The organism is Pumilibacter intestinalis (genome assembly GCF_943193005.1).
Taxonomy (GTDB): domain Bacteria; phylum Bacillota; class Clostridia; order Christensenellales; family Pumilibacteraceae; genus Pumilibacter; species Pumilibacter intestinalis.
In genome coordinates this window covers 1-50858 of the sequence record NZ_CALPCH010000017.1, presented here as the reverse complement: position 1 = coordinate 50858, position 50858 = coordinate 1, and the positions used below count along the sequence as shown (strand labels likewise).

Sequence of the window (50858 nt, the reverse complement as noted above, 5' to 3'; positions counted from 1 at the left end):
GACCCTACGCCTAATCCCGACCCTACGCCTAATCCCGACCCTACGCCGGACCCCGACCCTAATCCGGGCGACAACGACGGCGACAACAAGCCCGGTTCTTCCGACTCGGAAGACAAAGGCGGCTGTTTCGGCTCTGCGGGAGCAAACGCGGGCATGGCGGCTACGGCGCTTCTTTGCGGCGCAACATATATACTCCTGCGCAAAAGAAAGAGCGTAAACAAGTAAAAGCGCAACGCGAAAAAAAATCGCATATTGACAACTCGCGCTTTATGGTGTATACTTATCTTATACGAACGCAAGGGGATAGGAAGAGATGATACGCCTTCGAAACGTAGGGAAGGACTACACCGCCAAAAACAAGTTGCAGACTCGTGCGTTGAAAGATATTTCGCTCGATATCGGCAACAGGGGAATGGTGTTTATACTCGGCAAAAGCGGAAGCGGCAAGTCTACGCTTCTCAATATCCTCGGCGGATTAGACGAGGTTTCGAGCGGCGAAATTTTCTTTAACGGCAAAAGTTTCAAGGACTTTAAGCAGGCGGATTACAACGCATACCGCAATCGTTGCGTGGGGTTCGTGTTTCAGGACTATAATCTTCTCGGCGATTTCGACGTGAGCGGCAACGTCGCGCTTGCGTTGCGGCTGGGCGAAAAGGGCGAAACCAAAGAAAAAACGCTTTCCGCGCTCCGAAAAGTGGGGCTCGGCGAAGAGTATTTAACGCGCAAAACCCAAGAGCTGTCGGGCGGCGAAAGGCAACGCGTGGCGATTGCGAGGGCTATAGTAAAAGACAGCGAACTGATACTTGCCGACGAGCCGACGGGCAATCTCGACGCCGCAACGGGCAACGGCATATGGGAGATATTCAAAGAGATATCGCGTGAAAAACTCGTTATCGCGGTTTCGCACGACCGAGAGAGCGCGGAAAAATACGCCGACAGAATAATAGAAATAGCCGACGGCGAGATTGTTTCGGATACGGGAAAGCAAATAGACGCGGACGAGGGCGAAAAAGTTTACAACGCAAAAAGGTGCGGTTTGCCTATAAGCACCTGCTTTAAGATGGGCGCGAATAATTTAATGCAGCGAAAAGTCAAAACGGTGTGTACCGCGTTGTTTGCGATATGCACCGTTTTTGTGCTGTTGGTCGCGCAAATCGTGAGCGCGTATTCGCCCGAGAAAACCATGGCGAAATTTATCGAAAAGAACGGCATAGATTATATCTGCGTAAGGCAGGGGCAAACGCATTATATTACGGAATTCAGATACGGATACATTTTAGAACCCTCTACTCTGCAATACATTACGCAAAATTCAACTTTCATTAAAAACGGAGAGGTGGAAAGCTCGCGGGATATTTTGGATATGGGACTTGTTTTTGCGGGCGAGTATATCGAAATAGACGACTCTTCGTATTATATCACGCTTTCGGGGCTTGATAAGTTATACGACTCGATGAGTTCGGTTGTGGAAATCGACGGAAAAAAAGAGCCGCTTGTAAAAGACTTTCATCCCGCCGAATATCTTATAGGCAAAAAGGTAGGAAGCAAAAATTCCGAAAATTTGATTTTGGCGGGAGTGATAGACGATACCCGCGTAAATCCTCTTTCGAAATTTGCTTTGTTTGACGAATATTACACCGAAAAGAACGCGGTAAAGAAGATATATTCGAATTGGTACAACACCGACAAAGAGTATTCCGAACTTACGCTGTTTTTGGACGGAGCGGCATATTCGGGCGAAATGCGGATAGAAAAAGATTTCAACCGCAGTAATTCGGCGGTAATGACGGAAAACGGCATGATACCTTCGAGGGAGTTGGAACTTGCCGACGACGAAGTTGTGTTTACATACGAAATGTATTGCGAATATTTCAAGGCTGACCCGAGGTGGTCGTATGTGTCGAGAGATTTGCAAACGGTGTTGAAAATGCCCGAGCAAATAGGGAAGAGAATGGATTTTTGCTTTAAGGGATACGCCTCGGGGGAAACGTATTGCGAAGTGCGGTCGTTAAAGTTCGCGGGCATAGAATTTTACGAAGAAACGCCGCCCTCATCGTACGGAAACTTGGCGGATGAAAAAGATACCCGAATGTTTTTCGGAGAAGCCGCGTTCGAGTACGTAATGAAGCGTTTGGATAAAGACGTCGAAATTTTGATAAACTTGGCGAGCATAAAAGAGCCCGAAGAATTTCTCGTGGATTTCCGAAAATATCATCAAGGATATGTGAGTAACGTAGGAGAAACCATAACGGACGGAGAAAGAATACAATATTTTTCCTTTGTTTACGGTTTCGAAGAAGATTTGTGGACGTTCAAAATTGTATTTTTGGCATTGTCCGTCATAATGGCGTTGTTACTGCTGTTGTTTGTAATAAATTTGATTTCCTACAACGTGATGAACCGCCGCAAAGAAATAGGAATACTTCGCGCCCTCGGGTCGTCTAACAAAGATTTGCTGAAAATTTTCATTTTCGAAACATTGATTATATCCGTTATTACCTGCGCGGTTGCGCTTGCGGCAATTATAGGCGCGGCGTTGGGATTTAACCACTTGAGCGCGGCGTTTTACAGGTTTTCGGAACTGCTCGAAGTTCCATATTTGAGGGTGGATATATTTACCGTGCTTACGCTTTTGGGCGGCGCGTTCGTACTGCCCGTTGCGGCTACGCTGTTGCCGCTTATAAAAATCGCGGGGCAAAAACCCATAGAGGCAATCAAAAATTTGTAATAAAATTAGTGGATAATGCCATAGGCCACCCACTATATAATGTACCGCGCAAACGGTTGCTTTTAGCGGCTCGGTTGCGGTATAATATATAGTACACGGTTAAAAGGAAAAGAGTTTATGGCAGAGAAAGAGAAATTTTATATAACCACGCCCATATATTATCCGAGCGGCAAGTGGCATCTCGGGCATTGCTACACCACCGTATACGGCGACGCCGTTGCGCGGTTTAAGCGCATGGAAGGGTACGACGTGTTTTATCTTACGGGCACCGACGAGCACGGGCAGAAGATAGAGAAACGCGCGGCGGCGGCGGGCGTGAGTCCCAAACAATTCGTGGACGGACTCGTTGCCGAAATCAAAGAGCTATGGAACGCGCTCGATATCTCTTACGATAAATTCATTCGCACCACCGACGATTACCACGTTGCCGCGGTGCAAAAGATATTCAAGCGTTTGTACGAGCAGGGGGACGTATACAAAGCCAAATACAAGGGCAAATACTGCACGCCGTGCGAGGCGTTTTGGACGGAAACTCAGCTCAAAGACGGCAAGTGTCCCGACTGCGGCAGAGAGGTGCAAGACGCGGAGGAAGAAAGCTACTTTTTCCGCCTGAGCAAATACGCGCCGCGAGTGCGCGAGCTTCTCACGCAAACCGACTTTTTGCAGCCCGAGAGCAGAGTTGCCGAAATGGTAAACAACTTTATAGACGCGGGACTCGAGGATTTGGCGGTGTCGCGCACCAGCTTTAAGTGGGGCGTGCCCGTGGAGTTCGACAAAGGGCACATAGTTTACGTGTGGGTGGACGCGCTCAGCAACTATATAACCGCGCTCGGCTACAATCCCGAAAGCAAAGAACTTTCGCCGCAGATGAAAAAATACTGGAGCGCGGATTTGCACCTCATGGCAAAAGAGATAGTGCGTTTCCACTCCATAATATGGCCGGCGATACTCATGGCTTTACAGCTTCCGCTTCCCAAAAAGGTGGTTGCGCACGGCTGGCTTCAGTTTAACGGCGACAAAATGAGCAAGTCGAAGGGCAACGTTGTTGACCCCTTCGAACTTTTGCCGCGCTTCGGAAAAGACTCGCTCAGATACTATCTGCTTCGCGCCATGCCGTTCGGAGCGGACGGGGCGTTTACCGCAGAAACATTTTTAACCCGCATAAACGCCGACCTTTGCAACGACCTCGGCAACCTCGTGCGCCGCACCGTGAAAATGAACGAGCAATATTTTTCGGGCAAAATCGCGGAGGGCAAAGCGGAGAGCGACGACCTGCCGCTCATAGCGCAAATGAACGCGCTTTACGGCGAGGTTAAAGCCGCGATGAACGAATACAAGCCGCAAGTCGCGCTCGAAAAGATATTCGACCTCGTGGGCGCGGCAAACAAATATATAGATTTAACCAAGCCGTGGGTGCTTATTAAAGAGGGCAAAACCGAGCGGCTGGGCGAAGTGCTTTACGTATTAACCGAAGCTATACGCATTACGGGCGTTTTGCTTGCGCCCTTTATTCCCGAAACGGCGGGCAAGGTGCTCGACAATCTCAAACTTAAAGCGCCGAGTTCGTTCGACGGGCTCGAATACGGCAATGTGAAATCTTACGAAACCGTTGCGCTCGACGCGCTGTTTCCTCGGCTGGACGTGAAAAAGGAGCTTGCCGAGTTCGAAAAGAGCGGCGAAAAAGAGGACGGCAAGGCGAAAAGCAAGGCAGACAAGCAAAACAAAGAAAAGAAAGAGGATAAAAAGGAAATGAGCGAAGAAAACGGACTTATAACCATTGACGAATTTTTCCGCACGCAGTTGCGCGTTGCCGAGGTAATCGCCTGCGAAAAGGTGGAAAAGGCGGATAAACTCTTAAAGCTCACGCTCAAAGTGGGCGAAGAAACGCGCACGGTGGTGTCGGGCATAGCCAAGCACTACACGCCCGAGCAAATGGTGGGCAAGCGGGTTGTGCTCGTGGCTAACCTCAAGCCCCGAGCAATGCGCGGCATTGAGAGCCAAGGCATGATACTTTGCGCGTCGGAGGGCGACAAGTTGGTGCTCGTAACGCCCGAGAGCGCGATAGCGAGCGGAGCGGAAGTATGCTGATAGACACTCACGCGCATCTTACCGACGTGAAATACGGCGGGGCGCGGGAAATAATAGACAACATGCAAGCCGACGGGCTGGAGCGCATAATAGCGGTGGGCTTCAACGAGTTCACGAGCGCGTATTCGGTTAAGATAGCCGAAGAAAACGAAAAGATTTTCGCCGCCGTTGGCGTTCACCCCTCGGACGCGGCAACGGCGGGGCAGGGCTATCTCGGTGCGCTTTCCGACCTTTGCGACTCCGACAAGTGCGTGGCGATAGGCGAAATAGGGCTTGACTACCATTACGAAGACACCGACAAACGCGCTCAACACCGCGTTCTCTGCGAACAACTCGAACTCGTGCGCGAAAAGAAATTGCCTGCTATATTCCACGTGCGCGACGCATACGGCGATTTTTACGATATTATAAGCAAACATCGCGATTGCGTTACCGCGGGCGCGGTTATGCACTGCTTTTCGGGCAGTAAGGAAACCGCCCTCGTTTACGCCGATATGGGGTTTTACATATCCTTTTCGGGCAGTATAACCTTTAAGAATTCCAAGGCGGGCGAAATAATAAGCGCGTTGCCGCTCGAGCGTATACTCATAGAAACCGACTGCCCCTATCTTGCGCCCGTTCCGCACCGCGGAGAAATCAACTACCCCAAATACGTGCGCTTTCAAGCCGAAAAAATAGCAGAAATACGAGGCGTTTCGGTAGAAGAAATAATAAAGATTACTCGCGACAACGCATATAGGGCGTTTGCGAAAATGAAATGATTTTTTGCGCACGAGAAAACAACGTTACCAAAAAGGATAGGAATGGATAATTATCTGTACAAACTCAAAGGGAAGATATATCTCAATATAACCAACCGTTGCGGGAACAGGTGCGAATTTTGTATTCGCTCCAACTCCGACGCGCTTGTGGGTTACGATATGAAACTTTCCCGCGAGCCCGATTTCGAGGATATGAAAAAGGCGATAGACGAGTTGCCCGACCCGCTCGGAGAGGTCACTTTTTGCGGCTACGGCGAACCCACTTACAATTTCGACACTCTCGTTAAAACCGCCGAATACTTAAAGTCGCGAGGGGCAAAAGTGCGGCTCAACACCAACGGTCAGGGCAGACTCATAAACGAGCGCGATATAGTGCCCGAGCTTGCGGGCAAGATAGACGAAGTTTCGGTTTCGCTCAACGAAGCCGACCGCGGAGCGTATCAAAACCTGTGCCACCCCAAATTCGGCATGTTCGCGCACGACGAAATTTTGGACTTTGCGAAGAGTTGCAAAGAGGCGGGCATATCCACCCGCTTTACGGCGGTGGATATAATTCCCAACGTGAGCATACGCCGCTGTCGAAAATTGGCTGCGGATATGGGCATACCGCTCGCCGTAAGGCAACACATTTCGGACAACGAGAAATATAAGTAAATAACATTGTTATTGCGACAATATATGCGGCTACCCGTGTCATTGCGAGGAGGGCGAAGCCCGACGCGGCAATCTCAGCCATGAGAAAAGTATGGCAGCCGTAATCTCGAAAAGGATTTTCGCGATTGCGATTGAAAAGCGCACAAATATGCCGAAGAAGGCGATTTCGCGCAATTATGCCCCTTTAGAGGGCGCGAGAGAGCGCGAGCAAAAAAATAATTACAAAATTCGCACGTAACGAGCCGAAAAACGCTTTATTTTTCGGCTCGTTTGTGTTATAATTTAGAGGTAAAATTTCCTATAGAGGAGAGCGCGAACAAAATGGCGAAAAAGGTAGACACGCATTACGACAGCAGCGAGATACAGGTACTCGAAGGACTCGAACCGGTACGCAAGCGTCCGGGCATGTATATAGGCAGTACCGACGAGCGCGGCTTGCACCATCTTATAGTCGAAATCGTGGATAACAGCGTAGACGAAGCTCTCGCGGGTTATTGCGATACGATTATTATAGAGCTTACGCCCGAAGGCGCGGTTGCCGTGACCGACAACGGGCGCGGCATACCCGTAGACATTCACCCCAAAGAAAAAATCAGCTCGGTAGAGGTCGTTCTTACCAAGTTGCACGCGGGCGGCAAGTTCGGCGGCGGCGGATACAAGGTGTCGGGCGGCTTGCACGGCGTGGGACTTTCGGTAGTTAACGCGCTCAGCGAATGGCTCGAGGTGGAGGTGTACAAAAACGGCAAGATGTATCGCCAAAAGTACAACCGCGGCGTGCCCATGCGTCCGCTTGCCGAGGTGGGGCGCACCGAGCGCACGGGCACCAAAGTAACCTTTTTCCCCGACGACGAGATATTCGAAACAATCGAGTTCACGTACGACGTTATCCGCACGCGCATGCGCGAGGTGGCTTATCTCAACCGCGGGCTTACCATACAGCTCATAGACAATCGCCCCGGCAGAGAAAAGCAGGAAACTTTCCGTTACGACGGCGGCATACTCGACTTTGTGGACTACCTAAACCGCAGTAAAGAAACGCTGTTTCCGCAGTCTTTGTATATAGAAAAGACTTTCAAAGACAACACCGTTGAAATTGCCATGCAATACAACGACAGCTACAGCGAACTCATTTACGCTTACGCGAACAACATAAACACCGAAGAGGGCGGCACTCACTTGGTGGGCTTTAAGAACGCGCTCACCAAAGTTATCAACGATTACGCGCACGAGCAAAAGGTAATAAAAGAGGAAGAAAAGCTCACGGGCGACGACGTTCGCGAAGGACTCACGGCGATAGTGAGCGTTAAGCTCACCAACCCGCAGTTCGAGGGGCAGACCAAAACCAAGCTCGGCAACAGCGAAATGCGCGGCTACGTGGAAAAGGCTCTTACCGACGGGCTGGGTACCTACCTCGAGGAGAACCCCAAGGAAGCCAAAGAGCTCGTATTAAAGTGCATTACGGCGCAACGCGCGCGCGACGCGGCTCGCAACGCTCGCGAACTCACCCGCAGAAAGGGCGTTTTGGAAACCACCACGCTTCCCGGCAAGCTCGCCGACTGCTCCGACCGCGACCCCGCGCACTGCGAAATATATATAGTGGAGGGCGACTCCGCAGGCGGCACGGCAAAACAAGGGCGCGACCGCAGATTTCAGGCGATACTCCCGCTTCGCGGCAAAATACTCAACGTGGAAAAAGCGCGACTCGGCAAGGTGCTCGAAAACGCCGAAATAAAGGCTATGATAACCGCGTTCGGTTGCGGCGTGGGCGAAGATTTCGACGAAAGCAAGTTGCGCTACGATAAAATCATTTGTATGACCGATGCCGACGTAGACGGCAGTCACATAAGAATACTGCTTCTCACGTTCTTCTTCCGCTACATGCGCCCGCTCATAGAGAAAGGGCACGTGTTCAGCGCAATGCCGCCTTTGTACAAGGTGAGCAAAGGCAAGAACGACAGCTACTGCTACACCGAAAAAGAGCTTAACGAAACGCTCGACAAGCTCGGCAGAAAGGGTTGCGACGTTCAGCGTTACAAAGGTTTGGGAGAAATGAACGCCGAACAGTTGTGGCACACCACCATGAGCCCCGAGTTCCGCACGTTAAAGCAGGTTACTATGGACGACGCGTTTGCCGCCGACGAGATATTCACCATTCTTATGGGCGAAATGCCCGAACTGCGCCGTCAGTTCATAGAAGAAAACGCCAAACTCGTTAAAGAATTGGATATTTAGTAACGTACGGGTTCTATGTATGAGATTGCCGCGCTCGCATAGCTCGCTCGCAATGACAGGTAAACGCTTGCAATGACGCGCAATCCATATCACACCCAACCCGTCATTGCGAGCGTAGCGAAGCAATCCCGTGCATGAGGGCATATATCCCGTCATTGCGAGCGTAGCGAAGCAATCCCATGCATGAGGGCATATATCCCGTCATTGCGAGCGTAGCGAAGCAATCCCATGCATGAGAAAGTAAAAGTTGGTTTAATATTGAGGAAAATAGAATGAAAAAGAGAAACTTTTCGGAAGAAGAAATAAAGCACGTAGACAACACCAAAATCGTCAAGGTTCAGCTCGAAGAGGAAATGAAAACCTCCTTTATAGCCTACGCCATGGCGGTTAACGTATCGCGTGCAATTCCCGACGTGCGCGACGGCTTAAAGCCGGTGCATCGCCGTATACTTTACTCTATGGGCGAACTCAACCTGTTCGCCGATAAGCCGTACCGCAAGTGCGCCCGCATAGTGGGCGACGTGCTCGGCAAGTACCACCCTCACGGCGACAGCGCGGTATATATGGCTCTCGTGCGCTTGGCGCAGGATTTCTCCATTCGTTGCCCGCTCGTTGACGGTCACGGCAACTTCGGCTCGGTAGACGGCGACCCTCCCGCGGCTCAGCGTTACACCGAGGCACGACTCAGTAAGATTGCGGGCGAGATGCTCCGCGATATAGACAAAGAAACGGTTGACTGGTATCCCAACTTCGACGATACTTTAGAGCAACCCACCGTTCTCCCGTCGCGCTTTCCCAACCTTTTGGTAAACGGCTCCGACGGCATAGCCGTAGGCATGGCAACCAACATACCGCCGCACAACTTGGGCGAGGTAATAGACGGCGTTTGCGCACTCATAGACAATCCCGAAATTACGGTAGACGAGCTTATGCAGTATATACCCGCGCCCGACTATCCCACGGGCGGACTCATTATGGGCAGGGCGAATATCCGCCACGCCTACCGCACGGGCAGGGGCGGCGTGGTAATGCGCGCCAAAACCGAAATAGAAGAATATCCCATGCGCGACGGCAGCAGTCAGACCCGTCAGCGCATAATAGTTACCGAACTGCCCTATCAGGTAAACAAAGCCGAGCTCATTAAGCACATAGCCGACCTTGTGAAAGACAAGCGCATAGAGGGCATCTCCGACGTTAAGGAAGAGAGCGACCGCCAGGGCATGCGCATAGTTATAGAGGTTAAGCGCGACGCGCAGGCGCAAGTGGTGCTCAACACGCTTTACAAGCACACCGAATTGCAGGTTTCGGGCGGAATTACTTTCCTCGCGCTCGTGAACGGCGAACCCAAAATTCTCAATCTCAGAGAAATGCTCTACTACTATCTCGAGCATCAAAAAGAGGTTGTGCTTCGCCGCACCCGTTACGACCTCGAGAAAGCGGAGGAACGCGCTCATATCCTCGAAGGTCTTGTAAAAGCTCTCGCCAACATAGACAAGGTTGTGGCGATAATCAAGGCAAGCCGCGACAAGTTCGAGGCGAGCGAAAAACTCATGAGCGAGTTTATTCTCTCCGACAAGCAGGCGAACGCCATACTCGAAATGCGCTTGCAACGCTTAACGAGTTTGGAGGTGGAGCACCTTCGCGCCGAACTCGCCGCTCTCAAAGAGACCATTGCCGACCTTAAGAACATTATAGCCAATCCTCACAGAGTGGAAGAGATAGTAAAGACCGAGCTCAACGAAATCAAAGAAAAATACGCAACGCCGAGAAAAACCGAGCTTTGCATAGACTACAACGAGATAGATATAGGCGACCTCATCGAGCGCGAAGACGTGGTTATATCCATGACCCATTTCGGATATATCAAGCGTTTGCCCACGGCGGAATACCGCGCACAGCACCGCGGCGGCAAGGGCATTACTGCTCACCGTCCCAAAGAAGAGGACTTTGTGGAGAACATGTTCGTTACGTGCACGCACGACGACTTGCTGTTCTTCACCAATTTCGGCAAGGTATACGCGATTAAGGCGTACGAAGTGCCCGAGGCGGAGCGCACGGCTCGCGGCAGGGCGATAGTAAACCTCTTGCAACTCGGCGAGGGCGAAAAGGTGAACGCCGTTATACCCATTAAAGAGGATATGCGCGGCAACCTTATAATGGCCACAAAGCGCGGACTCATTAAAAAGACCAAGCTCGAAGAATTCGCCTCCATTCGCAAAGTGGGCAAGATAGCCATAACTCTCACCGAGGGCGACGAACTCATTTCGGTACAGCTCACCTGCGGCAGAGACGAAATACTCATAGCATCGAGCGCGGGCAAGTGCATACGCTTCGCCGAAGACGACGTTCGACTTATGGGACGCGGCGCACAGGGCGTTAAGTCCATGAAGATAGACGAAGACGACTACATTGTGGATATGACCGTTGTTAAAGACGGCAGCGAGGTGCTCACGGTGTCGCAGTTCGGTTACGGTAAGCGCACCGATATAGAGGACTACAGATTGCAGAGCCGCGCGGGCAAGGGCATAAAAGCGGGCACGTTCAACAGCAAGACGGGCAGACTCGTAAACCTCAAGCAGATTACGCCCGACGACGACGTAATGATAATCGCCGACAACGGCACGATAATACGCATGCGCGCCAAAGAGATAAGCAAAATAAGCCGCGACACTCAGGGCGTGCGCATGATGAAGATGAAGGGCGAGGGCAACGTGGTTTGCGTAGCCGTGGCTCAACCCGAAGAAGAAGAGATACTCGAAGAAGGCTCGGAAGAATAAAACGAAACGCAAGACGGGGCGTATCCCAAAAACGCGCCCCGTTTTTCGCTTTTGCCAAAGACGAGGAGATATACTTATGCATAAAGATTTGGAAAGCATTGTGCTTACGCGCGAGCAGATTGCGCAAAAGGTGAAAGAGGCGGCGAGTTGGCTCGACGAAAAGTTCAAAGACTCCAAGCCGCTCGCCATAAGCGTACTTAAGGGAAGCGTGTTCTTTTTCTGCGACTTGTTGCGCGAAATGAAAACGCCGGTTCAGCTCGATTTCATGACGGTGTCGTCTTACGGCTCAAAAGCCCAAAGCTCGGGCATGCCCAAGATAGTTATGGACCTTGCCGCTTCGGTGGAGGGGCGCGACGTGATACTCGTTGAGGATATAGTGGACTCGGGGCACACGCTCGTTCGCATGCGCGACCTAATAATGGGCAGGGGAGCGAAGTCGTTTACCACCGTTGCGCTTTTCGATAAGCCCTCCCGCCGCCAAGTGGATATAAAAGCCGATTACTCCTGTTTCGAGATAGCCGACGAATTCATTGTGGGCTACGGACTGGATTACGCGCAGCAATACCGCAATTTGCCGTATGTGGGCATTTTGAAGCGCAGCATTTACGGCAACGTATAGCGGCACATCTACGCACTACGTGCTCGTGCCCACGTGGTCACGTACCTCAAAGTACGCTCCCGTGCGGGCACTGCGCCTGTTGTGCGTATCTGCACCGCTCTCCGTTGCCTTTACGGCGAGCGTATAAGGGCACACGCGCGGGCGCACCCACAGCTGTGCCAATCCGCAACCCTTCTCCGCCGCCTTTTACGGGCTACCTTGTCATTGCGAGCGGCGTAGCCGCGCGGCAATCCCATGCGGGTAACCATGTCATTGCGAGGGCACGCAGTGCCCGCGGCAATCCCCTGCGGGTAACCATGTCATTGCGAGCGGCGTAGCCGCGCGGCAATCCCCTGCATCAAACCCGTGCGGCGGCTGTACCTTTCTCTCGTAGGAGATTGGACTGCTCGTAAACTCGATACTCGCTACGCTCGTGGCGTTCGCGCTACGCGCTCGGCTGAGCGCAATGACAAGCATTAACCTGTTATAAAATACTCATAGGAGGAAACATATGGACGAACAGAAGCAAACGATTGCCGAAGAAACCGCCGTAGCGGAAGAGTCGGCAGTCACGACCGCGGGGGGGGGTACCCCTTCGGGCGAAGCCGCAACCGCGGCAAAGACGGTACCGGGCAAGAAAATCGGCAAGTTCGATAAATTCTTCGGTATCAGCAAGTCGGGCTCTACGGTGGGCACGGAAATCTTTGCGGGACTCGCAACGTTCCTCGCAATGGCATACATACTCACCGTTAACCCCAACCAAATAATCGGGTTCGATTCGAGTGAGCCGCTTTGGTCGTCGGTGTTTATCGCAACCGCGCTCGGCGCTCTTATAGGAACTCTCTTAATGGCGTTGTTTGCAAAGATGCCGCTTGCTCAAGCTCCCGGCATGGGACTGAACGCCGCTGTGGGCGGACTGATAAGCGGTGCCTCGTACGGCATGGGAATGAAATTCTCGTTCGGCACGGCTATGCTCATGGTGCTCATTTCGGGCGTGCTGTTCCTTATTCTCACCGTCGTTCCTTGCGGACACGATAAAGAAACGGGCAGGCTCATAGGCATACGCGAAAAGATATTCGAGGCTATACCCGCAGGTATCCGCGTGGCTATTCCCGTGGGCATAGGTTTGTTTATAGCTTACATAGGCATGCAAAACGCCGGACTTATAGTTCACAGTCCGTTTACTCAAATAGACCTTGTAGACTTTACCAACTGGGGCGGACAGATAATAAACGTTATAAGCGGAAGCGCGCCTGCCGCAAAAACCGCTTGCGTAGCGCTTATTTCGTTGTTGTCTATTGCCATACTGTCGCATTACAAAATAAAAGGTTCGGTAATTCTCGGCATAATAATAGCAACTTTTGCGGGAATGGCGTTCCAAATAGTAGACTACGACATACTCCTCGGCAAGTCGAGCGGAGTAACGTGGAAATTCTGGGAGAACTTTAAGAACTTCTTTTCTATGGACGCCGCTCAAGGCGGCTCGTTCCTCGCGGCGTTCCACGACATTCATTTCCCCGCGGGCAGTTTGCTTACGGTGTTCGTAACCATTTTGTCGTTCTGCATGATAGACATGTTCGACACCATGGGGACGGTGCTCGGTTGCTGTACAAAAGCTAACCTTCTCGACAAAAACGGCAAGCCCGTGCGCTTTAACCGCATTATGATGAGCGACGCCGTGGCAACTTGCGGCGGCGCAATGCTCGGCACCTCCACCGTTACCACCTTCGTAGAGTCGGGCACGGGCGTTGCCGCGGGCGGCAAAACCGGACTTACCGCGCTCACCACGTCGATACTCTTTGCTCTTGCGATATTTGCTCTCCCCGTGTTCGCATTCATTCCTCCTGCCGCCGCTGCGGGCGCTTTGATGTACGTGGGCGTGCTCATGATGTCTAACGTAAAGAACATAGACTTCACCAATCTCAAAATAGCCGTTCCCGCCTTCCTTACCATTATAATGATGCCGCTTGCGTACTCCATAACCGACGGCATAGGCATAGGCATGATATCCTACGTAATCATCAACCTTTTCTGCTACGCGGTAGATATGATAAAGTACGCCGCGGTAAAGAACAAAGACGCCGCGGCGGTAAAACCCAAATTCAACATTTCGGTGGTGCTGCTCATAATCACGGTATTGTTCGTTCTTTATTTCTTCTTGCCGGCAAAAGTGTAAACGGTAATACCCGATTTACCTAAAACAAACGTAAAGCCATCGGACGCGAGTTCGATGGCTTTTTCGTATGAGCTTTTTTGCTTTACGCTTTTATGACCGAGCGTTTTGTTACGAGGTAAGTCGCCGAGTAGTACAGTGCGTAAACGGCGGTTAAAACAAGCGCGATAATGCCCGACGCAATGCGCGACTGAACCGCTATTTCGGCGTATCCCGTCCACGTAACCAGATTTGCGCATATCATTCCCGCGGGAATACTCAGCAATACGGGCAGGGCAAACGGCAGAAAGAAGAAAACAAATGTTTGCTTAAACAGTGCGCGTGCAAGGTCGCGCTTGCTTGCGCCCAACTTGTAAAGAGCGTTGTAGCGCGTTTTGTCTTCGGCTATTCCCGATAGCGTTTTCAGCGCGAGTATCGCCATGCACATGAATACGAATATTATTGATATATACAGCGCCGCTACAATGAATACGGCGGTCTGCGCGCCCATTGTAATGCGGCTGTATTCGCGTACGTTGTAGTCGCAACGCAGTATGTCGTAGCCCCACGAGTTGTTTACGTAACTCAACTCATTGCGCAAACCGGTTGCGTCGAACCTGTCTTCTTTAAGGTCGAAAACCACGCAATCGTACTCTTTTTCCATGCTTGCCGCAACGGAGTCGGGCACAACGGCGGTAAAGTAGTTGGACCAGGGCGAAGGGCAGTCTATAAATCCCGTGAATTTAAGTTCGGAATTTCCGTCGCGAATTCGCGCGCCCGAAAAATCGCAGGTTTTTGCTCGCGCCGCGCCGGGAATTATCTTAAATCCGCCTTCGAGGTTTACGGGCGAATATCCCAAAATACCGAACACGCGGTTAAAGTCGCTTTCGGAAATAAACACGTCGTACAGATAGGCGTACCCTTCGCCGTGCCACGGAGTAAACCCGTGCAAGTAGTCGTTTCCCGACGTGCGAGTAACGTAATCCAACCGCTTGTTTACGGTGGCGTATTCCGAAATTATCTTTTCGGCGTCGTCGGGCAATACGGGCGAGTCTTCGTCGAGTTGCGCCGAAACGTCGAACGGAACGGTTTTGTCCAAATCGGCGGCGGCGCTCGTTTTTTGAGTGTAAGATACGTTTGCGCCTATCATGGCAAACGCTATAAGAAAGGCGAGCGCGCCCATCATTACCGAGTCGGCGCTCAAACGTCCCGAAAGTTTGCGCAAGACGAACGAGTTGGTGCCGCGGTTTTTGAATTTTTTGTTTTTAAGCAGTAAAGGCACTATGCTTTTAGCTAAGCCTATATGGAAAAATATTATGCCCAAAGCGCAGGTAAGAATCGAAAAAAACATCGGATAGTTGCGCTGTTCGCCCACGCCCAAAACCGAGGTTTTCATGGTTTTGCCGAGAGCTATGCAACTCGCTATTACGGCGGCAAGCGATATTACGGTAACGGCAAACCACACTGCGGGATATTTTACGCCTTTTTCCTGTTTTTCGGCGCCGTGCAAAAGGCTGTATATGCTCACTCGTTTTAAGTATATCGCGCTCGTCGCCGAAGACAGCGCGAACACTCCTATAACAAGCCCCACGGTAAGCAGTAATCCTTTAAGCGAGTATGCGGCCAACGTAAACGGAACGTCGGTTATATTAGTAATAACGGCCATTAGTCCCTGATAAAACAGCAATCCGAGCGCCAAGCCCGCGCAAAGCGCCACCGAGCACAATATGAGAGTTTCGAGCACGAATATTTGCAATATGTTTTTGCGCGTCATGCCCAAAGTGAGATAAGTTCCGAATTCGCGTTTGCGCAGTCTCAGCATAAAAGACGTAGCGTAGCCGAGCACGAACGCCACTATAAGCGATACGAGCACCGTTATGGCGATAAGTCCCATGCGCAATTCCGTTATCGCTTGTGCGCTGGCAACGAGCTGTTCTTCGAATATCGCGCCGTTTACGGCGAACATTAGTCCCACCGTGAGCGACACCGTTATAAAATATATTACGTAGTTGCCTATTTGCCTGCGCACGTTTCTCGCGGCGAGTTTAGCTAGCATCGGAGTCACCTCCGAGCGCCGAAGTTACCGAGAGTATCTCGGAATAAAACGCGTGACGGTCGCGGTTTCCGCGCACGAGCTCGCTCCAAATTTTGCCGTCTTTGAGAAAAAGCACGCGGCTCGCGTAGCTGCCTACGAGCGCGTCGTGCGTAACCATTAAAATGGTAGAGCCGAGTTCGCGGTTCATAAGTTCGAAAGTTTGCATTAAAAGTTTGGAGTTTTTGCTGTCGAGCGCACCCGTGGGTTCGTCGGCAAGCACGAGAGCGGGAGAGGTTATAATGGCGCGTGCGCACGCCGCCCGTTGCCGCTGCCCGCCCGAAAGCTCGTGCGGGAATTTTTTGAGCTGGCTCTCTATGCCGAGCGCCGCCGCCGCTTTGCGCAGTTCGCTCTCCGTTTCTTGCGCGGTTTTTCTTTGCAGGTTGAGCGGAAGAACTATGTTTTCTTCTATAGTGAGAGTATCGAGCAGGTTGTAATCCTGAAAGATAAATCCGAGCTTGTCGCGCCTGAACGCGGATAGGGCGTCTTCGCGCATGTCGCACACGTTTTGCCCGTCTATTTTTACAGTGCCCGAGCTTGCTCCGTCTATTGTGGCTATCACGTTCAAAAGAGTGCTTTTGCCCGAGCCCGACGCGCCCATTATGGCTACGAATTCGCCGCTCGCAAGCTCTAACGATATGCCGTCGAGTGCTTTGGTGAGCACGCTTCCGCTGCCGTAGTGCTTTGTTAGGTTGCTCACTTCGAGTATTTTGTTCATGTTTTTTAGGTTGCCTCCTTATTGCTTTGTGCAATAAGTATAACGCATAAAGGCGGCAAAACGTATAACGCCGCCTTTCGGTAATCTAACGGTTTTGTAAGGTTTAGCGGGGGAAAGAGAAAGTAAAAACCGTTCCTTTGCCTTGTTCCGACTTTGCGCCGTATTCTATGTCAAGCCGTTTGCACAGTTCCGCCGCAATGTAAAGCCCCATGCCGGTGCCCGCTTTTCGTCCGTATTCGCCCGTAAAGCCTCGGTTGAATATTCGCGGCAGTTCGTGCTCTGCTATTCCCGGGCCGTTGTCGGCAACGGTTAAAATTCCGTTGTCGGCGGTTATTTTTACGCCGCAACCGTAACAGTATTTGGCGCAGTTTATAAGCAGTTGCCGCAGTATGAACGATACCGCTTTTGCGTCGGTGCAAACGGGGAAATCCCCTTGAGCCGTTACGCTTATTTTTGCCGCAACAAGCAGTTCGCGTTGGCTTTTTACGGCTTCGGCTATTACGTCGGCTACGCTTACGCGCGATATAACGGTGTCTTGCTCCGCGCCTCGCAGTCGCGCGTATTGCAACACCGAATCGGTGAGGTTGTCGGCGCGTTTAAGCTCGCGGCGCAGTTTTACTTCGTCCGCTCCGTTGTCGCAAATAAGAGAGCAGGCGGTGAGAGGAGTTTTTATTTCGTGTATCCATTTTTCAACGTATTCGAAATATTCTTCTTTTTCGCGCGCCGCGCGTTCCGCTTCGCCTATAGCCGAGCGCGAAACCTCTTTCATCACATAGTAATATTCGCGGGCAACGGCGTCGTGCGGCTTTTCCATAAGCTCGCCCAAAAGATATTTTTCGGACAATTCGTCTTTGTTCCTTTTCAGCTTTTTCAGTCTCGCGTTTGTTGCGGCGTAGCCCGCCGAGTAACGCAAAATAACGGCGGCAACGAATATTATTTCGCTGCCCCACAATAAAACGGGGCTTGCGCCCGCAATATACGCGAATGCGCCCCAGCACAGCGCCGCTATGCCGCAAAAACACAAAGACACGGCTTTGGACGAAAAGTAGTCGCGCATTTTCATAAACGGTAGCCCACTCCCCGCACGGTGCGTATAAAGTCGGTAGCGCCTATGTCGCGCAGTTTTTCGCGCAGACGGTTTATGTTTACGTACAGCGTGTTTTCGTCTACGTACAGGCTGTTTTCCCACAGGTCTTCGAATATGTTCTCTTTGGTGCACAGCTCCTTTTTCATAAGGCAATAAAGTATGCGCGTTTCGTTTTTAGTAAGCTCCGCGCTCTTGTCTCCGTAGCGCACGCGCATGTCGGCAAGGCTTAGCGTAAGCCCGCGCCCGTTTATTACCGAGGCGGTTTGCCGCTTTAGCAGTCGCGCTATTCTTGCGAGCAGTACCGACGAATTGTACGGCTTGCGAATGTAATCGTCCGCGCCCGAACCGAACGCTATAAGTTCGTCTTCGGAGGAGGAGCGCGCCGTTAAAAATATTACGGGTACCGACGAATTCGTGCGCAGTTTTCGGCACAACTCGAACCCGCTTTCGCCCGGCATGTTCACGTCTAACAGCGCAAGCTCGCACGGCGGCTCGCTTACCGCTATGTATCCGTTTGCGCCGAGTAGGGCACACAGCTCTTTTCTTATGCTCTCGTCGTCTTCCGCTACAAGTATTCGTTCCATTTGCGCGTTTTCTCCCGTTTTAAGAAATTCGCTTTAAGTATAATTCGCCCGCATAGCGCTTGTCAAGAAAATATAACCAAACTTTTTGCATTAAAACGGTTGCATTTTGTCGCGGTATTTGCTATACTATATAAGCTGTTTCATTACAGTACGCATAATCAATGGCTCCATGGTCAAGCGGTTAAGACGTCGCCCTTTCTCCCGGTAACTCGGGTTCGCTCAGCCGAGCGCGAAGCGCGACCGCCACGGAGCGCAGCGGAGTATTCCCGATATTCGGGAAACGAACCAGCGAAAACAACTAAATAAATACGGCTCCATGGTCAAGCGGTTAAGACATCGCCCTTTCACGGCGGTAACTCGGGTTCGATTCCCGATGGAGTCACCAAAGCATTTTATTACGCGGAAAGTCGTTCTTTTGAACGGCTTTTTCGTTTTAAGTAGGGGGATTTTTTTATGCGGCGGGTTAGCGGGTGTTTTTGATTTCGGTGGGGGTTACGCCGTATTTTTCTTTGAACTTTTTGTTGAAATAACTTATGGAATCTATGCCTACCATGCTGCATATTTCGATTACTTTGTAGTTGGTGGAAATGAGCAGGGTAAAGGCTTTTTCGAGCTTGAGTTCCAAAAAGTAGTTCACTACCGTTTTGCCCGTGTGTTGTTTGAAACTGCGCAACAAACGAATGTGCGTGCAGCCCAAATTGTTGCAAATTTCGTCTACGGTTAAATAGTCGGCATAGCGCGATTGCATGAGCCCGATTGCTTCGCGCACTATGGCGGGGTAGGCGGCGCTTTCCAAAAAGACGGAGGCGCAAATTTTTTGCAATAGCCTAAAAAACATGTACTTTATCTCCGATGCCACGTAGCCGTTTTCTTGAGCGGGAAGGGTTTCCAAAACGGATACCTGTTGTTCTATCTCTCGGCGCAAGTCGTTGTCTATCTCGGTGCAAATCGCGCCGTCGTATTCTGTAAGTTTGCGGTGCAACTCTATATCGATTATATCGAACATGTTTTTTACTACGTTTTTATCGAAACTGATACTAATATGTTTGCACGGGTCTGCCGAAGGACAAAAACAGTGCGTATCGTTAGGGCGCATAAGCTGTACGTAATTCGCATACACCGTTTTAGGCGTAGGTCCGAACCTGTGCACGGCGGCGCCTTGCGTGATAACGAACAATTCCCAATATCCTTCGTGGTTATGCCGTTTGGAGAATATTCCGTTATAGGTGTGAAATTCCACGCCGTACTTTTCAAACAGTTTGTTTTGCACGAAACACAAATTATCGAACATGCGCATGCCTCCCTTAAATATGAGTATATCGTTTTGTGCGTTTGCTGTCAAGTGCACGGCTCATAATGATAAAAATGAGCAAGGGACTGAAAAAAATAGGTATAGATTTTACGGGGTGCCTGTGCTACAATAATAATACAAACAGGGCGATTTTCGCAGAAAAAGCAAGATAATCTTGCGTTGAGACCGAAACGTAGAAAAAGAGCAATTTGTAAAATATCAGCGTTTTACGGCGAGGAGGATGTAATGAGAAAAACTTTGGCAAAAGCAATGGTTGTTTTGTGTGCGCTGTGTTTTATCGCGTGCAACTCGGGCTCTGTCGCGCCTTCGTCGCCGCCGTACGAAGAACCCGCATACGATGCTTTTACCGTGTCGCAAAGCGAAACCGTGCTTAGGTTGCAGTCCACCGACTCGCTCGGGCGGTATTTTACGCGCTCGGAGAGTTGGGACGAAGAAAAGAAAGTAGGTTTGTTTTATTTTTTGTGGATAGGACAACACGACCAAAAACAAGCGGGCGCAGACGGATGCGCGTGGGACAGTTCGCTGTTGAGCGAAACGCAACTTAAAGGTACGTCCGCCAATTCGGACGTGGGAGTTTTTCACTACTGGAGCGAACCGCTATACGATTATTACAATTCCGAAGACCCTTGGGTGTTCCGCAAGCACTTGGAATTGTTTATTATGGCGGGCATTGATTATTTGGTGTTCGACGTATCCAACAGTTACTATTACAAAACGGTATGCGACAATATATTTCCCGTTGCGCTTTCGTTTGTAGAACAGGGCTGGGAGATACCTAAGTTTGTATTTTATTGTCACAACAAAACAAAAGATACGGTAACCGGCATTTACAATGATTTTTACAATCCCGAAAACGAGTCGCTTCGAAAATACGACGCGCTTTGGTACACCGAAACGGACAACGGCGTGCGAAATACCGAACGTAAGCCGTGGATAGTGGTAAAAAACAACGGCATAGACAGTAGCACCTTAGGCGCGGCGCAAAATTACGACAAGTGCGGCGAAAAGATAAAAAACTTTTTTTACACGCGCGAACTGCGTTGGAACGAGGAACACGGCGCGGAAGGCAACTGGTTGTTCCCTTCGGATATAGACGACCCGATACCGCACGAGGGCATGCTTTCGGTTTCTGTGGCGCAACATACCTCGGGCGCGTTCAGCGACTCGGTGTTCGAGGCTAATTCGCGGGATAAAAACCGCGGGCGCGGTTGGGTATGGAACGACGGAAAAACGGAGGGCACAAACACCGCGAACAACGTGGCTTTGGGCTCGAACTACCAAAGCGAATGGGAAAACGCGTTTGCGCAATCTTCCGTAAACAACGTGTTTTTGTCTACGTGGAACGAGTGGGTGGCGCAAAAGCAACCGTACGGAGCCAACGGGCGCAGCAGCAGTTATTTCGTGGACCAGTTCAATCCCGAATTTTCCCGCGATTTGGAAATGACCAAAGGGCTTTGGGGCGATAACTATTATTTGCAAACGGTGCAAAACATACGCCGTTTCAAACAAAAAACGGGCGAGACGGTAAGCGAGCACAAACCGCGCCGAAATGCCGTGGATATACGCGGCGGCGAAAGTCAGTGGGAAAACACGGTGGGATTTTGCGACCCCGCGGGCGATACCGCGCCGCGCAACTACCAAAGCTCCAACAAAGCCGATTACGGCAACGTGCCCAACACGGTGTACGTTAACGATACGGGGCGAAACGACATAGTGCAAACCCGTATAACCTGCGACGACGAAAACTTGTATTTCAGGATAGAATGCGCCTCCGATATCACGCCGTATGAAAACGGCGACAAAACGTGGATGAACATATTGTTGGAGGTCGAGGGCGCGAAGGGTAGCGCGTGGGAAAATTATCAGTATGTAATCAACCGCACTGTAACGGGCGACGTTACGTATATCGAACGGCTCAAAGCGGACGGAAAATCGGAAATCGAGGCGGCGGGCGAATTGTACGTCAGCGGCAAAGTTCTTACGGTAAAAGTGCCGCGCTCCGCCGTGGGATTAAGCGGGCAAAAACGGTTTACCGTAAATTTCAAAGTGGCGGACCACGTTACCGAATACGACGATATCATGGACTATTACGTAAACGGCGACAGTGCGCCCATAGGCCGCTTGAACTACACGTTTTCGGTATAATCACAAAGGACGGAGTTATGAAATCGAATAAAAACGAATGTTTACGATGGTTGACGGGCACGGACGCTTTGGGGCGCAGAGTACAGCCCGTAAGCCGTTTCAACGATAAGCAAGCGGGCGTGTTTTACTTTTTGTGGACGGGGCAACACGGCAGTGCGGCGTTCGACAATTCCGTGCTGGATATACACACTCAGCGCAACGACCGCGGCGGCGAGGACGTTCATCATTATTGGGGCAAGCCGTTGTTCGGTTATTACGACTCGGGCGACCCGTGGGTGTTCCGCAAACATTTGGAAATGTTGACCACGGCGGGCGTGGATTATTTGGTGTTCGACACCACCAACAGCTATTATTACGAAGAGGTGTGCCGAAATATTTTTCCCGTCGCGCTCGAACTGCTTAACGACGGGTGGGATATTCCGCGGTTTGTTTTCGATACGAACTGCCGCTCCTCGGAAACCGTGGCGGGCATTTACCGCGCGTATTACGACCCCGATACGCCAAACGGCAAGCGGTTTGCGCCGCTTTGGTACCGTCACCCCGACCGTAACGGGCGCAATGCCGAGGGCAAGCCGTGGATAATTGCGAAAAACAACGAAACGGGCGAAAACGAAAAATACAATTACGACGCTTTGCCTAAAGAAATCCGCGACTATTTTTATTTGCGCGAGTCGGCATGGTTCGAGGAAGACAAAGTGCCGTATGCGTTTGCAACCGACGTTGACTCGCCTTCCGTGCACGAAGGAATGCTTTCGGTTTCTGTGGCGCAACATACTTCGGGCGCGTTCAGCGACTCGGTGTTCGAGGAGGGTGCGCGTGATAAAAACCGCGGGCGTGGATATTCCGCCGCGGATAAAAAGAACGACGCGGCGCGAATAGCGGAAGGCTCGTGCTTTCAAGAGGAATGGCAACGGGCGTTGGATAACGCCGCCGTAGACAACGTGTTTTTGACGAGTTGGAACGAGTGGGTGGCGCAAAAACAGCCGTTCGGCTTAAACGGGCGCAGTTGTTGTTATTTCGTGGACCAGTACAATACCGAGTTTTCGCGCGATATCGAGCCGGCGGACAACGAGTTGGGCGACAACTACTATATGCAAATGCTGATAAATATCCGAAAGTTCAAGTGTGCGGACGGGGTTGAGCCCGCCGTGCCCGCATGTTCGGCGGATATACGCGGGGGAGCGGACTCGTGGAAAAACGCGACGGCGTATTGGTCGTTTGCGGGCGACGGCGCAAACCGCGATTACAAGAGCGCGAACTATGCGTTGCCGCCCTACAGACAGGCGGGCGCGGTAAACGACGTTACTTGCGTGCGCGTTGCCTGCGATAAGGAGTTCGTATACGTGCGGACGGAATGCGGCAACGATATTTCGCCGCAAACCTCTTGCGGAAAACATCTTAACGTACATATCTTGCGCGAAGACGGCGCGGCGTTTACGGTAAACGCGCAAGCCCGAGGAAACACGGCGACGGTAACGGAAACTACGGTAGCGGAACGCACGGCGGGACTGGCGGAGCGCGTTCTCGAGAAAAACGCCCTTTCGTTCCGCATACCGCGCGAAGTGTTGGGTTTGAGCGGAAACGAGGTGCGCTTTTCGTTTAAGGTGACCGACGGGCTTGCCAAAGAAGAGCTCGGTTTGAAATGTTACGCGCAGGGCAAGAGCGTACCAGTGGGGCGATTGTATTATGCGTTTCGTTGTAAACTCGATTAGGCGGTAATGTCCATGCAAAAAGAAACAAAAAAGAGAATAATATGGAGTTTTGTTGCGGCGGCGCTTATCGCGGCGACGGTGTTGTTTTCGGTTTTGGGTATTCGCGCAGGTATCCTCAAAAACCGCAGTTCGGATTTTGCGGTGGATACTACGGGGCTGCGGGTGTCTGCGGTGTACGAACAAAACGGATATTACGCGGTGGGCACATACGACGGCAAAGTGCGGTTATATAGCGACGCGGATACCGAGTCGGCGCTGTTTGCTTATGCTTTGAGCGGGGCTTCCGTGCGGGATATTGCCATAGTAAACGGGCGACTGTACGTTGCCGCAAGCAACCGCTTTGTGTACGCTTTTTCGCTTACCGCTTCCGATGACAAAAAGCCCGAGGCTACTTACCGCGTGGGTTTGGTGCCCGAGCGATTGCATTTCTCGTCCGAGTCGAACAGGTTGGCGGTGTACGGCGTAAGCGACAGCTCCAACCGTCGCGGGCTGTATTTTCTTTCCCCGTCGGCAACGGGCGAGGTTTCGTATACCTCTTGCATAGAGCAGGAAAGCGATATAGCGGGCGTAGCTCTGCGCGGCGATACGGTTTATTTTTCGTCGGGGCAAAGCGTTATGTGCGCCGAGATAGACAGTGCGCGCATACTTACGCCTGAAGAAGTATACGGTGCGGACAGGAGCATTTTGGGAATTGCGCCCAAAGGCAACGGCTATACGGCGATAGACAGCGAAGGCACGGTGTTTTCCTTCGATTCCGATTTCGTGCTTACCGGCAGTCGCAAAAACGATACGGGCATGCTCGGCACGGTGTTTGCGGCGGGCGACGTTTTTATATGCAAGGTGCGCAACGGCGGTATTGCGGGCGTGGACTCAAAAGGTATTTTGTTTTCCGTTCCGTCGAGCAGTTCGTCGCTTATAGTTTACGCCTCGCCCGACAGCTTTGCGTATCTTACGAGCGACGGCGGCGAATTTAAGTACTACACTTTGGAAACGGCGCAAAGCGTGCAACGGCAAAAAGCTATCTTTGTGCCCTTTACGGTAACGGGCGCGCTGTTGTTGCTCGTTGCGGTATATGCAACGCTGAGCATATTCGAAACCCCGCGCACGCGCGTAAACGGCTTTTTCAAAAAGCTGGGCAAAACGCTGTTTAAGCACAAGTTCGCTTACATAAGTTTGATACCTACGTTCTTATTGCTGGCGGTGTTTTACTGGTATCCCATAGTTTCCTCGCTGTTTATGTCGCTGTTCGATTATTTGCCGGGCGAGCGGTTGGAATTCGTGGGGCTGGAAAATTTCCGAATGGTGTTCATGAATGCCGAATTTTGGATTTCGTTCAAAAACACGTTGATATTCCTTGTAACCGACTTACTGAAAGCGTTGTTGCCGCCCATACTGTTCGCCGAGTTTTTGCTGGCGTTGCGTTCCAAGCGAACGTCTTACGCAATACGCGTTTTGATGTTTTTGCCTGGGATTTTGCCGGGCGTTGCCAGCATGCTCGTGTGGGCGGACGGCATATTCGGCTCTTCGTCGTCGGGACTGTTGAACGGACTCATATCCGCAATTGTGCCGTCGTGGGTGTCACAAGCCTGGCTAATGAACAACAAGACCGCTCTTACGGCGTTGATATTCATGAATTTCCCGTGGGTGGGCTCGTACTTGATATTTTTCGGCGCGATATCGGGCGTGGATAAGGAGATTTACGAGGCGGCGAAACTTGACGGGTGCGGTTGGCTTCGGCGAATGATAAAGATAGATATACCGCTCATAGTGCCGCAAATCAAATACGTGTTTATTCAAACTTTTATAGGCTCGGTGCAAAACTACACGTTGATTTTGATTACCACGGGCGGCGACTACGGCACGAATACGCCCGCGCTCATGATGTACTTTACCACCGTGGTGCAAAAAAATTACGGCGTGGCAAGCGCGATGGGCGTAATGCTGTTGATATTCCTGATGGTGGCTACGATAATAAATTTCAAAATGCAAATAGGAGGAGGTTCGAAGAAAAAACATGCTGCGGAATAATGCAATCGCAACGCCCTCGGGGCTGTATCTTACCATTAAACGGCGTCGCCGCCACAGAAGCGGCATAGAGGCATGGCCTGCGCAAACGGTGCTTATAGTCTTTTTGGTATTCAGCACGCTGTTGGTTATTTTGCCCGTGCTCGTTACCGTGATGCTCTCGCTTAAACCGAACGCCGATTTCGTTACGCAAAACATTTGGGCGCTTCCCACGAGTCTTGCCTTTAAGAATTACACCTACGCTTTCAACGAGATTTTGGGCAACATGTTCAACACGCTGTGGATAGACGTGGTTTCCACCGTGTCGGTAACGCTTTTGAGCACCTACACGGCGTACATATTCGTGCGCAAAAAATTCCCGGGGCGAAACGTATTGTTTTACTGTATCATAATACCCACCATGTGCCCGGGCATTGTGTATCTCACGGCGCAGTACCTAAATATCGTTAATATGGGACTGTTCGGCACGTATTGGGCGCTGTACTTCCCGTATTTGGCGGGCAACCAAATAGGCTCGATATTTTTGTACCGCACGTTTATGGCGCAACAGCCCGAAGATATCTACGACGCCGCGCGTATCGACGGCGCGGGGGATTTCCGCATGTTCTTCAAAATTTGTTTGCCGCTGTCCGTGGGGATAATCATGGTACAGTCCATAGGCATTTTTTCCGCCATATACAACGATTACCTGTGGCCGATGATGATGTTTGTGGGCAAACCCGAACGCGCCACGTTGATGCCCGTGCTTCAGGAACTCGCCAACCGAGCGGGCACGGAGGCAAAGGGCGCTGGCTACGCGCTGTATTTGCTAAGCGGCATACCGCTTATAATTGCCACTTCGGTGAGCCTTAAATTCTCCATTTCGGGCGAATTTGCGGCGGGACTCAAATATTAAGGAGGATAAAACAATGAAAAAACTCAACAAACTGTGCGCGTGCTTGCTGTGTGCGGTTATGGCTTTCGCAGTTGCGGGGTGCAACTCGGACAAAGAGCAAAACGACGATATGTATAACGGCACCATAAACATCTTCGTGCCCTTCGATACCTATGCAACCAACGCGCTTACGTACGTGAAAAACGCTTACCGCCGCTTGCACCCGCAAACCACCATAAATATAACCAACGGCGGCGACTCTTACGAGCAGGCGGTTGAAGGCATAATTTTAGCCCCCGAAGAATCGGATATAGATATCGTGCAGGTAAACGTGGTAAGCCAGTATTACGGCACGGATAAGATAGTGGATTTTACGCCCTATTTGCGCCGCCGCAATCCTTACGGCACGCCCAACGCCAACGGGCAGTATCCCGTGTGGTCTACAATGCTGTCGGAGGAAGCTCGCCGCGTGGAAGAAAACGGTTACACCGTTCCCAACCTGTCGTTTGAAAGCAATTACGTTGCGGTGTATTACAGCAAGCAGTTGTTTGAAACCAACGGTTGGGAAGAGCCGAAGAACTGGGCGGAGATGACGGAGCTGTTGCGCTCGGCAAAGGAAAAGGGCTATACCGCGCCGCTCGGACTCAATTACGACAAGTCGGGCATAGGCGGCATTATGTCGGGCATGGTTTTGCAAATGTACATGGACCAGTACTTCCGCGATATCATAGACGAGGTGCATTCGCAAGACGGCGATTACAGCTACATAGACAGCATAGACTCGGTGTGGGAATACGACCCGTCAAATCCCGAGGTGGACGCGCGAAGCGGCTACACGTACAATATGTCGCGGCTCATAAACGCCTATTTCAATACCGACGAATACAATCCCAAATCGGCGCGTTTCGCCGATATGATGACTAATTTCAAGGAGTTGCTTTCGTACTCGTCGGAAACGTACAACAGTTCCACGATACGCAACTTTTTCCACAACGGCGTGCTCACCGAGCTAACCGAGGATAACAAGTTCGGCAAAGCGGAAACCTGCGTTTTGTTCGTGAACCGTTTGGATTATTTGAGCGACTTTCAGTCGGCTATAGGCTCGGTGCTTAAAGCCAACGGCGAAATAGCAACCGATATGATACCCACAGACAAACTCGGCGATTACTTGGGTTGGTTCGCACTGCCCGCCATGCCCGATAACGCGAGCGTAGAGGGCGGCGCGCCCGCCTCGCAAACGGTGCGCACCTACGGCGGACCCAATCACCACCCCATGGGCATAATAAATCGCAACAACAAAAAGCGTACCGATTTGGCGGTGGATTTCATGCAGTTTTGGTATTCGCCGCAGGGCATGGAGGAGTATTATTCCTACTACTCGGAGCGCGGTATTGTTTGCCCGCTGAAAATTTTGGTAAACGATTTCGCTTTGCCCGAAAACATAGTTATAGACACGCGGGTTACCGATTTCGGCATTTGCGTGGATAATCCCTATTTCGAAATGGGCATGGGCTACAACAACACCATTCTTTCGTCGGAGGGCGGCACGGTGCGCGACAAATTTTTGCAAACTCTGCGCGACTACTTAAGCCCCGCCGAAACAAAAGGGTGGAATGCGTTCGGCTCGCAACTGTTCGGGCACGTGCGTTCGGGATTTGCCAAGTGGGCGGATTACAAGTATTTGAAAGTGCAAACGCCCGACAACATAACCGACTATTACACAATTACTCCGTTTAAGTCCAAACAGTAAGCGGAATACGGATACTGGGGTGAGCATGAAAAAACAGGACTCACAATTAAATAGCGGCGCAAGCGATATAGGCGCGTACACTATAGCCGAGCTCGAAACGGGCAAGGATTGGCTCAACGTGCTTTGGAACGACGGCGGCTATCAGGCAACTGTAACGCACACGGGCGTTACTGCGGCGCGGCGGGTTACCGAAAGCAGCGAGCTTATTCGACTCAATGCCGAGAAATCGTCGGCGCTGTACGTGCGCGACGAAGATACGGGCGATTACTTTACGCCCGGCGGATATCCGTGCGGTATTTTGCCCGACAAATTTTCGTGCACGCACGCGCAACTTTTCAGCCGCGTGGAAGCGCAAAAGTACGGCATAGAGGTGCGCGTAGACTACGCGGTGCACCCGAGCGAGCTGTGCGAAATGTGGGAAGTAACGGTTCAAAATGCTTCCGAAAAAACGCGGCGTATAGATTTGTTTGCCTGCACGCTGTTCGATTTGGGCGGCTATCCCATGCCGTTTTATTACAACGCGCCCACAACTTCGGCAACCGAGTACGTGCCCGAGTCGCATGCCGTGCTGTGCGCCTCGCAAAATCCGTACGGCGGCATGGCGGAAAAGAGCGGATTTATAGCCGCTACCGCCGAGTTGCGGGGCGTGTGCGGCAATGCGGACGATTTTACGGGTTTGTGCGGCGGCTTTGCCGCGCCGCGCGTGCTGCGCGAGCGCAAACACTTAAGCGGAAGCATGGCTACGGTGCGCGAGCGTTGCGGAATATTGGAAAACTCGCTCACGTTGCCGCCCCGCTCTCGGCAAACGGTGTATTACGTTTTGGGATTTACGCAAAACAGGCAAACGCTTACGGCGTTTACGAGAAATCTGTTTCCCCGATTGCCCGAGTTGTTTAACGCCGTGCGGCAAAACAGCAAGCGGGCGTACGGCGAACTCGGCACTTTGTCGCCGAGCGAGCAAATAAACACCGTGCTCAACCGCTGGGCGCAAAAGCAAGTGGAATACTGTTGCATAGGCAAAAAGGCGGTGCGCGACAACGCGCAACTTGCCGTAGCCTTATTGCACTTTGCGCCCGAGAACGCGCGGCGCACCGTTATAGAATGTTTGGAGCACCAATACAGCGACGGGCACGCCGTTTTGCTGTGGTATCCGGTTGTGGAAACCAAACTTTATTCCGACCCTGCGTTTTGGTTGACTATAGCGGTAATAGCGTACGTGCGGGAAACGGGCGATACTGCGTTTTTGCAAGAGCGGTTCGCTTGGTTAGACGGCGGCAAGGCGAGCGTGCTCGAACACATAAAGGCGGGACTGCGCTGGTACGAGGACGAAAAGCATTACGGCAAACACGGACTGCCCAAAATATATCACGCCGATTGGAACGACGCGTTAAACATACCCGACGAAAACGCCGAAACGGTGTTTATGGGCATGTGCGTGTGCTACTTGTTCGGCGAGGCGGCGGACTTGTTCGACTATCTCGGCTACGGCGAAAGGGCGAAATCTCTGCGAGCGAAAAAGGCGGCTTTGGCGGAAAAGATAAACTTAGCGGCATGGAACGGCGACTACTACGTGCGGGCGTTTTCCGAATTCGGCACGGTGGGCGATAAAGACTGCGAGGGCGGCGCGTTCTATTTTAATCCGCAAAGCTGGGCAATACTTGCGGGCATAGTTCCGCCCGAGCGGTTGCCGCGGCTGTTGCAAGCGGTGGACTTGCGCGAAACGCCGCAGGGCGTTCCCATGTGCGTGCCGCCCTATCCGCATTACGACGAAACGGTGGGGCGCATGAGCGGCATGCTTGCGGGAGTGTACGAAAACGGCGGAATATACAATCATGCGGGTTGCTTTAAGGTTATGGCGGATTGCGCTTTGGGGCGCGGCGACAAAGCCGTGCAAACTCTGTTGAGCATTTTGCCGAACGGCAAGGCTAATCCGAGCGAACATTCCGAGCTCGAGCCGTATGTGTTTGCCAACTGCTACTTAAAGCACCCTTCTGTAGACGGCAAAGTGGCTTCGTCGTGGCAAACGGGCACGTCGGCTTGGGGGCTTAGGTGCTATTACGAGGGTATTTTGGGAATACGCGGCGACTGGCTCGGCTTGCGCATATCGCCGTGCCTGCCCGAAAGCTGGCATACCGTAACCGCCGAACGCCCGTATCGCGGGCATAAAGTGCATATAACGATAACCCGCGCGGGCGGCAACGCCGTGCGGATAGCGGTAGACGGAAAGGAAATTTCGGGCGATACGATACCGTCGGCAATGCTGACGGACGGCGGCGAACATACCGTTACGGTGCGATTGGAAAAGGAGAGGGCATAGCATGCGAGAAAACTTATTTTCCGAAGATTTTATGTTCGGCGCGGCAACGGCGGCTTTTCAAATCGAGGGCGGCGCGAACGCGGACGGCAAAGGGCTGTCGGTGTGGGACGTGTTTTGCCGCCATACCGATACCGTGTTTAACGGAGCGGACGGGAGCGGGGCTTGCAACTCTTACGAACTGTGGCAACAGGACGTAGCCCTGCTGAAAGGCTTGGGCGCGGACGCGTACAGGTTTTCGATATCTTGGCCGCGGGTGTTGCCCGAGGGAACGGGGCGCGTGAACCGCAAGGGCATGGATTACTACAAACGGCTTGCGGCAACTTTGCGAGATAACGGCATAGAGCCGTGCGTAACGCTGTACCATTGGGATTTGCCGTACGAGCTTTCGCTCAAGGGCGGGCTCATGAACCGCGACTTTGCCGCTTGGTTTACCGACTACGCCGCGCTCGTTGCAAAAGAGCTTGGTAGCGACGTAAACTTGTACTTTACGTTTAACGAGCCTCTTTCGGTGGTGGGCGCGGGCTACGGCTTGGGCACGTTCGCACCGGGCTGCAAATTCGGCAACGGCGGCAGTTTTCCCGCCTTGCACAACTTACTGCTTGCGCACGGCGATTCGGCGCGGTATCTGCATGCCCAAGGCAAGCGCACGGCTATAGTTAACTGCGGCGACGCGCCGTATCCCGCGGACGAGAACGATAGCGCGCTTATCGAGAAAGCGCGGGAAAAGACTTTTGCGTGCGATTACGTGTGGAACTGCGTTAACGTGTTCGACCCCGTGTTTCTCGGCGATTATCCAAAGGAGTTTTACGAGCGGTTTGCTTGGGAAGCGGAGCACACCATACGCGACGGCGATATGAAACGCATTCGCGGCAACACCGACTACTGCTGCATGAACCATTACAGCGGCTTTCCCGTGGGGTGGAACGAGCGCGGCGAGGCGGAGGAGGTGCGCCGACCGCAAGGATACCCCATGATGCAAACGGGCTGGGCAATGGATACGAACGGGCTGTTTTGGTTGCTCAAATTCTTGCAAGAGCGGTACCGTAAGCCCATTATGATAACCGAAAACGGCATGGCGTGCCACGACGTGCCTTCGGCGGACGGCGGCGTGCATGACGAGCCGCGAGTGGAATATTTTAGGCGCATATTGCATGAGTTGCACCGCGCCGAAGCGGCGGGCATAGATTTGCGCGGATACTTTGTTTGGAGCTTATTGGATAATTTCGAGTGGCTGAGCGGGTATTCGCAACGGTTCGGCATTACCTATGTAGATTACAAAACTTTTGCCCGAACGCCCAAATCCTCGTATTACTATTTGCGCGATATGTTTGCGCAACGAAAATAACCTAAAGGAGGTACGGTATGTTGAAAAAGATTTTCATGTTGTTGTTGGCTGTGGTTTTGGGGGTGTTTGCCTGCGGGTGCAGGGACTCGCCGAGCGGCGAAAACGAAACGAATACGCCGCCGGGGACGGACGCGCCCGACGATACCGACTTCGAGCACAAAGTGCGCTTTACTCAGAGGAACATTTCCGCAACCGACGCGCTCGGACGGTTTTACGACGCCGCGGGCGAATTGGACGAAAGCAAGCAGGTAGGCATATTCTACTTTTTGTGGAGCGGTTCGGCGGCGGCTGATTTCGACCTTTCTAAAATGGACTTGGCTACAATAAAGGCGAATACCGATATCGGCGCGTTTCACTACTGGAGCGAACCTTTATACGGCTATTACCACAGCGCCGACCCGTGGGTGTTCCGCAAGCATTTGGAACTTTTTATGAACGCGGGCATAGATTACATTTTCTTCGACGTGACAAACGCCATACTGTATGAAAACGTGCTCGACAGCATTTTGCCCGTTGCGCTCGAGTTGCAACAAGCGGGATATCCCGTGCCCAAACTTGCGTTTTACTGCAATGCGAAAACCAAAGAAACGGTGACTGCGTTGTATAACGGTTACTACAAGCCGGGCACCGAAAACGGCGACAAGTACAAATCGCTTTGGTATCGATTTGCCGATACGAACAACGCAAACGCGCAGGGCAAGCCCTGGATAGCGGCGCGGCGGTCTGGCTTGGGCGACAAAGAGCCGAACTTTGCGGATTGCAGTGCGGAGATAAAAGAGTTCTTTTACTTAAAGGACGCGCAGTGGCCCAACGAAGGCGCGAATTTCGACAACGGCATGCCCTGGATGAGTTGGGCGGACGGCGAGCAGTATAACCATAACGGCATTATGAGCGTATCCGTGGCGCAACACACCTCGGGCGCGTTCAGCGACGCGGTGCTCGAAAACAACCGCACGAGAGGCCGCGGGCGCGGGTGGAGCTCGGAGCGCGGCAACGACGCGGCGGCGGTAGACAGCGGCGCGAACTTTGCGGGACAATGGCAAAACGCGATTTCGGCAGGAAATGCGGTAAACAACGTGTTCGTTACCGGCTGGAACGAGTGGATTGCACAAAAACAGCCGAAGGGACAGGGGCGGAGTTCGGCGTATTTCGTGGATTTGTTTAATAAGGAATTCAGTCGCGACACCGAGATGATGAAAGGCGGCTACGGCGACAATTTCTATTTGCAAACTGCGCAAAATATTCGTAGGTTCAAAGCCAAAGCGGGCGTAGCTCCCGACGAGTTTACTGTTCGGCGCATAGACCTCAGCGGCGACTCGGCGCAATGGAACGCAACGGCATGTTATGTGGATATGGCGGGCGATACGGCGGCTCGCAATTACCGCAGTGCCAACACAACTCTCAAAGAACCGTATACGGTGCCCGAAAGCCCCAACGATATCAAGAGCATACGCGTTGCGCACGACGACGAATACGTGTATTTCAGAATCGAGTGCGCGGATAAAATCACCGCTCCCGAAGCGAACGTGCGAAACTGGATGAATTTGTTTATAGAGGTAGACGGCGCGACGGGCGATAACTGGAACGGTTATCGGTTTGTGGTAAACCGTACTGTTATAGGCAACAGTACGTATGTGGAAAGATTGAAAGCGGACGGCAGTTCGTCCGCGGAGGCGAGCGCAACGCTCAAACTAAGCGGGCGCACGCTTACGGTAAAAATCAGTCGCCGCGATATTGCGGCTACGGGCGCGAGCGTGTTGCGGTTTAAGGTGGCGGATAATGTAGCCGAAACCGCAAATATAATGGATTACTATGTGCACGGCGATTGCGCGCCCTTGGGACGGTTATCTTATACCTATAGGATAAAATAAAAAAAGTAAGGAGAAAAAAATGATGGTAAAGAGCAAAAACAAAAGCCTGCTTATAGCAGTACTCGCGCTGATTATATGTTGCGTGTTCGCTATAGGCGGTATCGGCGCAACCAATGCGGCGGCATGGTACAATTGGGATGCACAACCACCCATTATCGCGCCCGAACAACTGGCGGACAGCTCGTGGGACGCCAACGGTTGGCGCACTACGGAGGAGGCAGGGTCATGGTCGTACGGCGTTGCCGAGTATAACGAAATTGACCAGACAACAGGTCGCACGCATGTTACGTTAGGAGAGAATAAGGCGTTTTTGAACCGTTCGGAGTTGGATATTACGGGCGGTAAAGCGGTGAAATTCACTTATAAAACGGCGGCAAACAACTTATGGTTTACGCTTGCTACGCAAGCTATGTTTGAGAGCGGTCACCGCTTAAATCCGACGGGAAACGAGGCTCAAGGTATGCCTGTTTCCGTGTGCGTAGATGAAGCGGGTACGGTATGGCACCATTACGAAGTGAACGGTTTCTCCAACAGCAAAAAGGAAATCACCGGTTTGGACGCTACGCAAACGCATGACGTTTATATTTATGCGGGCACGGGCGGCGACGATTTCTCGTTCGTAATGGTAGATAACTTGGTGTTTAAGGTGCCCAACTTAACGGCGACAACATTTAAGGTGGAAGAAAATTATCTTGCATACTTATACGCTTATCAAGGCGGCGGTTGTATGGGTGCTTTGGAAATTTCCGAGCCGCAGGCAGTTGCCAAACCTAAATTACCGTATATGTTGGAAATAGAGCCTTCTTTGCGGTTAGACGTGGGCGAAACCAAAACGCTTACCTACACGGCTAATAGCGGATTGCAAGCCGATTATCCGAATGCAACCGATTATAAGTGGCGTTCGTCGGATACGGCAATTGCAACGGTAAACGAAACCACGGGTGAAATCACGCCCGTAAAAGGCGGCACGGCAAAGATAATTTGCTATGTTTCGGATAAAGAAGATACAAGCAAAGACGCGGTAAAGGCTGAATGCGAACTTACCGTTTGCGGGTACGACGAAAGAAGCGGTTGGCTTACGAACGAAAGCCCCAGAGCGGCGTGGCAAAAGCCGAGCATTGTAAAGGACTCGTACAGCTACGACGAAACTACCAAAATTACTAAGTTTACCACGGGCGACGCTACGGCAACTTGGAACAAGACCGCGCTCGACTTGGATAAAGGTCCCGTGCATTTCAAGGTAAAAATCGGCGGAGCGGAAAATGCCGAAGCCAAAACGATGTTCAACTTTATGAACCAAACGCAACGCGACGGCTTGGCTAACGTGAAAGACGGCAATCCGGGTAAAATCGCCTTCTACTACGGGCTTAACGAGGTAAAAACGGAAACGACTCAGGTAAGCGCGGAAGATAAATCAAGAGTTTTCCCCGTAGCGGTAGACGAAGAAGCGGAAGTTATCGTATACGTAGGCGGCGGAGAAGAGAACGACAAATCGTTTGTGTATATAAACGGCGTTAAAATCGATTACAACGCCACGCTCGCAGATTTCGAAACAAACGGCAAACACGTGGCGTATCTCGGCTTGTGGGCGCTCAACGGACACAGAGATTTCGCCATTTCCGAAATTAAGACGGGCACGGCGGTGATTTTGGATACTGCCGAAACGGCAATGACCGTGAACTCGGAAAAAACGCTTGCGGCGCAGGTTATATCCAAAGGCGAAACCGCGCCCGCAGTTAGCTGGAGCAGTTCGGATACAAGCGTTGTTTCGGTGGAAAACGGCAAAATAAGAGCATTGAAACCGGGTACGGCTATCGTTACCGTAACCGCGGACGGATATTCGGCTGCTTGCACGGTGGAAGTATCGCACGTTACGGTGGAAAGCGTAACTCTCGATAAACTTTCGGCGGAGATTAAAGTGGGCGAAACGCTCACGCTTACGGCTGCGTATTCGCCCGAAAACGTTACCGAAGAGGTAACTTTCGAGTGGTCGAACGGCGGCAAGAACTCTGTTGCCACATACGAGGTAGCTTCCGACAACAGCGGAAAAATAACCGTTACCGCGGTAGGCGAAGGCATAGTGACGGTTACGGTTGATTGCAACGGCAAAACGGCTCAGTGCATTATAACGGTAAAGGCGGCGGATAAACCCGCAGAACCCGAAAAGAGCGGTTGCGGCGGCAGTCTGAGCGGGGGGGGGACTTTAGCCATTGCCCTTGCAACGCTTCTCGGCGGCGCTGCCCTCATAGGCATAAGATACAAGAAGAAAGCAAGCAAGTAACGCGTAAAGCAAACGTGCGACGCATGCCGAACGGCGGCTATTCCGTTCGGCATGCTACGGCACGTTATAAAAAGGAGTAGTATGGTAAAGACGAAGAAAAAAATGTTTTTGTGCTGTATCGGCATTTTGGCGGCACTTGTCTGCTGTTTGGCGTTTACGGCATTTGCGTTTGCCGCCGAGCCCGACGCCGATATAAACGGTTGGGTGGTGGGCGACAACGTGCACGAAAATCGAGGACTTACCGCCGTGGACGGATATTCGTCGTTCTTATTGGGTATAGACGGCGTGACCGTAAACGATACGGCGTTAGACGTAACGAAAGAGATATCGTTTGCGTTCCGCGACGACGGAACGGGCAAAGCAGAGCACGCAACCTACGTAACTTTGGCGGACAGCGCGGCTATTGCAAACTGGAAAAACATGCAAACCGTGCCCGCCGCTTCCGCTCCCTTGGAATTGAAATTGCAAGATAAGTGGGTAACGGTAAACCGCGGTTACGTGGCGGACACGCCCGAAGAAAGTCGCCGTTTTTCCACTAAGATAGGCGTTACGCACTATTTAACGCTGTATATGGGAACGGGTGCGGAGGGCGACGTTTCCTACGTGATATTCGACGGGCAAAAAATAGAATTAGCCGCCGAGAATATGCGGGAAAAATTTGCGAGCGGCGAAGCCAAATTTTTCATTTGGTCGCCTAATTCGCGCGGGTTGGCGATGTCGTCGCCGCTTGCGCCCGTTATTACGAGCGCAACGCCCCAAAGTTTTAACTTGCTAAGCGGAAACGAACAATCGCTTGCCATGCAATATATAAACGCTTTCGACGGCGAATTTACCTTAAAGGCAGCACAGTACAACGCCGAGGAATACACCTTTGCCGCCGATGATTTTACCGTTGAGCCTTCGGGTCAAAACGACGGCAAGGGCACGGTTACGCTCAAGGCTTCGGCAATCGCCAAAGTTAACTGGCCGTCGCGCGGGGCTTACGTATCGGTGAGCAACGCGAAAGGCACGTACAAGCAAAACATTACGGTAAAGAGCGGCGAAGCTCCCGAGTTTGTGGGCGGGCAACCGCAAATCCGCGTTTTGCACGGCAATCATCAGTCCGACGTGGCGGTTAAGTTCGAATATGCCGACAAAGACACGCCGCTTCTTTCGCGCGGATTGGCTCCCATAGATAAAGACAAGCGCGACAGAGCGCCGTTGCAAGACGACGGCGTAACGCTTACCCAAAACGGCGATATATACACGCTCACGCTTACTAAAGAGTACCTTAACAAGTGCGAGGCGGGCGCGTACTGGTACGGAATAGAAACCAAAAACGGCACGTTGGAATTCCCCGTATTTACCGCGGCGGAAAGCGGTTGGCAAACGCGCGCGGGCAAAGGAACTATAGAAGAAGAGGGCATTTGGCGCAACTTCACCATGAACGGTTACGATTTTGCCGTAGACGGCACTCGCATAGGCGGCGCATATTCGCGTGCGGGGCGGGCGTTCTACGCCGAGGCGTTAGACGTTACGAAACCTATCTTCATCGAATACGGCGCGTATACCGAGGGCGGTTGGATATTGTTCGATTTCAACGATAATCCTTACGGCGTAGAGTATTGCAACGAGATACAAACGGCAACGCCCAGCAAAATAAAAGTGCTCGATATGGTGCCCAACGCTTCCGAGCCCGCACGTTGGGGCGCGTCGGCGGGTTTCGTATCGTCGGGCGTTGTGGGCATGGGGCAATACCTGAACCGCTACAACAATAACGTGCTCGAAATAGGCATAGGCAAGACCGCGGAGGAGTCGTACTTTAAGGTGAACGGCAACGATTTGACGGACGCGTTCCGCAGTACGGGCGAAGTTACGATAAAGCAAAGCGATTTTGCGGGCGGCAAAGCGTATTTGAGTATTTTCTGCGCTACCGTTACGAGCTTTACAATGAATAAAAACGTAAACGCGGTTGCGGTGTACTATCCTGACGGCGAACCCGAATACGAACTTAAATCAAACACCGATATTTCGTTCGACGTGAAAAACTTGAAGAACAACGACTTGCGCATAGAGCACCGCGGCAAAGAACTCGTAAAAGATACCGATTACTCGGTTTCGGGCGATACCGTTACCGTAAAAGGCTCGTTTATGCGCACCATTGCGTTTGCAACCGATATTGCGTTTACCGTTAAAAGCGGCGATACGGCTACCGAAGTGCACGTTCCCGCGCATTCGGGTTCGAGCGTTTCAAATGCCAAGATTGCCGACGGCGAGAGCGCGGTGAAATACTTCGGCGGTGCGGATATCGAATACAAGTTCGATTTGGCGGGCGAAACTTTCATAAACGTGGTTAGCGGCGAAACCGAAGAAGAATTGAACGCCGACTTATACGAGTTTTCGGGCGGCGTGCTTACGTTGAAAGCGGCGGCGCTTTCCGAAAAAGAAAAGGGAATATACGGCTACTACTTGCAAACCGAGGCGAGCTTGGTGCCTTTCTACGCCGTGCACTACGGCTTCGAAAACGGCTATGCTTTGCTCGGCGGACTTACGGCTAAATTCACAAACGGCAAAAAGTTCGAGGTTTCGGGCGCGGGCGCGTTGGCGATTGAAAAAATGCAAGACCTCACGGCGGGTTTTAACGCAACGCTTACCGTTACGAATACTACGGGCTACTACGATACGGGCGCGCCGAGCGGCAATTCCGCGGCATACGTTGCGTTCCGTTTTTACGACGTGCAAAACGGCACTTCGGCGGTGTTCCGTATTCGTCCCAACGGCGCGGAGGAGAGCGCGTTTACCCGTAATAAACTTTGGGCGGAGATTGAAATATTCGACGCAAGCGGGCAGTCGGCGGGAAACTACGGCACGGGCTTGCGGTTGAGCGCGTTTGCCGCAAATTCGGTGCGCATATCCCTTTCCGACTCGCAGTTGTCTGTTACCGTGGCGGACGAACCGTCGGTTTCGTTGGCTCTCGGCGACTTGAAGTTTGACGGCAAAAACCTGTTGTTGCAAGTGTGCACCGAGCAAACGGCGGGCGCGGATAAGCAAATGGAGTACGCGTTGGAATTTTCCGAACCTTTGCAAAACGAGCAAATCGAATTGCAGGGGTGCGGCGGTTGCGACAGCGCGGTCAACGCCACGGCGGGCGGCATAGGCGTAACGCTTGCGCTGTGCGGCGCGGCATTGATTGCCCTTCGCAAAAAATCGAAGGCGGACGGTAAGGAGTAAAATATGAAAAGAAAAACCGTTACGGCTATGCTTGCACTGTTGCTTACCGCGGCAGTGCTCGGCACGGCATGGTCGATAGGCGGCGTATCGGCTCGGGCGGAGGGAAATCCTTCGCCTTTGCCGTATTTGCCGCCCGTTATGCAGGAAGTTGCAAAAAACGGCGAGTTCGACTCCGCGGCAACCGATTTGCTTATTCGGGTAGACGCCGACTTGAACGCGGTGGACGCGGACGGAAGCGTTATTGCGCACATAGGAGCGCTGGAAACGGGGGAGCGCACGCCCGTGTACTACGTGAGCAACGCAGTTGCCGCTACGAACTTGGCGCAGTGGTTGGTGTCGCAATCGGTAACCGAGGCGGTCGTTGCTTCCGCCAAACCCGAACTGCTCGCCAAAGTGCGCGAAAAAGCCGTAAGCGTGAGCGGTATGCTCGATTGCCGCTCGTTGCCCGCCGAAACGCAAGAGGATTGGGACGCAATACGGCGCACGGCAAACGCGGCTTGGGCGCGGGCGGTGCTGTTATCCGGCTCTGTGAGCGCGGAGGGAGTGCGCTTTTTGCGCAGGCTGTCTTTTGCGGTGTGGGCGACCGCGAGCAACGCAACCGAAACTGCTTTGGCTTTGGGCGCGGGCGCAAACGGTCTGTTGTCGCAAAATCCCGCTCAAACGGTTGCGGCGGCGAGGGAGTTGGGGAGCGAGGTTTTCGCGCCCCCGATTATTATCGCGCACCGCGGGCTTTCGGGCTTGAAGCGCAAAGACGGCTCGGAGTATCACGAAAACACCGTGGAAGCCGCGTGGGCGGCGTATACCGAGGGCGGCGCGGACACCGTGGAAATAGACGTTTATCTTTCCGCCGACAACGAAATCATAGTAATGCACGACCCCGACTTGAACCGCACCACGAACGGAACGGGCAAAGTGGAGGAAATGACTCTTTCGGAAATAAGGCAGTACCGCGTTGTGGGGTCTTCCGCTATGGGCTCGAGCGTATCCGACCCCATTCCCACCCTGGACGACTTTATGCAAAAGTTCAAGGGAGAGGACTGCAACTTATTCATCGAGATAAAGGGAAGCAAAACGGCGATTATACAACGCTTGCGGGAAAAAATCGAACAGTACGATTTTTCGTCGCAATGCACAATCATTGCTTTCGATAGCAGGTATTTGGCGGAAGCGCGGAAGCAAATGCCCGAAATTTCGCTCGGATTTTTGTACGATTACAAGGGAGAAGCCGCGGGCGATATACTGCGCAAAGTCAATCCGTTCAACGCTACGTTCAATCCCTCGTATACCGGACTGAATACAAACAACGTTGCCGAGTGGAACGGTTGCGGCATTACGGTATGGCCGTGGACTTTCCGCAATCAAGACGTTTACAAAGATTACTTTTTTATGGGCATGGGCGGCGTAACGCTTGATTACTGCGGTTGGATGACTGCGTGGGTAAAACGCTTAGTGCCCGAAAGCAACGAGATTGCGGTATCGCCGCAAACAAAATTCGTGATAAGTTGCGAGCGCGAAACCTTCGGCGGCGCACGAGCGGAAACGGCATATTCCTTTAAGGTACTCGGCGGCGATTTGGAACTGAGCATGGACGAAAACGGCTATTTCTCGGCGGCGGGCGAGGGGAACGCAACAATAGTGCTCGCGTATGCCAACGCTCAACCCGCATACACGCTGTTGAGCGAGCCTATCTTGATTACCTCCAAAGTCGCGCCGCCCGCGCCTTTGCCGCAAGAAGAGCCGCAAAAAAGCGGTTGCGGTTCTTCGGCAAACGCAACGGCGGGAGGAATGGCAATTTTATTACTGTGCGCCTCGGCGCTCGCGGCGGATTGCAAACGCCGCCGAAACGGCGTGACCGCTCGAAGGGATTTTACAATTTAATATCGGATTTTTACATGGTTGTTTTGGCAAAAGTATGCTATAATGTGATTATAGAAACCGAAAAGGATAAAAATCGCGATGGAAATAAGCGTATGGTTTGCATATAACGGCAAAAGCAAATCCGAAAAATTGGAAAAGATGAGTTGCGAAAAAACGGAGCGCGGAGATACGGTTGTTACAACTTACGATTGCGTGCACACTGAGAGCGGAACGGGCTGGAAAATAACGCATACCGAATATGCGGCGTTCGGGGCAACGGAGTTACGCGCCGAAATTTATGCGCATAAAGACACGGAGATATTCGACGGGATTGAATGGCGTGTATTGTTAGACGGACAAAACGGCAAGCTGATAGGAAATTACGGCGACAAGGACCTCGAGTTCGAGGAGTATGAAAAGAGTATAACGGAAAGCTCTATAATTCACCGTGCGCTCGACGGCAGACCTACGCACGTGTATTTTCCCTATTACCGCATAGAAACCGACAAAACGAAAACCATTGCGGCGTTGAGTTGGCAAGGGACTTGGCAAGCCGAGTTTGAGTCGGTGGGCAACGGAACGCAGATGAGAGCGGGGCAGTACGGAGTGCATACCTTTTTTAAGGCGGGCGAAAAGTTCGGATTGCCCGCTTTGCTGCTGTTGCCTTATGAAACCGATAGCGTAAACGTATGGCGACGGTTTTATTTTAAGCACGTTATGCCAAAGGTTAAAGGCGAACGCTTGCGCCCTAAGTTGGGAGTTTTTAACGGGCAGTGCGAGGGATTGACGGCGCAAAACGTGGAGCAAATGCGCCGCGTTTACGATATTAACGGCGTAAATTACGATTTTTGGTGGTTTGACGCGGGTTGGGGAACGGACGGCACGGGAGCGCATAACCGCTTAGGGCAGTGGTATCACGGAGTTAATTTCGAGATGAACGGCGAGGCGTTTCCCGACGGCTTGCACGCTTTCGGCAAATCGCTCAAAGAAAACGGCAAAGAACTAATGCTGTGGTTCGAGCCCGAAATTATACGCACGCCGCCCGAGCATTGGGAGGAGTTTTTCGGCGCGCACCCCGACTTTGACCGCAACTGGATACTCGGCGTATACGCTTACGATTGGTGCGGCACTACTCTTACGGCGCAAATGCTCGATTTGGGAAACGAGAGTTGCCGTCGTTGGCTCATAAAGCGCGTGTATAATGTAATGGATACGGCGGGCGTGGATATTTACCGTCAGGACTGCAATATTCCGCCCTTCGAGGTGTGGAAAAACGCCGACGAAGCCGACCGAAAAGGCATTGCCGAAAACCGTTATTGCACGGGGTTGCTTGAATATTATTCGGCTATACGTTCCGCTTGCGGCGATATATTGATGGATACGTGCGCGTCGGGCGGCGGCAGGTGCGACCTTGACACAATGCGCTTTATGGTGCCTTTGCACTACTCCGACCATCAGGACGTAAGCCCTGCCGATTTTAACGGGCATATTTACATGCAACAGATTATATGGCGGTGGTTCCCGTATGTTAAGAACTGGCTTTCTCCCGCGGCTATGGCGAGCGATTACGGCGCGCGCTCGGTAATGAACGCATGCCTTGTGGCGTGCGTGCCCATGGCGGACGCCCGTAAAACGGATTTCGCCCGCATGAAAAAGTGCATCGACGAGTGGCGAGGGATAGCCGATTTGTTTTTGTGCGACTATTACGAGTGGGAAAAGCCCACGCGCGACGACGTGCACGTTAAAGCTTTCGAGTTTTTCGACTCCGAAAGGCAAAAGGGCATGGCTATGGTGTTTGTTCCCGAAAACTGCGAAAAAAAGAGTTACCGCGCATTTTTCCGCGGACTTAACGCGGATACAACGTATTGCGCTGCGTGCAAAGACTGCGGCATGAGTGTTACGGCAACAGGGCGCGAGCTTAGCGAAAGCGGCGCGGAATTTAACGTAGCGGCGGGGCAATCCTATATCATATGTATAAACAAATCGGTCGGCGAGTAAAGTTTACTCGAATAAATGTTTGCGGAAAGTTTTGGGCGACATGGTGGTTTGCTTTTTGAAAAAGTTGCTGAACGAAGCGGCGTCGAAAAAGCCGAGTTGGTTGGATATCTCGGATATTGTGGCGTTGGTGGCAAGCAATTCTTTGGCTCGGTCTACGCGCTTTAAGAGTATGTGCTGTTGGAGCGAAATGCCGAAAGTCTTTTTGAACAGGTTGGAAAAGTAGGCGTCGTCGAGGTAAACGAGTGCGGAAAGGTCTTTGATATATATCTTTTCGCCTATGTGGGTGTCGATGTATTCGAATACGTCGGCAAATTTCCCCACGTCGTTTTCCTCGATGTTGATGCCCTCGAAAAAGTAAGAAAACAGCAGTTTTAACGCGCTGTCGGTTGCCTGGCGCGAATGCAACGAGTTTTGCTCGTTGTTTTTTATTATGGTGAGAAACAAATAGTCGGCGATATCGCGTTCCAAAAAGCACTTGCTTTTGAGCGGAAGTATCTTGAAAAAGTGTTCGGTGAGAATATCGGGGATAATGTGCACGAAATAATGTCCCATGTGATTTTTGCAATTTCCTTCCAAAATGGAAAACGCGGGAATGAAATACAAGTAACCTTCTTCGAGCGTAACGGTTTTATTCGTGAGCGTAAGTTCTGCGCAACCCGAGCGGATATAGTACAGGCGCACGTGCTTAAAATCGTTCACCATGCTTTTCCACTCTTTGCCTATATCGAGATAGGCGGCTTTTTGTATGTCGAGTTTTGCCGACTGAAAGAAATTATAAAAATTCAACATGATTTTCTCCCGTGAGATTATTGTACACCCGTGCCGTCTGTTTTGTCAAATTTCGGCGGCGTAAAAGTAGGATTTTTACAATTTTATATACGGTTTTTCTATGGTAATACATTAAAAAATGATTTATAATAAGTATATCCATAACCAAACGGAGGGCAAAATGAAGAAGATTTTTGCCGCAATTCTTTCTGCGGTGTTGGCAATGGCGGCGTGTTTGTGCGCGGGGTGCGAAAAAAAGCCCGCAACCCCCGTGACTCCTCCGCCCGCCACGGGCGACGAAAAGCCGCCGTTTTACGTGGAGAACGCCGATACGCTCGAATACGGCTACTCCGAAGAAGAGCGAATAATTCCGTTTTGGCAGTCTAACGTGATGCGCAACGAACAACTCATGATTGTGGAAAAAGACGGGGTGACGCAGGGCAAGTTGCTTTACGAGCCCACCCGCGTTATTTCGGTGCGCGACTGGACTCTCGAGAGGGAATACGTCGAGGGCGTGGACTACGAAATAAACGGCAACGTAATTACCCTGCCCGAGGGCAGTTCTATACCCGTATTCAAAGACGAGTGGAGCAGAGGGGAAAACATTCCCGAGCAGTATCCGTTCGGAAACGCGGGCAGCGGCTGGGCGTGGGCAGGCGGCGGCGTTATGTATACCGAGTCGGCGCTCATATGGCAAAATTACATTCACGTAACCTACGTTTACGATAACGCGGACGCAGACAAGAGCGTTTTCGCAAAGTATAGCGGCGAGCTTTACGGGCTGGAGCAAAAGATAAAGAGCGACGACCCCGAGGACAAAAAGCTCAAAATGGCAGTGTTCGGCGACAGTATCTCCGAGGGGCACTCGTCGAGCGAAATATGGAACCACGCGCCCAAAAGTCCGCCCTACGCCAAACTCGTGGCATACGGGCTCGAGCATTTCGGCGGGCTTGAGGTGGAATTCACCAACATGTCGGTGGGCGGCAAAGACTCGTCGTGGGCGGCGGACGAAGCCGTTGACCCCGAACTCGGCAAGCAGTTGCCCAAACTTCAAAACCTTGCGCCCGACCTGCTCATACTCGCGTTCGGCACCAACGACAGCGGCAACAACCTTGCGGGCAAGGCGTACAGGCACAATCTCGAAACGGTGATACAAACGGCAAAGGCGGCTAACTCGGAGTGCCAAATACTGCTCGTCGCGCCCTTTCCCTCGCATGAAAAAAGCCAGCCCGGAGCTAACATTCGGCTCATGATAGATGCTCAAAAAGCCATAGTGCAAGAAACCGAGTATTTCGACGTGGCGCACGTGAGCATGTACGAGCCCTGCAAAAAGATGCTCGAAACCAAAAACTATTACGAGATAGCGGGAAATAACGTAAATCACCCCAACGATTTCATACACCGCGTATATGCAATGAACATATTGAGCGCAATGCTCGATTTCGAAAACTTATAAGGAGAAATAAACCATGAAAAAGAAATTTACGGCAACGTTGGCTCTCGCGCTCACGCTCGTGCTGTGCGTGGCGTTCGGGGGGGGGGTGCAATCCTCATCTTTTGAATAAAGACGTACCTCTCGAGTACGAAGTTAACCTGTATTTAGACAAAAACATAACCGAAACTCTGCGCATAATGGTACCGAGCAATCTCGAAGCCGAAAAGAAATATATGGAAGCTCTCCGCAACGGCTTTAAGGAGATATACCCCAACGTAACCATAGAGTTCGACGAACGCACGGTGTCGGACGAGCAGTACGTAACCTCGGTAAACAGCGCGATAGCCTCGGGCAACGTGCCCGATTTGTTCTGGACGAACACGGCGTACTACTACTATCTTATAAGCAAAAAAGCGGTTATCAACTTAGAACCGTATTACACCGTAGCCGGCGCGTGCTCAGACGATAAAAGACTGGACCTCGAAGCCGACTATTACAAGTCGTTCTTCGATATGAGCACCTACGACGGGCGCAGATATATAGTGCCGCGCTCCATGGATTCGGTGGTTACGTTCGTAAACACCGAGCTTTTGGCGGCGGCGGGAATAGATTTCGAAACCGACGAACGGCTCACCAACGACTGGACTTGGGACGACTGCATTTCGGTAAGCCGCGAGGTTGCCGCCTGGATACAAAGCCCCGCGGGGCAGGCGTCTAAGTTCAAATCGAGCTACGCGCTCGAGGCGGAGCTGAGTTGGGAAGCGGTTTATAACGCAATGATGCTTTCTTACGGCGTGGAAGTTTTCGACGAAAACGGCAATATCGCGGTGGACTCCGAAGAAACCAAAAAACTCGCAAACGATATCCGCGCTTTGAGAGCGGAAGGCAGAGTGATGTCGCGCACCGAAGCGTCGCTTTTCGGCGGCGGAAACTCGGCGTTCGTGTTCTCGTCGGCGGGACCGGCAAACATGGCGGTTAACTCGCTTATAGCCGATAATTTCGACGCGCTTCCTTTCCCGCTCATAGGCGAAAATCCCAAAATCGGTTGCGGATTTGTGGGCTGCGGCATAAGCGCCACCGCCGAGGGCGTAAAGCGCGATTTGGCGTGGGCGTTCCTCCATTACATGATTTCGCAGGAAGGGCAGATGACTCTCATCAACGGCGGACTCGCCACTCCTTCCATTCGCGTGGACCTTGCCGAAGAAAAGCAGTGGTCCAAAGGTTTCCAAGACCTCAATCTCGACGCCTGGCTTGTGCACGGCGACAAGAAAGTGGCTACGAATTTCTTCATGGCTAAAGAGCCGAGTTGCGCAAACGAGCTTTTAACTTCGGTGCAGTCTTTCATGAAAGACGTGTGCGACAGCACAAGCATATCGGTTGATATGTGCGTAAAGCGGTTTGTGGAGAGAATAGAAGAGGCAATCGCTCAATGATAGCCTTAAACAAAAGCAAAGGCGCGCTTATAAAAAAGCGCATAAAAGGGAGCGTAACGGGGTGGGTGTTTATAATACCCATGGTGTTCGGCATAAGCATGTTCACCGTATTGCCCATAGTGCAATCTTTTTACTACAGCTTTTACGACTACGACGTTATTTCCAAATTCGACTTTGTCGCGCTCGGAAACTACGCCAAAGTATTCACCGACAAGCAAATGGCTAAGGTGGTGACAAACACGCTGTTTTTTGCGGCGGTGAATATCCCCGTGGTTATAGCGGGGTCGTATATGCTCGCGCTTTTGCTCAACTCCAAACTTGCGGGAATTAAGGCGTTTCGCGTGATTTACTATCTGCCCTGCGTTATGCCCGCAATAGTGGGCGGCACGGTGTGGAGCTATCTCATGCGTTACAACGCCGACGCGCAGGGTCTTTTCAACCGCATGCTCGAGAGCATGGGACTGCCCGCGCGAGAATTTTTCTACGCCGAAAATCTTACGGCTATACTCTCCATAGTGTTTATGAACCTGTGGAGCTTGGGCGGCGGCACTATAATTTGGCTTGCGCAGTTTAAGAACATACCCAAAGAGCTTTACGAAGCGGCGGAAATAGACGGCGCGAAAAAGTTCCGCAAATTCTTTTCCATTACGCTTCCCATGTCTACCCCCATGATATTCTACAACGTGATAACCACGTTTATAGTAACTTTGCAGTTCAACGGCACTCTCACGTTTGCGCCCAACGGCGGCTTGGGCAACGAGAACGCGACTTATATGTACGGACTCAAGATTTATCAGGAAGCGTTCCGCCGCTACAACATGGGCTACGCCTGTGCGCTCGCCTGGGTGCTCGTGCTCGTAATGGGACTGTGCACCGCCGTGCTTTTCAAAACCAATAAGTGGGTGCAATACGATGACTGATACCGCGATATACAAAACCAAAAGAATAGCGGGCAAGTCGGTCATGTACTTGGTGCTCGCGCTCATAGCCGTGGTGCTGCTCTTTCCGTACGTCTTCATGCTCAACCGCGGACTCATGAGCAACGCCTATATCCGCACTCCCGATATGCCGTACTGGACGGACGGACTGCACTTTAAGAACTACTTGCTTGCGTTCCGCGACGGCGGCTACGGCATGCCGCTCCTATACAGCTTTTTGGTGGGAATTATAGTTGCGGTGAGCACTCCGCTCTCGTCGTTTTTGGCGGCTTACGCCTTTGCGCGGCTGGAGTGGATAGGGAAGAAAGCGGTGTTTTCGGTAATGATGCTCACAACGCTGTTGCCCGGCATAGTTACGCAAGTTCCGCTTTACGTTCTCTACAACAACATAGGGCTTACCAACACGCTCTTTCCGCTGTTTTTGCCCGGCTTGTTTTTCTCGGGCGCTATGAACGTGTTTTTGATGAGACAGTTTTTGTTGAGCGTGCCCAAAGAAATGGAAGAGAGCGCAAAGCTCGACGGCGCGAACGCCTTTATACGCTGTTTCAAGATATGCGCCCCGCTGTGCAAGTCTATCATAATTTACATGGCGGTTGGCGGATTTATGGGCATTTGGGGCGACTATCTCACTCCGTCTATGTTCAATAACCGCACCGACGCGCCCATTACTCTTGCTTACGCGCTCTATCTCATGACGGGCAAAGAAACCAACTCCGCGCACCCCGAATGGATATTCGCCGCGGCAACCATAATGTCGTTGGTGCCCACCGCGCTGTTTATTGCCTTTCAAAAATATCTTATAGAGGGCATTGCCACCGCGGGACTGAAAGGTTAAAAACGGGTTCGATGCAGGAGATTGGGCTGCTCGTAAACTCGATACTCGCTACGCTCGTGGCGTTCGCGCTACGCGCTCGGCTGAGCGCAATGACACGATGCCAACTGTCATTGCGAGGAGGGCATAGCCCGACGTGGCAATCTCATACGGAAGAAAGATAACATGGAGGACAACACATGAGTAAAGGCAAATTCTTAAAAAAGCTCGGCGCGTTCTTGCTCGGGAGCTGTTTGGCGCTTTCGCCCCTTTCGGGCTGTGAAAGCAAACCCGATAAACCAACCGAGCCCACGGGCACGGAGGTGCGCCGCGGCTTGAACGAATACGATTTCACAAAGGCGAGCTACGCAACCGTAGACCGTGCGGGCAGAGCCGTAACGCCCATGCACAGAAAAAAGACCGACCACGACCGTTACGTGGGAGTGTTCTATTTCATGTGGATGGGAACTCACCTTTCGAGCGCGGGCGTTTACGACGTAACCAAACTGCAAACCACGCCGCAGGGCGCGCAAGCGGTGCTCGACTATAAGTATAGCATGGGTCAGATAGTGCCCGGCTCGCAAAACGCCGAGCTCGGCTATCCCAACGGCATGGAAAGCCCCACCAACTACGTGCACTGGACCAACGAGCCGCTTTTCGGATACTACAACTCCGCTGACGAGTGGGTTATAACGCGGCATATGGAAATGCTCGCAATGGCGGACGTGGACTTTATATTTCTCGATACCACCAACGATTTCGACTATTCCGAAAACGTGCACATGAGCTATATCAAAGACGAGTCAAACCCCAAAAACGTGCAACTCGGCAGACCCACCTACGTGCTTTTAGACACAATACTAAAGCTCTCCGAACAGGGTTGGGACGTGCCCAAAGTGGCGTTTTACACCAACACCGAGTCGGGCAAGCTCGTGGATAAGATATACAACAATTTCTACGCGAGCGGCAAATACGACTCCATTTGGTTCACGCCCTTCGATAAGCCGCTTATTATAGGCACAACGGCAAGCAACAAAAGCTCCAACATGGTAGGCGGGGCGCAGTTCGTGCCCGTTTCGTCCGAAATGGAAGAGTATTTCGACGTTCGCGAGTCGCAGTGGCCAAACAAAGCTCCCACGGAAGACGGTTTTCCGTGGATGGACTGGAGCAAGGGCTACAACCAATATTACTCGGTAAACAAGGCGGTCAACGTAAACGTGGCGCAACACGGCGATTCGCTCACGGCGTATTCGGCATACGCGCAGTGGGGGCGCGACGGCGATATGCGTAGCAGTCGCGGATATATAGAGAGCGAAAAGCGCATGGCGGAAAACTGGGAAGAAGGGCAGAACATAGAAGACCAGTGGCAAAGCGTTTGGCACTACGAGGAGCAGGGCAAAGACGTGGAAATGGTGACCGTTACGGGCTGGAACGAGTGGCTTGCCTGGAAGATGTGGGATGGCAATCACGACTTTGTGCAGTTCGTAGACAATTTCAGCGCGGAGTTCTCGCGCGATATGGAGCCGGACAAAGACCATTATCAGGACAATTTCTATTTGCAACTCGTGCGCAACGTGCGCAAGTATAAGTACGGCGAAGCAAAGTCGGACTACAAGTGGAATAAAAAGACGGTAAACTCGGCGGCGGATTTCGCAAGCGTGAAAACCGTGTATAAAGATTTCACGGGCGACGCCATAGAGCGCGACTTTTACGGCTTCGATATTCGCCCGTCGTCTAAATCGCAAAACCTTTTGGGCGCGTGGTATACCGATAACAGCAATCGCAACGATATAGCCGAAACCCGCATAGCGCACGACGACGACAACCTGTATATCCTCGTAAAAACCGTTGACGATATCACGGAATACGAGAGCGGCGAAAACTGGATGAACGTGCTTATAAAAACGCAAAACAGCACGGCGGCAAGTAGTTGGGAAAGTTTCGACTACATTATTAACCGTGCTCCGAGCGGCAACAAAACGAGCGTAGAAAAAAGCACGGGCGGCTGGAACTGGCAAAAGAGCGGCGAAGCGGATATTGCGGTAGAGGGCAACCGAATGTTTATTACCGTACCGCTTTCGGCTTTGGGACTTAGCGCAAACGGCGTGAAATTCGAGTTTAAGGTTGCCGACAACGTAACCGATTACTCGGATATTATGGATTACTACGTAAGCGGCGACAGCGCACCCATAGGCAGGCTGCGCTACAGCTACGGCTATTAGTTCGCATACATGTACCATGCAGGGGATTGCCACGGGCATAAATGCCCTCGCAATGACGAGGATACGCTTGCCCCCCCCCGCGG

Annotated in this window: 33 protein-coding genes, 1 tRNA gene and 1 pseudogene; 27 read left to right on the top strand and 8 right to left on the bottom strand. The window is 51.9% G+C overall.

Going from position 1 to position 50858, the window contains the following annotated elements:
- The 8 genes and pseudogenes from NFR55_RS08455 to hpt form a co-directional block, all read left to right on the top strand.
- A pseudogene (locus NFR55_RS08455) lies at nt 1–225 on the top strand (hypothetical protein); the annotation flags it as partial.
- Nucleotides 226–313: 88 nt separating this feature from the next.
- The gene (locus NFR55_RS08450; RefSeq protein ID WP_251548262.1) at nt 314–2728 is read left to right on the top strand and encodes an ABC transporter ATP-binding protein/permease; all 2415 of its coding nucleotides are present in this window, start codon (nt 314–316) and stop codon (nt 2726–2728) included.
- A gap of 117 nt (nt 2729–2845) precedes the next feature.
- A complete protein-coding gene (metG, locus tag NFR55_RS08445; protein ID WP_251548260.1) occupies nt 2846–4816 on the top strand; it encodes a methionine--tRNA ligase in 1971 nt (656 codons plus the stop codon).
- Nucleotides 4810–5577, top strand: coding sequence for a TatD family hydrolase (locus tag NFR55_RS08440; RefSeq protein WP_251548258.1), 768 nt, complete (start codon nt 4810–4812; stop codon nt 5575–5577). The genes metG and NFR55_RS08440 overlap by 7 nt, the downstream gene beginning before the upstream one ends.
- A gap of 42 nt (nt 5578–5619) precedes the next feature.
- Nucleotides 5620–6231, top strand: coding sequence for a TatD family nuclease-associated radical SAM protein (locus NFR55_RS08435; protein ID WP_251548256.1), 612 nt, complete (start codon nt 5620–5622; stop codon nt 6229–6231).
- Between the two features lie 321 nt (nt 6232–6552).
- Nucleotides 6553–8463: a DNA topoisomerase (ATP-hydrolyzing) subunit B gene (gene gyrB / locus NFR55_RS08430; RefSeq protein ID WP_251548254.1), complete on the top strand. Its 1911-nt coding sequence runs from the start codon at nt 6553–6555 to the stop codon at nt 8461–8463.
- 272 nt (nt 8464–8735) lie between these two features.
- Complete coding sequence (gene gyrA, locus NFR55_RS08425; protein WP_251548252.1) at nt 8736–11240, top strand: DNA gyrase subunit A; 2505 nt, start codon at nt 8736–8738, stop codon at nt 11238–11240.
- Nucleotides 11241–11316: 76 nt separating this feature from the next.
- Nucleotides 11317–11859, top strand: coding sequence for a hypoxanthine phosphoribosyltransferase (gene hpt / locus NFR55_RS08420; RefSeq protein ID WP_251548250.1), 543 nt, complete (start codon nt 11317–11319; stop codon nt 11857–11859).
- Between the two features lie 15 nt (nt 11860–11874).
- Here the strand turns inward: hpt and NFR55_RS08415 are convergent, their stop codons facing one another.
- Nucleotides 11875–12021 (bottom strand): hypothetical protein, encoded by a 147-nt coding sequence (locus NFR55_RS08415; protein WP_251548248.1) that lies wholly within the window; start codon nt 12019–12021, stop codon nt 11875–11877.
- Nucleotides 12022–12108: 87 nt separating this feature from the next.
- Complete coding sequence (locus NFR55_RS08410) at nt 12109–12315, bottom strand: hypothetical protein (protein ID WP_251548245.1); 207 nt, start codon at nt 12313–12315, stop codon at nt 12109–12111.
- Between the two features lie 34 nt (nt 12316–12349).
- Between NFR55_RS08410 and NFR55_RS08405 the strand changes: the two genes are divergently transcribed.
- On the top strand, nt 12350–14014 hold the full coding sequence (locus NFR55_RS08405) for an NCS2 family permease (protein WP_251548243.1): 1665 nt from the start codon (nt 12350–12352) through the stop codon (nt 14012–14014).
- Between the two features lie 82 nt (nt 14015–14096).
- On the opposite strand, the gene NFR55_RS08400 is transcribed toward NFR55_RS08405, so the two are convergent.
- From NFR55_RS08400 to NFR55_RS08385, 4 genes are all read right to left on the bottom strand, one after another.
- The gene (locus NFR55_RS08400; RefSeq protein WP_251548241.1) at nt 14097–16046 is read right to left on the bottom strand and encodes an FtsX-like permease family protein; all 1950 of its coding nucleotides are present in this window, start codon (nt 16044–16046) and stop codon (nt 14097–14099) included.
- A complete protein-coding gene (locus NFR55_RS08395; RefSeq protein ID WP_251548239.1) occupies nt 16036–16800 on the bottom strand; it encodes an ABC transporter ATP-binding protein in 765 nt (254 codons plus the stop codon). Before NFR55_RS08395 ends, NFR55_RS08400 begins: the two co-directional genes overlap by 11 nt.
- Before the next feature lie 103 nt (nt 16801–16903).
- Complete coding sequence (locus NFR55_RS08390) at nt 16904–17863, bottom strand: sensor histidine kinase (RefSeq protein ID WP_251548237.1); 960 nt, start codon at nt 17861–17863, stop codon at nt 16904–16906.
- Nucleotides 17860–18471 (bottom strand): response regulator transcription factor, encoded by a 612-nt coding sequence (locus tag NFR55_RS08385; protein ID WP_251548235.1) that lies wholly within the window; start codon nt 18469–18471, stop codon nt 17860–17862. Before NFR55_RS08385 ends, NFR55_RS08390 begins: the two co-directional genes overlap by 4 nt.
- A gap of 310 nt (nt 18472–18781) precedes the next feature.
- Between NFR55_RS08385 and NFR55_RS08380 the strand changes: the two genes are divergently transcribed.
- A tRNA-Glu gene (locus tag NFR55_RS08380) sits at nt 18782–18856 on the top strand.
- Between the two features lie 78 nt (nt 18857–18934).
- Here the strand turns inward: NFR55_RS08380 and NFR55_RS08375 are convergent.
- A complete protein-coding gene (locus NFR55_RS08375; protein ID WP_251548233.1) occupies nt 18935–19762 on the bottom strand; it encodes a helix-turn-helix transcriptional regulator in 828 nt (275 codons plus the stop codon).
- Between the two features lie 246 nt (nt 19763–20008).
- Here NFR55_RS08375 and NFR55_RS08370 point away from each other — a divergent pair, with 246 nt between their 5' ends.
- The 12 genes from NFR55_RS08370 to NFR55_RS08315 all read left to right on the top strand — a co-directional run bounded on the left by NFR55_RS08370 (nt 20009) and on the right by NFR55_RS08315 (nt 43168).
- On the top strand, nt 20009–21928 hold the full coding sequence (locus NFR55_RS08370; protein WP_251548231.1) for a hypothetical protein: 1920 nt from the start codon (nt 20009–20011) through the stop codon (nt 21926–21928).
- A 17-nt stretch (nt 21929–21945) separates the two neighbouring features.
- Nucleotides 21946–23640 carry a hypothetical protein gene (locus tag NFR55_RS08365; protein ID WP_251548229.1) on the top strand — a complete coding sequence of 565 codons (1695 nt, stop codon included), beginning with the start codon at nt 21946–21948 and terminating at the stop codon, nt 23638–23640.
- Nucleotides 23641–23652: 12 nt separating this feature from the next.
- A complete protein-coding gene (locus NFR55_RS08360; protein ID WP_251548227.1) occupies nt 23653–25668 on the top strand; it encodes an ABC transporter permease subunit in 2016 nt (671 codons plus the stop codon).
- On the top strand, nt 25655–26560 hold the full coding sequence (locus NFR55_RS08355) for a carbohydrate ABC transporter permease (RefSeq protein WP_251548225.1): 906 nt from the start codon (nt 25655–25657) through the stop codon (nt 26558–26560). Before NFR55_RS08360 ends, NFR55_RS08355 begins: the two co-directional genes overlap by 14 nt.
- A gap of 13 nt (nt 26561–26573) precedes the next feature.
- Nucleotides 26574–28289: an extracellular solute-binding protein gene (locus NFR55_RS08350; protein WP_251548223.1), complete on the top strand. Its 1716-nt coding sequence runs from the start codon at nt 26574–26576 to the stop codon at nt 28287–28289.
- A gap of 25 nt (nt 28290–28314) precedes the next feature.
- Nucleotides 28315–30606: a GH36-type glycosyl hydrolase domain-containing protein gene (locus tag NFR55_RS08345; RefSeq protein ID WP_251548221.1), complete on the top strand. Its 2292-nt coding sequence runs from the start codon at nt 28315–28317 to the stop codon at nt 30604–30606.
- 1 nt (nt 30607) lies between these two features.
- Nucleotides 30608–31951, top strand: coding sequence for a glycoside hydrolase family 1 protein (locus tag NFR55_RS08340; RefSeq protein ID WP_251548219.1), 1344 nt, complete (start codon nt 30608–30610; stop codon nt 31949–31951).
- 17 nt (nt 31952–31968) lie between these two features.
- Complete coding sequence (locus NFR55_RS08335; protein WP_251548217.1) at nt 31969–33822, top strand: hypothetical protein; 1854 nt, start codon at nt 31969–31971, stop codon at nt 33820–33822.
- Nucleotides 33823–33841: 19 nt separating this feature from the next.
- Nucleotides 33842–36103, top strand: coding sequence for an Ig-like domain-containing protein (locus NFR55_RS08330; RefSeq protein ID WP_251548215.1), 2262 nt, complete (start codon nt 33842–33844; stop codon nt 36101–36103).
- 81 nt (nt 36104–36184) lie between these two features.
- Nucleotides 36185–39313, top strand: coding sequence for a hypothetical protein (locus NFR55_RS08325; protein WP_251548213.1), 3129 nt, complete (start codon nt 36185–36187; stop codon nt 39311–39313).
- Nucleotides 39314–39316: 3 nt separating this feature from the next.
- On the top strand, nt 39317–41191 hold the full coding sequence (locus tag NFR55_RS08320; RefSeq protein ID WP_251548211.1) for a glycerophosphodiester phosphodiesterase: 1875 nt from the start codon (nt 39317–39319) through the stop codon (nt 41189–41191).
- Nucleotides 41192–41269: 78 nt separating this feature from the next.
- On the top strand, nt 41270–43168 hold the full coding sequence (locus NFR55_RS08315; RefSeq protein ID WP_251548209.1) for an alpha-galactosidase: 1899 nt from the start codon (nt 41270–41272) through the stop codon (nt 43166–43168).
- A 3-nt stretch (nt 43169–43171) separates the two neighbouring features.
- Here NFR55_RS08315 and NFR55_RS08310 read toward each other — a convergent pair whose 3' ends face one another.
- A complete protein-coding gene (locus NFR55_RS08310) occupies nt 43172–43957 on the bottom strand; it encodes a helix-turn-helix domain-containing protein (RefSeq protein ID WP_251548207.1) in 786 nt (261 codons plus the stop codon).
- 160 nt (nt 43958–44117) lie between these two features.
- Between NFR55_RS08310 and NFR55_RS08305 the strand changes: the two genes are divergently transcribed.
- The 5 genes from NFR55_RS08305 to NFR55_RS08285 all read left to right on the top strand — a co-directional run bounded on the left by NFR55_RS08305 (nt 44118) and on the right by NFR55_RS08285 (nt 50775).
- On the top strand, nt 44118–45392 hold the full coding sequence (locus NFR55_RS08305) for an SGNH/GDSL hydrolase family protein (RefSeq protein WP_251548205.1): 1275 nt from the start codon (nt 44118–44120) through the stop codon (nt 45390–45392).
- Nucleotides 45393–45493: 101 nt separating this feature from the next.
- The gene (locus NFR55_RS08300) at nt 45494–46804 is read left to right on the top strand and encodes an ABC transporter substrate-binding protein (RefSeq protein WP_251548203.1); all 1311 of its coding nucleotides are present in this window, start codon (nt 45494–45496) and stop codon (nt 46802–46804) included.
- Entirely contained in the window at nt 46801–47724 is a 924-nt protein-coding gene (locus NFR55_RS08295) for a carbohydrate ABC transporter permease (protein WP_251548201.1), read from the top strand. Before NFR55_RS08300 ends, NFR55_RS08295 begins: the two co-directional genes overlap by 4 nt.
- A complete protein-coding gene (locus tag NFR55_RS08290; RefSeq protein WP_251548200.1) occupies nt 47717–48577 on the top strand; it encodes a carbohydrate ABC transporter permease in 861 nt (286 codons plus the stop codon). Before NFR55_RS08295 ends, NFR55_RS08290 begins: the two co-directional genes overlap by 8 nt.
- Nucleotides 48578–48753: 176 nt before the next feature.
- Complete coding sequence (locus NFR55_RS08285; RefSeq protein WP_251548198.1) at nt 48754–50775, top strand: glycoside hydrolase family 71/99 protein; 2022 nt, start codon at nt 48754–48756, stop codon at nt 50773–50775.
- Nucleotides 50776–50858 lie beyond the last annotated feature (83 nt).

Coding starts and splice junctions, on each gene's coding strand:
- NFR55_RS08345 (WP_251548221.1), top strand. CDS start 28,315: ATGAAAAAACAGGACTCACAATTAAATAGCGGCGCAAGCGATATAGGC.
- NFR55_RS08285 (WP_251548198.1), top strand. CDS start 48,754: ATGAGTAAAGGCAAATTCTTAAAAAAGCTCGGCGCGTTCTTGCTCGGG.
- NFR55_RS08435 (WP_251548256.1), top strand. CDS start 5,620: ATGGATAATTATCTGTACAAACTCAAAGGGAAGATATATCTCAATATA.
- NFR55_RS08335 (WP_251548217.1), top strand. CDS start 31,969: ATGTTGAAAAAGATTTTCATGTTGTTGTTGGCTGTGGTTTTGGGGGTG.
- hpt (WP_251548250.1), top strand. CDS start 11,317: ATGCATAAAGATTTGGAAAGCATTGTGCTTACGCGCGAGCAGATTGCG.
- NFR55_RS08290 (WP_251548200.1), top strand. CDS start 47,717: ATGACTGATACCGCGATATACAAAACCAAAAGAATAGCGGGCAAGTCG.
- NFR55_RS08390 (WP_251548237.1), bottom strand. CDS start 17,863: ATGAAAATGCGCGACTACTTTTCGTCCAAAGCCGTGTCTTTGTGTTTT.
- NFR55_RS08305 (WP_251548205.1), top strand. CDS start 44,118: ATGAAGAAGATTTTTGCCGCAATTCTTTCTGCGGTGTTGGCAATGGCG.
- NFR55_RS08360 (WP_251548227.1), top strand. CDS start 23,653: ATGCAAAAAGAAACAAAAAAGAGAATAATATGGAGTTTTGTTGCGGCG.
- NFR55_RS08450 (WP_251548262.1), top strand. CDS start 314: ATGATACGCCTTCGAAACGTAGGGAAGGACTACACCGCCAAAAACAAG.
- gyrB (WP_251548254.1), top strand. CDS start 6,553: ATGGCGAAAAAGGTAGACACGCATTACGACAGCAGCGAGATACAGGTA.
- NFR55_RS08405 (WP_251548243.1), top strand. CDS start 12,350: ATGGACGAACAGAAGCAAACGATTGCCGAAGAAACCGCCGTAGCGGAA.
- NFR55_RS08385 (WP_251548235.1), bottom strand. CDS start 18,471: ATGGAACGAATACTTGTAGCGGAAGACGACGAGAGCATAAGAAAAGAG.
- NFR55_RS08315 (WP_251548209.1), top strand. CDS start 41,270: ATGGAAATAAGCGTATGGTTTGCATATAACGGCAAAAGCAAATCCGAA.
- NFR55_RS08440 (WP_251548258.1), top strand. CDS start 4,810: ATGCTGATAGACACTCACGCGCATCTTACCGACGTGAAATACGGCGGG.
- NFR55_RS08395 (WP_251548239.1), bottom strand. CDS start 16,800: ATGAACAAAATACTCGAAGTGAGCAACCTAACAAAGCACTACGGCAGC.
- NFR55_RS08350 (WP_251548223.1), top strand. CDS start 26,574: ATGAAAAAACTCAACAAACTGTGCGCGTGCTTGCTGTGTGCGGTTATG.
- NFR55_RS08340 (WP_251548219.1), top strand. CDS start 30,608: ATGCGAGAAAACTTATTTTCCGAAGATTTTATGTTCGGCGCGGCAACG.
- NFR55_RS08410 (WP_251548245.1), bottom strand. CDS start 12,315: ATGCTTGTCATTGCGCTCAGCCGAGCGCGTAGCGCGAACGCCACGAGC.
- NFR55_RS08325 (WP_251548213.1), top strand. CDS start 36,185: ATGGTAAAGACGAAGAAAAAAATGTTTTTGTGCTGTATCGGCATTTTG.
- NFR55_RS08310 (WP_251548207.1), bottom strand. CDS start 43,957: ATGTTGAATTTTTATAATTTCTTTCAGTCGGCAAAACTCGACATACAA.
- metG (WP_251548260.1), top strand. CDS start 2,846: ATGGCAGAGAAAGAGAAATTTTATATAACCACGCCCATATATTATCCG.
- NFR55_RS08295 (WP_251548201.1), top strand. CDS start 46,801: ATGATAGCCTTAAACAAAAGCAAAGGCGCGCTTATAAAAAAGCGCATA.
- NFR55_RS08330 (WP_251548215.1), top strand. CDS start 33,842: ATGATGGTAAAGAGCAAAAACAAAAGCCTGCTTATAGCAGTACTCGCG.
- NFR55_RS08375 (WP_251548233.1), bottom strand. CDS start 19,762: ATGTTCGATAATTTGTGTTTCGTGCAAAACAAACTGTTTGAAAAGTAC.
- NFR55_RS08320 (WP_251548211.1), top strand. CDS start 39,317: ATGAAAAGAAAAACCGTTACGGCTATGCTTGCACTGTTGCTTACCGCG.
- NFR55_RS08370 (WP_251548231.1), top strand. CDS start 20,009: ATGAGAAAAACTTTGGCAAAAGCAATGGTTGTTTTGTGTGCGCTGTGT.
- NFR55_RS08365 (WP_251548229.1), top strand. CDS start 21,946: ATGAAATCGAATAAAAACGAATGTTTACGATGGTTGACGGGCACGGAC.
- gyrA (WP_251548252.1), top strand. CDS start 8,736: ATGAAAAAGAGAAACTTTTCGGAAGAAGAAATAAAGCACGTAGACAAC.
- NFR55_RS08355 (WP_251548225.1), top strand. CDS start 25,655: ATGCTGCGGAATAATGCAATCGCAACGCCCTCGGGGCTGTATCTTACC.
- NFR55_RS08400 (WP_251548241.1), bottom strand. CDS start 16,046: ATGCTAGCTAAACTCGCCGCGAGAAACGTGCGCAGGCAAATAGGCAAC.